55 protein-coding genes, 1 tRNA gene and 1 riboswitch (2 of these 57 cut by a window edge) are annotated in these 57,671 nt (G+C 54.2%); of the genes, 25 read left to right on the top strand and 31 right to left on the bottom strand.

Annotation, left to right across the window (positions count from 1 at the left end; genetic code table 11):
• The 5 genes from ACYX34_RS04860 to ACYX34_RS04880 all read right to left on the bottom strand — a co-directional run.
• Positions 1-142 carry the 5' end (the start) of a tetratricopeptide repeat protein gene (locus tag ACYX34_RS04860; protein WP_462075428.1) on the bottom strand. It extends 1,682 nt beyond the left edge of the window, so the window shows 142 of its 1,824 coding nt (coding positions 1-142); it begins with the start codon at positions 140-142; its stop codon lies off the left edge, out of view.
• 184 nt (positions 143-326) lie between these two features.
• On the bottom strand, positions 327-1,679 hold the full coding sequence (dnaB, locus tag ACYX34_RS04865) for a replicative DNA helicase (protein WP_462075429.1): 1,353 nt from the start codon (positions 1,677-1,679) through the stop codon (positions 327-329).
• Entirely contained in the window at positions 1,676-3,019 is a 1,344-nt protein-coding gene (gene hisZ, locus ACYX34_RS04870; protein ID WP_462075430.1) for an ATP phosphoribosyltransferase regulatory subunit, read from the bottom strand. Before hisZ ends, dnaB begins: the two co-directional genes overlap by 4 nt.
• 73 nt (positions 3,020-3,092) lie before the next feature.
• Positions 3,093-4,691 carry a phosphoglycerate dehydrogenase gene (serA, locus tag ACYX34_RS04875; protein ID WP_462075431.1) on the bottom strand — a complete coding sequence of 533 codons (1,599 nt, stop codon included), beginning with the start codon at positions 4,689-4,691 and terminating at the stop codon, positions 3,093-3,095.
• Positions 4,692-4,708: 17 nt separating this feature from the next.
• Positions 4,709-5,851 carry a pyridoxal-phosphate-dependent aminotransferase family protein gene (locus tag ACYX34_RS04880; RefSeq protein WP_462075432.1) on the bottom strand — a complete coding sequence of 381 codons (1,143 nt, stop codon included), beginning with the start codon at positions 5,849-5,851 and terminating at the stop codon, positions 4,709-4,711.
• 288 nt (positions 5,852-6,139) lie between these two features.
• Here ACYX34_RS04880 and ACYX34_RS04885 point away from each other — a divergent pair, with 288 nt between their 5' ends.
• A complete protein-coding gene (locus ACYX34_RS04885; protein ID WP_462075433.1) occupies positions 6,140-7,477 on the top strand; it encodes a lytic transglycosylase domain-containing protein in 1,338 nt (445 codons plus the stop codon).
• 209 nt (positions 7,478-7,686) lie between these two features.
• Here the strand turns inward: ACYX34_RS04885 and ACYX34_RS04890 are convergent, their stop codons facing one another.
• Positions 7,687-8,463, bottom strand: coding sequence for a tetratricopeptide repeat protein (locus tag ACYX34_RS04890; protein ID WP_462075434.1), 777 nt, complete (start codon positions 8,461-8,463; stop codon positions 7,687-7,689).
• A gap of 97 nt (positions 8,464-8,560) precedes the next feature.
• Between ACYX34_RS04890 and bioF the strand changes: the two genes are divergently transcribed.
• The 3 genes from bioF to ACYX34_RS04905 all read left to right on the top strand — a co-directional run bounded on the left by bioF (position 8,561) and on the right by ACYX34_RS04905 (position 12,165).
• Positions 8,561-9,784 carry an 8-amino-7-oxononanoate synthase gene (gene bioF, locus ACYX34_RS04895; protein ID WP_462075435.1) on the top strand — a complete coding sequence of 408 codons (1,224 nt, stop codon included), beginning with the start codon at positions 8,561-8,563 and terminating at the stop codon, positions 9,782-9,784.
• Positions 9,785-9,901: 117 nt separating this feature from the next.
• On the top strand, positions 9,902-10,960 hold the full coding sequence (locus tag ACYX34_RS04900; protein WP_413936976.1) for a type IV pilus twitching motility protein PilT: 1,059 nt from the start codon (positions 9,902-9,904) through the stop codon (positions 10,958-10,960).
• A gap of 26 nt (positions 10,961-10,986) precedes the next feature.
• Entirely contained in the window at positions 10,987-12,165 is a 1,179-nt protein-coding gene (locus tag ACYX34_RS04905) for a PilT/PilU family type 4a pilus ATPase (protein ID WP_462075436.1), read from the top strand.
• 67 nt (positions 12,166-12,232) lie between these two features.
• Here ACYX34_RS04905 and ACYX34_RS04910 read toward each other — a convergent pair whose 3' ends face one another.
• Positions 12,233-12,748, bottom strand: a complete 516-nt coding sequence (locus ACYX34_RS04910; RefSeq protein ID WP_462075437.1) for a hypothetical protein — start codon at positions 12,746-12,748, stop codon at positions 12,233-12,235.
• 136 nt (positions 12,749-12,884) lie between these two features.
• Positions 12,885-13,301, bottom strand: a complete 417-nt coding sequence (locus tag ACYX34_RS04915) for a YidB family protein (protein WP_462075438.1) — start codon at positions 13,299-13,301, stop codon at positions 12,885-12,887.
• Between the two features lie 274 nt (positions 13,302-13,575).
• Here ACYX34_RS04915 and ACYX34_RS04920 point away from each other — a divergent pair, with 274 nt between their 5' ends.
• From ACYX34_RS04920 to ACYX34_RS04945, 6 genes are all read left to right on the top strand, one after another.
• Positions 13,576-14,244 carry an outer membrane protein gene (locus ACYX34_RS04920; protein ID WP_462075439.1) on the top strand — a complete coding sequence of 223 codons (669 nt, stop codon included), beginning with the start codon at positions 13,576-13,578 and terminating at the stop codon, positions 14,242-14,244.
• A gap of 15 nt (positions 14,245-14,259) precedes the next feature.
• The gene (locus ACYX34_RS04925) at positions 14,260-14,967 is read left to right on the top strand and encodes a Slp family lipoprotein (protein WP_462075440.1); all 708 of its coding nucleotides are present in this window, start codon (positions 14,260-14,262) and stop codon (positions 14,965-14,967) included.
• 58 nt (positions 14,968-15,025) lie between these two features.
• Positions 15,026-15,760, top strand: coding sequence for an intradiol ring-cleavage dioxygenase (locus tag ACYX34_RS04930; RefSeq protein WP_462075441.1), 735 nt, complete (start codon positions 15,026-15,028; stop codon positions 15,758-15,760).
• Between the two features lie 94 nt (positions 15,761-15,854).
• Entirely contained in the window at positions 15,855-16,598 is a 744-nt protein-coding gene (locus tag ACYX34_RS04935; protein ID WP_462075442.1) for a hypothetical protein, read from the top strand.
• Between the two features lie 15 nt (positions 16,599-16,613).
• Positions 16,614-17,591: a hypothetical protein gene (locus ACYX34_RS04940; protein WP_462075443.1), complete on the top strand. Its 978-nt coding sequence runs from the start codon at positions 16,614-16,616 to the stop codon at positions 17,589-17,591.
• Between the two features lie 236 nt (positions 17,592-17,827).
• Complete coding sequence (locus ACYX34_RS04945; RefSeq protein WP_462075444.1) at positions 17,828-18,193, top strand: hypothetical protein; 366 nt, start codon at positions 17,828-17,830, stop codon at positions 18,191-18,193.
• A 6-nt stretch (positions 18,194-18,199) separates the two neighbouring features.
• Here the strand turns inward: ACYX34_RS04945 and ACYX34_RS04950 are convergent, their stop codons facing one another.
• Positions 18,200-18,394: a hypothetical protein gene (locus ACYX34_RS04950; RefSeq protein ID WP_462075445.1), complete on the bottom strand. Its 195-nt coding sequence runs from the start codon at positions 18,392-18,394 to the stop codon at positions 18,200-18,202.
• Between the two features lie 44 nt (positions 18,395-18,438).
• Positions 18,439-19,512, bottom strand: coding sequence for a nucleotide-binding protein (locus tag ACYX34_RS04955; protein WP_462075446.1), 1,074 nt, complete (start codon positions 19,510-19,512; stop codon positions 18,439-18,441).
• A gap of 247 nt (positions 19,513-19,759) precedes the next feature.
• Between ACYX34_RS04955 and pyk the strand changes: the two genes are divergently transcribed.
• The gene (gene pyk / locus ACYX34_RS04960) at positions 19,760-21,247 is read left to right on the top strand and encodes a pyruvate kinase (RefSeq protein ID WP_462075447.1); all 1,488 of its coding nucleotides are present in this window, start codon (positions 19,760-19,762) and stop codon (positions 21,245-21,247) included.
• A gap of 230 nt (positions 21,248-21,477) precedes the next feature.
• Entirely contained in the window at positions 21,478-21,903 is a 426-nt protein-coding gene (locus tag ACYX34_RS04965) for a surface-adhesin E family protein (RefSeq protein ID WP_462075448.1), read from the top strand.
• A gap of 14 nt (positions 21,904-21,917) precedes the next feature.
• Here the strand turns inward: ACYX34_RS04965 and ACYX34_RS04970 are convergent, their stop codons facing one another.
• The 17 genes from ACYX34_RS04970 to ACYX34_RS05050 form a co-directional block, all read right to left on the bottom strand.
• Positions 21,918-22,136 (bottom strand): PIN domain-containing protein, encoded by a 219-nt coding sequence (locus ACYX34_RS04970; protein WP_462075449.1) that lies wholly within the window; start codon positions 22,134-22,136, stop codon positions 21,918-21,920.
• A gap of 204 nt (positions 22,137-22,340) precedes the next feature.
• Entirely contained in the window at positions 22,341-22,640 is a 300-nt protein-coding gene (locus ACYX34_RS04975; RefSeq protein ID WP_462075450.1) for a hypothetical protein, read from the bottom strand.
• Between the two features lie 65 nt (positions 22,641-22,705).
• Complete coding sequence (locus ACYX34_RS04980; protein WP_462075489.1) at positions 22,706-23,089, bottom strand: Tc toxin subunit A-related protein; 384 nt, start codon at positions 23,087-23,089, stop codon at positions 22,706-22,708.
• Positions 23,090-23,390: 301 nt separating this feature from the next.
• Positions 23,391-24,428, bottom strand: a complete 1,038-nt coding sequence (gene mtnA / locus ACYX34_RS04985) for an S-methyl-5-thioribose-1-phosphate isomerase (protein WP_462075490.1) — start codon at positions 24,426-24,428, stop codon at positions 23,391-23,393.
• A gap of 206 nt (positions 24,429-24,634) precedes the next feature.
• The gene (locus ACYX34_RS04990) at positions 24,635-27,154 is read right to left on the bottom strand and encodes a DNA internalization-related competence protein ComEC/Rec2 (RefSeq protein ID WP_462075451.1); all 2,520 of its coding nucleotides are present in this window, start codon (positions 27,152-27,154) and stop codon (positions 24,635-24,637) included.
• A gap of 28 nt (positions 27,155-27,182) precedes the next feature.
• Entirely contained in the window at positions 27,183-28,532 is a 1,350-nt protein-coding gene (gene glmM, locus ACYX34_RS04995; RefSeq protein ID WP_462075491.1) for a phosphoglucosamine mutase, read from the bottom strand.
• Positions 28,532-29,335 carry a dihydropteroate synthase gene (gene folP, locus ACYX34_RS05000; protein ID WP_462075452.1) on the bottom strand — a complete coding sequence of 268 codons (804 nt, stop codon included), beginning with the start codon at positions 29,333-29,335 and terminating at the stop codon, positions 28,532-28,534. Before folP ends, glmM begins: the two co-directional genes overlap by 1 nt.
• Before the next feature lie 232 nt (positions 29,336-29,567).
• Positions 29,568-31,379, bottom strand: a complete 1,812-nt coding sequence (ftsH, locus tag ACYX34_RS05005; RefSeq protein ID WP_462075453.1) for an ATP-dependent zinc metalloprotease FtsH — start codon at positions 31,377-31,379, stop codon at positions 29,568-29,570.
• 99 nt (positions 31,380-31,478) lie between these two features.
• Positions 31,479-32,021: a hypoxanthine phosphoribosyltransferase gene (gene hpt / locus ACYX34_RS05010; protein WP_462075454.1), complete on the bottom strand. Its 543-nt coding sequence runs from the start codon at positions 32,019-32,021 to the stop codon at positions 31,479-31,481.
• A 1-nt stretch (position 32,022) separates the two neighbouring features.
• A complete protein-coding gene (gene tilS / locus ACYX34_RS05015) occupies positions 32,023-33,468 on the bottom strand; it encodes a tRNA lysidine(34) synthetase TilS (RefSeq protein ID WP_462075455.1) in 1,446 nt (481 codons plus the stop codon).
• A 31-nt stretch (positions 33,469-33,499) separates the two neighbouring features.
• Positions 33,500-34,444 (bottom strand): riboflavin biosynthesis protein RibF, encoded by a 945-nt coding sequence (gene ribF / locus ACYX34_RS05020; protein ID WP_462075456.1) that lies wholly within the window; start codon positions 34,442-34,444, stop codon positions 33,500-33,502.
• Positions 34,441-35,421 (bottom strand): porphobilinogen synthase, encoded by a 981-nt coding sequence (hemB, locus tag ACYX34_RS05025; protein ID WP_462075457.1) that lies wholly within the window; start codon positions 35,419-35,421, stop codon positions 34,441-34,443. The genes ribF and hemB overlap by 4 nt, the downstream gene beginning before the upstream one ends.
• 252 nt (positions 35,422-35,673) lie before the next feature.
• Complete coding sequence (locus ACYX34_RS05030) at positions 35,674-36,069, bottom strand: CBS domain-containing protein (RefSeq protein WP_462075458.1); 396 nt, start codon at positions 36,067-36,069, stop codon at positions 35,674-35,676.
• A 50-nt stretch (positions 36,070-36,119) separates the two neighbouring features.
• Positions 36,120-37,688 (bottom strand): uroporphyrinogen-III C-methyltransferase, encoded by a 1,569-nt coding sequence (cobA, locus tag ACYX34_RS05035; protein WP_462075459.1) that lies wholly within the window; start codon positions 37,686-37,688, stop codon positions 36,120-36,122.
• Complete coding sequence (gene hemC / locus ACYX34_RS05040) at positions 37,685-38,632, bottom strand: hydroxymethylbilane synthase (RefSeq protein WP_462075460.1); 948 nt, start codon at positions 38,630-38,632, stop codon at positions 37,685-37,687. Before hemC ends, cobA begins: the two co-directional genes overlap by 4 nt.
• A gap of 27 nt (positions 38,633-38,659) precedes the next feature.
• Complete coding sequence (gene hemA / locus ACYX34_RS05045) at positions 38,660-40,051, bottom strand: glutamyl-tRNA reductase (RefSeq protein ID WP_462075461.1); 1,392 nt, start codon at positions 40,049-40,051, stop codon at positions 38,660-38,662.
• A 21-nt stretch (positions 40,052-40,072) separates the two neighbouring features.
• A complete protein-coding gene (locus ACYX34_RS05050) occupies positions 40,073-40,858 on the bottom strand; it encodes a cytochrome C assembly family protein (protein WP_462075462.1) in 786 nt (261 codons plus the stop codon).
• An 80-nt stretch (positions 40,859-40,938) separates the two neighbouring features.
• On the opposite strand from ACYX34_RS05050, the gene ACYX34_RS05055 reads away from it, so the two are divergent.
• Complete coding sequence (locus ACYX34_RS05055) at positions 40,939-41,679, top strand: SAM-dependent methyltransferase (RefSeq protein WP_462075463.1); 741 nt, start codon at positions 40,939-40,941, stop codon at positions 41,677-41,679.
• Between the two features lie 112 nt (positions 41,680-41,791).
• Here the strand turns inward: ACYX34_RS05055 and ACYX34_RS05060 are convergent, their stop codons facing one another.
• The 3 genes from ACYX34_RS05060 to ACYX34_RS05070 all read right to left on the bottom strand — a co-directional run bounded on the left by ACYX34_RS05060 (position 41,792) and on the right by ACYX34_RS05070 (position 43,353).
• Positions 41,792-42,052 (bottom strand): sulfurtransferase TusA family protein, encoded by a 261-nt coding sequence (locus ACYX34_RS05060; protein ID WP_462075464.1) that lies wholly within the window; start codon positions 42,050-42,052, stop codon positions 41,792-41,794.
• Between the two features lie 143 nt (positions 42,053-42,195).
• Positions 42,196-42,963 carry a hypothetical protein gene (locus tag ACYX34_RS05065; protein ID WP_462075465.1) on the bottom strand — a complete coding sequence of 256 codons (768 nt, stop codon included), beginning with the start codon at positions 42,961-42,963 and terminating at the stop codon, positions 42,196-42,198.
• 303 nt (positions 42,964-43,266) lie between these two features.
• Positions 43,267-43,353, bottom strand: a tRNA-Leu gene (locus ACYX34_RS05070).
• Between the two features lie 322 nt (positions 43,354-43,675).
• On the opposite strand from ACYX34_RS05070, the gene ACYX34_RS05075 reads away from it, so the two are divergent.
• Together ACYX34_RS05075 and ACYX34_RS05080 are read left to right on the top strand one after the other, a co-directional pair.
• On the top strand, positions 43,676-44,245 hold the full coding sequence (locus ACYX34_RS05075) for a 2OG-Fe(II) oxygenase (RefSeq protein WP_462075466.1): 570 nt from the start codon (positions 43,676-43,678) through the stop codon (positions 44,243-44,245).
• 112 nt (positions 44,246-44,357) lie between these two features.
• Positions 44,358-45,449 carry a glycosyltransferase gene (locus ACYX34_RS05080; RefSeq protein ID WP_462075467.1) on the top strand — a complete coding sequence of 364 codons (1,092 nt, stop codon included), beginning with the start codon at positions 44,358-44,360 and terminating at the stop codon, positions 45,447-45,449.
• A 123-nt stretch (positions 45,450-45,572) separates the two neighbouring features.
• On the opposite strand, the gene ACYX34_RS05085 is transcribed toward ACYX34_RS05080, so the two are convergent.
• Entirely contained in the window at positions 45,573-47,279 is a 1,707-nt protein-coding gene (locus tag ACYX34_RS05085; protein ID WP_462075468.1) for a hypothetical protein, read from the bottom strand.
• A gap of 703 nt (positions 47,280-47,982) precedes the next feature.
• Between ACYX34_RS05085 and ACYX34_RS05090 the strand changes: the two genes are divergently transcribed.
• The 10 genes from ACYX34_RS05090 to argC all read left to right on the top strand — a co-directional run.
• On the top strand, positions 47,983-50,412 hold the full coding sequence (locus ACYX34_RS05090; RefSeq protein ID WP_462075469.1) for a PQQ-dependent sugar dehydrogenase: 2,430 nt from the start codon (positions 47,983-47,985) through the stop codon (positions 50,410-50,412).
• Positions 50,413-50,473: 61 nt separating this feature from the next.
• Positions 50,474-50,986, top strand: coding sequence for a JDVT-CTERM system glutamic-type intramembrane protease MrtJ (mrtJ, locus tag ACYX34_RS05095; protein ID WP_462075470.1), 513 nt, complete (start codon positions 50,474-50,476; stop codon positions 50,984-50,986).
• 216 nt (positions 50,987-51,202) lie between these two features.
• Positions 51,203-51,314: riboswitch (guanidine-I (ykkC/yxkD leader) on the top strand.
• 118 nt (positions 51,315-51,432) lie between these two features.
• Positions 51,433-52,899 (top strand): APC family permease, encoded by a 1,467-nt coding sequence (locus ACYX34_RS05100; protein WP_462075471.1) that lies wholly within the window; start codon positions 51,433-51,435, stop codon positions 52,897-52,899.
• Between the two features lie 83 nt (positions 52,900-52,982).
• Positions 52,983-54,131, top strand: coding sequence for an agmatinase family protein (locus ACYX34_RS05105; RefSeq protein WP_462075472.1), 1,149 nt, complete (start codon positions 52,983-52,985; stop codon positions 54,129-54,131).
• A gap of 274 nt (positions 54,132-54,405) precedes the next feature.
• Positions 54,406-54,687 (top strand): Fe(2+)-trafficking protein, encoded by a 282-nt coding sequence (locus ACYX34_RS05110; protein ID WP_462075473.1) that lies wholly within the window; start codon positions 54,406-54,408, stop codon positions 54,685-54,687.
• A 144-nt stretch (positions 54,688-54,831) separates the two neighbouring features.
• Positions 54,832-55,287, top strand: a complete 456-nt coding sequence (locus ACYX34_RS05115) for a bifunctional nuclease family protein (protein ID WP_462075474.1) — start codon at positions 54,832-54,834, stop codon at positions 55,285-55,287.
• A gap of 14 nt (positions 55,288-55,301) precedes the next feature.
• On the top strand, positions 55,302-55,790 hold the full coding sequence (locus ACYX34_RS05120) for a bifunctional nuclease family protein (RefSeq protein ID WP_462075475.1): 489 nt from the start codon (positions 55,302-55,304) through the stop codon (positions 55,788-55,790).
• Positions 55,791-55,833: 43 nt separating this feature from the next.
• The gene (gene rplM / locus ACYX34_RS05125; protein WP_462075476.1) at positions 55,834-56,265 is read left to right on the top strand and encodes a 50S ribosomal protein L13; all 432 of its coding nucleotides are present in this window, start codon (positions 55,834-55,836) and stop codon (positions 56,263-56,265) included.
• Positions 56,266-56,302: 37 nt separating this feature from the next.
• The gene (gene rpsI / locus ACYX34_RS05130; RefSeq protein WP_462075477.1) at positions 56,303-56,695 is read left to right on the top strand and encodes a 30S ribosomal protein S9; all 393 of its coding nucleotides are present in this window, start codon (positions 56,303-56,305) and stop codon (positions 56,693-56,695) included.
• Positions 56,696-56,799: 104 nt separating this feature from the next.
• Positions 56,800-57,671: the 5' portion of an N-acetyl-gamma-glutamyl-phosphate reductase gene (gene argC, locus ACYX34_RS05135; RefSeq protein ID WP_462075478.1), read on the top strand. 181 nt of this gene lie beyond the right edge of the window; the window shows 872 of its 1,053 coding nt (coding positions 1-872); its start codon is at positions 56,800-56,802; its stop codon lies off the right edge, out of view.

Consider the following 57,671-nt stretch of genomic DNA (forward strand, 5'->3'; position numbering starts at 1 on the left):
GCTGCTGCGACGCAATCGGCGGTTGAGCGGTCTTTTGGGGATGAGGGGCCGCTGCACAGGCCACCAGGACACAAGGGATAAGCCAACTTATCCCCGGAGCAATAATCCCTCTGCTTATAGATAATCGGCTACCAGGCGTCATGATTAGATCCTGCTTATGACTTTAATTGGGGTTGATTGGGCATGGGTACAGGGAGATTATACCGAGTGGTGGAAGGATGCGCAAATCGCTCGCATGCCAGTGGATGCCGAAGAATTCCTCTCAGCTCCGCTCGCCTCGTGCCGAGACTCAATGTGCGGCAACGAGTAGGGATTCCCCTCAGTCATTAGGCTTCACGAAGGTCAAGGCTTTCGAATTTGGCGTAGCGATCCTGGAAAAACAGTTCTTTTTTCCCAATGGGGCCGTTTCGATGTTTACTTACAATGATGTCCGCAATTCCCTTTCTTTCCGAATTCTGATCGTACACGTCTTCACGGTAAATAAACATGACCACATCGGCATCCTGCTCGATCGCGCCACTTTCCCGAAGGTCAGCCAGCATAGGAATCGGTGGTTTACGTGCCTCCACGGCACGGCTCAGCTGAGAGAGTGCGACGACTGGGACATTGAGCTCTTTCGCTAAGGCTTTCAAGGAACGAGAGATATCGGAGATCTCCTGTTGGCGAGATTCAGAATCGCTTCGGCCTTGCATCAGTTGCAGGTAGTCAACGATGAGCAGATCCAGCCCCTTCTCGGCTTTGAGACGACGCGCTTTTCCGCGCATCTGCTGCACGGTAATTCCTCCGGTGTCGTCGATATAGATCGGGGCTTGCTCCAATCGACCGGCTGCCTCCGCCAGTCTCCACCAGTCTTCTTTCTGCAGTTTTCCCGTGCGGAGCGCGTGTGAATCGACTCGTGCTTCGGAGCTCAGCATGCGTAGGACGATTTGGGGTTTGGACATTTCCAGGCTGAAAATGCCGACGACTGTGCTAGCATGAATCGCGGCATGTGTCGCGAACCCCAAGGCCAGACTTGTTTTCCCCATGCTTGGTCGCCCTGCCACCACGACTAAATCCGAAGCCTGTAGCCCAGCGGTAATATCATCAAGGTCATAGTAGCCGGTTGGCACACCGGTGACATGCTCTTTACGTTTCGACAGCTTGTCGATGACATCGAGACTTTCCTTTATGACTTGACTGATCGGACTAAACGCTCGTTCCAGCTTGCCCTGGGCAATGCTGAACACCGACCGCTCAGCAAAATCGAGGAGGTCATCGATGGAGGCTGTTCCCTCATATCCCCTGGTCAGCACCTCTGTCGACGTGCTAATCAACTGACGGGCGACGGCCTTGTCTCGAACAATTTTGCAGTGATAGCGAATATTGGCCGAACTCGGCACAATCTGGACTAATTCCGCGAGGTACGCTGCCCCTCCAATCGCCTCGAGTTCCTTACGTGCCTTGAGTCGTTCGGTCAACGTGATGTGGTCAATGACCTCGCCGGTGTCCGCCAGTTCAAGCATCGCTTGAAAGACTTTCTTGTGGGCCGTTCGGTAGAAGTCGTCCTCGACCAATAGTTCCATTGCCTTCGGCATGGCGGCGTTATCAAGCAGGATCGCACCAAGCACCGACTGCTCTGCCTCTAAGTTTTGTGGCGGAAGTTTTGGTTGGGAGAGATCAACTGAACTGCCAGCCATCATGGCGTCCTTCTATGGCTGACGGCCAGTGTGTGAACGAGGTCTCGTTTCAGCACTGTTCGCCTCTGAAGTTGGGGTGTTCTCGCCGTGATTCCGGTTTGGTGTGCATCGGCCTGTTGCAACAGCAGGACACGGTCCTCGTGAGATCGATCCGTGCCGAGGATGATCGTCGAGGAGATGTCTGATTGACGACCCACCTCAGCAGCGATGCGGATTAGGTTTTGACCAGAGGCTGCAACTGATCGTTGAAAGACTCTCAACCCGGCCTGGCGAAGCTCTCTGCAGATGGAACTCACTTCATAGGAGGTGTTCGGGGGACCTATCACAAGAATCCTGGGCTCAAGGGGCCTGATGATACCGGAAAGATTGAGGCTTCGGAAGAGGCGATCGACATTGAGCCCGAATCCCGTGGATGGCAGGTCGCGACCAAACCGTCCGATAAGGTGGTTGTACCGTCCTCCCCCGCCTAGTTCCACCTCGATGCCGTCCGAGAATACGTCAAAGACCACTCCATCATAATAATCGAACCCGCGAAATTCCCCCAAATCCAACAAGAGAAGGTCCTGAAAGCCTAAGGCGCATAGTGTTTCATAGACACCTGCCAATCGATCTAACGCGTGTAGCAGCGGCTTCTCACCTTTGGCGAGAGTACGTCCTTTCACCAAGACTTCAGCGGTTCCGCAGAGCTCAAGAGCATCCAGGATTCGATGTGCGGCGCGTTTACCCACGAATTCTTGCAAGAGAATTTCTTCCAGCCGTGGCAAATCCTTTCGGGCGGCGGCCTCCTCTGCCCGTTTCCTTCCCTCGGCAGAGAGCCCAGTACATACCAGGAGGCCTTTGAAAAACCCGACATGCCCCAGAGATACCTTGAATGACTGAAGCCCAATCTCACGAAGGGATTCGATCATGAGGGTGATCATCTCGCAGTCGGCAGCCGGATCATCTGTGCCGATCAGTTCAGCGCCGACTTGAAAGAGCTCGCGGTCTCGGCCAACATGTTCTGGTTCATAGCGAAACACAGTGGCGCGGTAGGACAACCGCAAAGGGAGACGGGCACCCACCATACCCATCGCGACCGTTCGAGCAATTTGTGCGGTGACGTCAGGCCTCAAGAGCAAGATACGGCCGGTCGTCCGGTCGATGATTTTATAGGAATTCTCTGCCAGTTTCGGTTCCAACCCTGGCGCCAGCACATCGAGATATTCAAAGGTCGGTAGGATAATCTCGTCGTATCCAGATACGTAGAACCACCGGAGCAGCTCTGATTCCAGATGACGTACATGCCGAGCTGCTTCTGGAAGGATGGTGGCCATCCCCACTGGAACGAGTGAGCGTTCTCGCACGAGAGACACCTTCTCCGAAGAAATCGTACGCGTCGGAGGGGCAGCAGCCATAATAGCCTAGTGATACAGACAACTAGGGTAGGTTTGCGACCTTGACAGAAAGAATATTTGAGCTTGCACGAATCTCGTTCAGTGCCTCAGCAGGAAACTCCGTGTCGGACCCGATGATCAGGAGGGCATCACCTCCACGTTTTTCCAACGCACACTGCATACGAAGAATATTGATCGCCCGATCGCCGAGAACTTTTCCTACCATTCCAATGACCCCCGGACGGTCGACATTATGAATGAGCAGCATATGCCCTTCGGGGACCACCTCGACTTTGAATTGGTCGATCTCGGTAATGCGGGCTTCTTTTTTGTGGTACAGCGTACCGGCAACTTGGTGCGACGCTTTTCCAGCCTCGACTCGAACCCGAATCAAGCTGGTGAAGTCTCCTGCATCGGTACTCTTGATTTCCTTCACTTCGATGCCACGCTCTTTCGCCACGATCGGCGCATTGACGTAATTCACCGGGTGCTCCATGATCGGGTTGAGCAGGCCTTTCAACACAGCTATGGTCAACGATGCGACGGAGAGTGCGGCCACTTCACCGCTGTATTCCACCGTCACACGTTCGATGCCGCTATGCACCAACTGCGTTTGAAGAGAGCCCAATTTTTCAGCCAGGGTCAGGAATGGTTGTAGCCGCGGGAGAAGTTCCGGAGCGATTGAGGGGATATTGACGGCTCCTTTGGCTATTCCCTTTGTGAAGTAATCAACGACCTGCTCCGCGATCCCGATGGCGACATTCTCCTGAGCTTCTGTCGTCTGCGCCCCAATATGGGGGGTGCAAATAAAGTTATCCAATGCCAGGAGTGGATGGTCTAGTTTCACAGGCTCTTCTTCGAATACATCGAAGGCGGCGGCGGCCACTCGCTTGGTTTTCAACGCTTCGCATAAATCCTGCTCGTTGATGATCCCACCACGTGCGCAGTTGACGATGAGGACTCCGAGCTTCATCTTCGCGATGGCTTGCGCGTTAATGATGCCTCGCGTTTCGGGTGTGAGTGGTGTGTGAACGGAAATGATGTCCGCGCGACGAAGGACTTCGTCGAGCTCCAACATCGTGATCCCCATTCGCTCGGCTCGCTCAGGAGCTAAGTACGGATCAAAGGCCACAACGCTCATGCCGATCCCCTGTGCCATCTTGCTCAAATGACTGCCGATCTGTCCGGCACCAACGATGCCAAGCACTTTATTGTAGAGCTCGACACCCATGAATTTATCCTTCTCCCACTTGCCGGACTTCACCGAGGCTGTCGCCTGGGGAATGCGCCGACTCATGGCGCAGATCATCGACATGGTATGCTCAGCCGTCGTGACGGTATTGCCGCCCGGGGTATTCATCACGACGATGCCGCGACGCGTTGCCGCAGGCGTGTCGACATTATCGAGCCCGGATCCGGCCCGTCCGACTACCTTGAGCTTTTCAGCCGCAGCGAGCAGTTCTTCCGTCACTTTGGTGCCGGATCGCACGATCAATCCATCGGCATCCTTGATTTCTTTGAACAGCTCATCCTTCGGCATCTTGGACTTCACCACCACGGTGAATCCTGCTTTTTCCAGGGCTTCAACCCCGTGCTTCGATAAACTATCACTGATCAGTATTTTCATTCCTGCTACGGCCATGTCGCTCCTCACCATGGTTACTTTGCCATCAAGATTTCTTGCGCTTTTCCGACCCCACTACCTAGTGTGACGGGATGGCCAAGCCCTTTTAGGACCATCTCTGTTGCAGCCAAGGCGGCGATTACGTCGAACGTATCGGCATAGCCCATATGTGAGAGGCGGAAGATTTTTCCCTTCAAATGGTCCTGCCCGCCAGCGGCTGTCATGCCGTACTTCACGCGGAGATTCTTGTAGATGGCCTGGCCATCAATGCCGTCCGGAGCACACACTGCCGTGAGGGCATCGCTTGGAGATTCCTTTGGAAACAGCGCCATGCCGGCCGATTTTACACCTTCCCGCATCGCATGAGCCAATCGTCCTTGCCGAGCAAACATCTGTTCCAACCCTTCCGCCCGCATGATCTTGAGGGCTTCCTGAAGACCAATGATGAGTGAGACGGTTGGGGTAAACAACGTTTGATTCTTGACCTGATTCTCCCGCTCTTTCTTGAAGTTGAAGTAAAAGGCGGCATTCGTTGCTTTGTCGGCCAAGGCCCAGGCCTTGGGGCTCACACTCACAAACGCCATCCCTGGAGGTAACATCAAGGCCTTCTGAGAACCGGTGATGACGACATCCAGTCCCCATGCGTCTGTCTTAATATCAAAGACTCCGAGAGCTGTGATCGCATCGACGACCAAAATGGTGTTTGTGTACCCTTTGACAATTTCGCCCAAAGCCTTGACGTCATGCGACACTCCGGTTGACGTCTCACTTGCCTGTACATAGACAGCCTTGATTGAAGGATCCTTTTTCAGAGCATCGGCGATCTGTTGAGGGTCGACCGCACGCCCCCACTCGACCTTGATTTCCGTCGATTGGACGCCGAATGTTTTGCACAGCTTGCCCCACCGCTCACCGAATTTTCCGGCGTTCACATACAAGGCTTTATCACCGGGCGATAAAAAGTTCGACACAGAGCCTTCCATCCCGCCGGTGCCGGATGCAGCCAGCATCAGCACATCATTCTGTGTCTGAAACAGCCATTTCAGCCCCTCGCGCACCTCGGCAAAGATCGGGTCGAACTCGGGGGCGCGATGATGGATCATCGGACGAGCCATTGCCAGCAACACCTCCGGGGGGACGGGCGTCGGGCCAGGAGCCAAGAGATAGCGCTTCAGCATTGATCAATACCTCCTCACAAAATAACAATGTAAATTCGGTGGGATAGCTATCTGGAAAGCGCGTACGCTACCATTTGCTCTAGGAGCCTGTCAAGGAATCGAACAGCAGAATTGCATACACAACGTGGTGTTCTCTGAGCCTTGGTCGATGCCTTTATCAAGGCATCCATTTATGTTGAGATAAGCATTGAGAGTATCGATGAATCTACCTGTGAGCAGGACGACCAAGAACCAGACGTCCCTGTCGATTTCTTGACAAGTTTACGGGGGACCGATAGGCTCTTACTCATGTTGTCTCTCGGGAGGATCGATGTCACACGATGGCGCCGGACCATTGGGGTCACGGCGACGTGTATCGTCGGCTCTTTTCTTCTCGTGCTTCCCTGTCGAGGGTTGGCGCAAGACGCAGCTGCCGTGAACCAAGCTTCCCCCGCACCATCTTCTGCTTCTGCCGGTCAGGAAATGTTGTTTGAAGGGATCGATGCTGCTCAAGAAAGCGGCGATGACTTGGATCCTAATCTAATTCCCTTGGAACCTGAGCTGACCGAGTCACCTCCGGACCTTTCCTCCAGCGACAATTCCGTTGAGGCGCCTTCGTCTGATGCCGCGGTCAGCGCGGGATCGTCAGGGCCTCAGGAGACGCTCTACAACATTCCAGTGGTGATCGACCAATCGGTGCAGAGTCATATCCATTTTTTTAATACCTCCATTCGGGATCGGTTTGAACAATGGCTGACGCGGCTCAATCGCTACCGTCCGCTCGTCGAAAAGATCTTTGCGGAATTCAACATTCCGAGCGATCTCGTGCATTTGTCCCTGGTTGAAAGTGGGTTCAATCCGTACGCCTACTCACGGGCCAAAGCGACGGGTCCGTGGCAGTTCATGAAAGGGACCGGAAAACTATACGGGTTACGCATCGATCACTATGTTGACGAACGACGCGATCCTATTAAGTCGACGGTGGCGGCGGCTCGGTATCTCAGGGACTTATATGATATTTTTGGCGCCTGGCCTTTAGCAATGGCAGCCTATAATGCCGGGGAAGGAAAGGTGTTACGCGCACTTCACAAGGCCCAAGCCGAATCGTTTTCTGAGATCTCTCGGACGAAGTTGATCCGGCGGGAAACGAAGCAATATGTACCTCGTATTATGGCCGCCACGATCATTGCTCGAAATCCTGACCAATATGGGTTTACCCAAAACCCGGTTCCTCCCCACGAGTTTGAGGAAGTCGTCGTGACCCGCCCGTTGCATTTTCGAGCTGTCTCAAACGTGACCGGTATTCCGTACAGCGATCTCCGACTCTTGAATCCAGAACTTCGGCGAGACGCGACACCGCCGGACGAGATTGCCTACCACCTGAAGGTTCCCGTTGGGACGAGCTCGAAAGTGCTGGAATTACTTGAACGGGTTCCGACACACAAGTTTCCTCCTTTGGGAATGATGGCTGATCGAGAGATCTCACGTTCCAAGGTCAGCGCATCACATTGGTATCGCGTTCGGATGGGCGACACACTTCAGAAAATCTCACGAAAATTCGGAATTCCCATCAAGACTATCAAATCCCGCAATAACATTTCCGGTCCCAGCATTCGAGCTGGAGAGCTCCTGAATCTCGCCCGGTAGTAGCAGGCAGACCTCTGGACATATCCCTGCAGCCAGCTGTAGCTCGTCTAACGAAGTGCAGAGAGAAAGGCCATCAGCCGCGTTCTCGCATGGCGGGATGGCTCCCCTATGTTTCCTGTGGCTGTTCAGCGTCCTCTTCCCTCTCAATACCTGTGAATGTTGCAGGGGAGCAACGAAGAGTGCTGTGGCAGCCTGGTCGACTGACTAACTTAGGGTTTGGAAGGCTTGGAGGGGGCTGAGGCAGCCGGTGCAGCGGCGGCTGGGGTAGGTTCAGGGGTTTTCTTGGCTTCGATGACTTTCACGCGTACTGCCGCTTCACTCGTGAGTGGGGAGTTGGGGGATGTTTTCATAAGCTCTTGGTAATGCTTCAACGCTTCGTCGGGCTTTGACCGATTTTCTTCCAGCCGAGCGACTTCAAAGAGTGCATAGTCTCGGTTCATCGCACCCGGCATGTCGAGTATCGAGGAGTACGCTTTGGCTGCCTGGTCAAGATCTCCTTTGACAAGATACGCATACCCCAACTTTTGATAGACCAGTCCAAGGAGCGAGGTGTTGGATCCATAGGTGGAGGTAAATCGTTTGTACATGTCGATTGCCGATTCCACGTCATTCGATTGAAGATACGCATTTCCTAGGCTGAATTGGACAAGTGGGGCTGTTGGCGTACGTGGATACTCATCAAGGACCCGTTTATACAATGCAATCGCCTCCGCGAGGTTAGCGGCTGTTTTTTGCGGGTCATTGGATGGTCGCGTAAATAGACGAAGTGTCGCTTCTCGCTCAAGTTCTTGGGCCTTACTGGCGTTTTGTTCCTCGTACCAGAATATCCCCCAAAGGCCCATTCCCATCAGAAAAAGCAGCACAAATCCGACAACCAAGGACCATCGATAACTCCTGAGCCCGATGAGCCAGTGCTCCAGCCCACTCACGAGCTGTTCTTCACCAACTGGTAAGGTGCGAGGCGGAACTTTTATTCGGTACGTCATCTGGGCCCACTTACTCCTTTGCGAATCAGGACTGGCTTTCTGTCGTAGAACCGTTGTTTTATACTGAACGGTAGCGCACCTTGTCAATGCAATCGGAATGCAGGGGAAGGCCACATTACTCTGGTGGCCGACGCGTCGGAGAATCAATGTGCTGACCAATCACTTTCGAACGACACTGCAACAACTTACTGACCAATCAGTGCGGCGCTCGCTGTCGCCATTGGAGTCTGCCACAGGACCGATCGTGAGCCATGCCGGACGCACGGTGATTCTGCTTTCGTCCAACGACTATCTGGGCCTTGCCACTCATCCTGAGGTGGTGCAGGCCGCCATTGAGGCAACTGAACGATATGGGACAGGATCGGGGGCCTCGCGGTTGGTCAGTGGCACACTTCCTCCTCATACCTCCCTTGAGGCCGCACTGGCGAAGTTCAAAGGGACAGATGCGTCACTGGTGTTTGGGGCGGGGTACCTCGCCAACGTCGGCGTGATCCCAACTCTTATCGACCGTGGTGGTCTGATCATTGCCGACCGCTTGTGTCATGCCAGCCTGATTGATGGTTGTCGATTGAGTCGTGCTGACTTTAGGGTGTTTCGACATGGTGATTGTGCGCATCTCGAAACACTCTTGCGACGACGGGCCAGCCATCGGAGCACCCTTATCATCACGGAAGGCCTCTTCAGTATGGATGGTGACCTGGCACCGTTGTCAGACCTGGTTGAGCTTGCTGAACGATACGACGCGATGTTGTATGTAGACGATGCGCATGGAACTGGGATCATGGGAGCCACTGGTCGTGGCACGATCGAGCAGTTCGACCTGGAGGGGCGAATCCCCTTTCATATGGGAACCCTGAGCAAAGCGTTGGGCAGTTATGGGGCTTATGTTGTTGGATCCAATGACTGTGTGCAGTACCTTCTCAACGTGGCCCGGCCCTTTATTTTTACGACGGCTCTCCCCCCTGCCATAGCGGCGGCAGCCTCCGCTGCCATCACTGTCATTGAACAGGAACCAGAGCGGCGAGCCCGTCTTTGGGCGAACCGTCACTACCTATTCAATGGGCTCCAGAACCAAGGGTTTCGCCTGACACCAACTGTCAGCCCCATCCTTCCTGTTCTCATCGGCGATGCAGCCAAGGCCTCCGCGTTTGCCGATCGACTTCTTGCCCACGGCGTGTATGCCACAGCTATTCGGCCGCCCACTGTGCCGGACGATACGAGCAGGATCCGGTTCACCGTGACAGCGCAGCATACCACGGACCAGCTTGACGAAGCTCTGCAGGCCGTGAAGCTTGCCGGTCGTGAGACAGGCCTCCTCTAAGCTCTCCCAAGTTGATCGACGCCTTCCGGCTATTTTCTTGCTTTCAGGGGGTGCTGTGGCATGATGCATAGGGTATTCCCGTCCTCGCCATAACCCATTTACCAGGGGTCACACGGAATGGATATTTCCAAGTTGTTGACGTTCTCGGTCAAAGAAGGCGCGTCCGATTGTCATATCAGCGCGGGCGAACCTCCGATGATCCGTATTCACGGCGATCTCAAAAAACTCGATCACCCACCGCTGACCCCCGATGAAACACACGCGCTGATCTACGACATGATGAACGATGCTCAACGGAAGTCTTTCGAAGAAAAGCGAGAATGTGATTTTTCCTTCGAGCTTGGGGATATCGCGCGGTTCCGGGTCAACGTCTTTGTCCAGCAGCGAGGGCTCGGCGCTGTCTTCCGAAATATTCCGACGACGATTCTTCCGTTGGAGAAGCTCGGCATGCCGCCGATTCTGAGACAGCTGTGTGATAAGGAGAAAGGCCTGATTTTGGTGACCGGACCGACAGGATCCGGTAAGTCGACGACGCTCGCCGCGATGGTGGACTATCTCAACAATACATTTGAGGGCCATATCATTACGATTGAAGACCCAATCGAGTTTGTTCACAAATCTAAGAAGTGTCTGGTCAATCAGCGTGAATTAGGTGTACATACCCTCTCGTTTGCCAATGCCTTGAAGTCTGCGCTGCGTGAAGATCCCGATATCGTCCTGGTCGGCGAAATGCGGGACTTGGAGACCATCCAACTGGCGTTGACTGCGGCGGAAACCGGTCACTTGGTCTTTGGCACACTTCACACCTCAAGCGCGCCAAAGACGATCGACCGCATCATTGATGCCTTCCCACCGGCACAGCAGGCGCAGATCAGGACGCAGCTTTCTGAGGCCTTGGAAGCGGTGCTTACTCAAACTCTCCTGAAGAAGAAAACCGGAGGACGGGTCGCGGCTCTCGAAATCATGGTTGCGACGACTGCCGTACGGAACCTGATTCGTGAGGCCAAGTTGCATCAAATTCCAGGCATCATGCAGGCGAGTCAGAAAGACGGCATGCAAACGATGGACATGGCCTTGGTTGATCTTGCGACACGTGGAGTCGTGCACAAGGCGGAGGCGCAGTCACGCAGCATGAATCCGAATCTGTTTGGGGCGTCGGTGGCTGGAGCTGCGTAGACCCACAACAACGGCGGAGTGAGCGCATGGATGTTCGAAGTCTCTTGAAAGTCATGGTGGAGCGCGAAGCGTCAGACTTATATTTGACGATCGAGGCGCCACCGATTTATCGAATTCATGGAGCAACCGAACCGATGGAGGCGCCACCCTTTACGAGCGAACAGCTTGAAGCGCTGGCGTTGGCGCTCATGCGTGGGCAACAGCGGAGCGAATTTGAAGAAAAGATGGAGATGAATCTGGCGCTGTATTACAAGGAACTTGGCCGGTTCCGCGTCAACATCTTCAGACAGAGGGGTAATGTCGGGCTAGTATTTCGACACATCAAGGCGGAAATCCAGACGGTCGAGCAGCTCCAACTTCCTCCGATCATCAACGACATCGCGATGACCAAACGCGGCTTGGTGCTCGTTGTCGGTGCGACGGGGTCAGGAAAATCGACGACGCTGGCGGCGATGATCGACCACCGCAATGCCGTTCACCCGGGCCATATCATCACGGTTGAAGATCCTATTGAGTTTGTCCACCAGCATAAGAAATCACTCATCACGCAGCGTGAAGTCGGGTTTGATACCCTGACGTTCCAGAACGCGCTGAAAAATACGCTTCGCCAAGCGCCGGATGTCATTCTCATCGGCGAGGTTCGGGACACGGAGACAATGGAGGCTGCGATCACGTTTGCCGAGACCGGCCACCTGTGCATTGCAACACTGCACTCGAATAACGCCAATCAAGCGATTGAACGAATCATGAACTTTTTCCCGGTCGAACGTCATGCCCAGATCTATCTGCAACTCTCCTTGAATTTGCGGGCGGTGATTTCGCAACGACTGATTCCCTCGCTGGATGGGAAGCGTGTGCCGGCATTGGAAATCATGATGGACACACCACGCATCAAGGACTTGGTCAAAAAGGCGGAGATTGATACCTTGAAGGAAGCGATGGAGCAGGGAACAGACGAGGGATGCCAGACGTTCGACTATGTCTTGTTTCAACTGTACAAGGCGAACAAGATTTCGCTGGAGCAGGCTCTTATCAATGCCGATAGTGCGAATAACTTGCGCCTAAAGATCAAGTTGGAAGGGCTCAAAGGTGATGAGGCCGTAAACGCGCTGCTTGATAAGCAACCAGGGACGGGGCCAGGCTCGGATGCCTTCAAGATTCAAGGGGGACCCTCCGGAAACGTCACACCCTTCAGAAAACGATAAGATTCGTGCTCTCCTCTCACAGGTACTGCTTGACGATCCCGGATATCATTCAGTAACCCACATCCTGCTAGTTTTGGACAGTTTGCCGTTCAAGGTACGCCGCGATCTTTTCAAGGGCTAATGCGCTGAGTTTGGATCCATACCAGGTCGGCATGGTGTGTTCCGGGTACCCCTGTACCACAAATCGTTGAGGGTCCAACACGGATTCCACAATATACTCGTGTACGGTCTTGGCTTCCCCACGGTAGGTGGGATCCTTGAGTCGCTGTGTACCGGTGGTGCCGAGAATCAAGGGTGGTCCAACGTGGCCGTAGGCTCCGGGAATACCAGGGATCACATGGCAGACCGCGCAGCCGGCATGTGTAAACAGGTCAACGAAAGGTTCTTCCCCTGTCACTAACGGGACTTTGTCTGGTGTGAGTGGTGCTTCGATGGACGTGCTCGGTGTCACGCGTGGCGGCGGGTCTCGAAGGGCCCAGATCACAGATACGCAGACCAACCCGATTGCCGTCCATACGACAGCCGGTTTCGGTGACTGTGACCCTGGTTTTGACGTGGTGGATTCGGTTTGACTGAAAAACATTGTGGGAGGTCTGCGGAAGAAGATGACTCAACTACGCACTACAATTCCGTTCACCGAAGTCTATCGATGAAGAGAAAGTGATGTGCCCCGACGATCAGTATGCGTTTCGACCATCGGGACAAATGGGATCTGCTCGTTATTTCCCCTGAACCAGCTTGAGGAGCTGCTCCAATGGACCGGCCTCGATCTTTCCATTTGGAGTGAGCTTGTCGACCAAGTTTGGAAGCAGGTCGGACAATTGTGAGCTCGCATCTTGAGGGGACAGCCCGGCTCTACTTGCCAGTTGCTTCAGCAGATCGCCTCCTAGACCTTGCTCTATCTGCTGCGGCGATGCCGGCATGTTCTGCCCCGTACTCACCCACGAATTGACGATCTCGCCTAATCCGTTCTTCTGAAAGGCTTGAACCAGTCCAGCGAGTCCGCCGAGGTTGCTGTTGTTTCCCAGCAAACTGGTGACGGCTTGAAGCAGCGGGTTCTGCCCACTCTGTCCGCCAAGAAGACCACCGACGACTTGTCCCATTTGGTCCATCAACCCCATAATCAATACCTCCATGAGTTAATCGTGATGTGTGTGAATTCCATATCCATGGTTATGCCACGTACGTGATGTACCATAGGTGACGTGCAGAGTCCAAGTGGGAAGATGCGGATAAGGGGGCAAGATTTCAGGATCACATGGAGACCTCATAGGCTTTGGAATTTATGCGGTTTTGTTACGATGGAAAACGAATTGTTAGAAGGCCACCATGGGGTGACTCAGACTTTCTGTCAATCGGAGATCTTGCACGGACAAAACTTCTGGTATGATGACTCAACGGAGGTCAGGGATGGAAACGAACAGAACGAGTCTCAGCAGCCTCTTTGTAATTGGATTTGCAAGCATGATGGCGTTGACTATTCCGGCCTCTGCCGAAATGTATGTCGCTGGCTTTGGGGGAGTGAACTTTGCAGATCGCATCAATAGTATTGCCGGAACAGGCAGTCAGGCCGGAGTCCCCAACCTCAATCCTGCTCCTGACCCCGACTTTGATCTTCAAAGCTCGATTACCTATGGTGGCAAAGTCGGCTATTTCCCAGGTCATAGTTGGTATGGAATAGAGGGAGAAGTCTTCCATACGACGCCACATATCAAACAGCTGGACCTTGGGCCAGGGGTACAGGACCCAGGGATCCATATGAGGGTGACCACTGTTGGTGTCAATTTTATTGCCCGATATCCAGGACGCACATTTCAACCATATATCGGGGCTGGTGTTGGCGCAGCCATTGCTCGCATTGGGGATACTCCGACCGTGCGAAGTGATTCGGATGTAGCGACTGCGTGGAATGTGTTGGCTGGTTTGCGGGTATTCATCGCAGCCAAAATCGCTATTTTCGGAGAGTATAAGTACACTGGTGCGACCCTTAAGTTCGATCAGGCCTTTGGTTCCGATGGTGGGTTTTCAGGCAACTATAGAGCGCAACACATCCTCGGCGGGCTGTCGTATCACTTCTAGGAGAGGAGCTCGATCATGTGGCGCATGACTATCCTCGGTTCCCTGGTTGGTGGAGCCCTTATGCTATCGGCCTGCGCAGAGTCCATCCATCAGGTACAACGCGACTCAGAGCTGCTCGGAGTTCCTCTTGGATTGGAGCAGGAGATCGATTCCACGGTGAGATTTACAGACTTGAAAGCCGCTCCTAGTGAATATATCGGGAAAACGGTTATGATCGGAGGGACCGTCATTCGTGCGAAACGGACCGAGGCTGAAACAGAAGTGGAGGTCTTGCAACTTCCGACAGAGAAGGATGGCCCTCTTTCGGATGATCGTCTTCGATCCGAAGGTCGATTCCTCGCGGTTCGATCAGCTTTTCTTGATCCGGCCAGCCTCCCACAGGGCACACCTATTACAGTGATCGGTACGGTCAGGGGGGAGACGACACGACCGCTGGATGAAAGCGACTATACCTATCCTATTCTTGAGGTCAAACATATTATCGACTGGAACAGTATCGCCGCCCAGAGACGAAGGGATCGAAGCCCATATTATGGTGCTTACTACCCACCTTACGGGTATAGCGGGTTCTACCCCTACGGTGGATTCTGGGGGCCCTATGGCGGCTACTGGGGAGGGCGTGGATTCTATGGCCGTCCGTATTTTGGTGGTGGCGGTGGGTTTTCATCATCTCCGGCACCTCCCCCACCAGCACACGTGCATCCACGAATGAGGGGACGGTAGTCATGTTCCGTGCCGGCATCTCCTACGAGCGAATGGTCGATGGTCGAAGGTTGAATCTGTGAGAAAAGAAGAGCCCTATTCCCAATACCTGATCTCTCGCCGTGAAGCCTTGGCATGGGTGGGAACGACCAGTGTCATCTTAACGATGACGGGAATGCGAGGCCCGGCCCATGCCGGTCCTGGCACGTCTCCCCATCTCTGCATCGTCCGTCCTGATCAGACCGAAGGTCCGTATTTCATCGATGAACGACTGCACCGGTCAGATATTCGCACTGATCCAACTGATAACCGAGTTGCACCAGGGACGCCGTTAGCCCTCACCTTCCACGTCATGCGTCTCAAGGCGGGAGCTTGTCAGCCTCTACCAGATGCTCAAGTCGACATCTGGCACTGTGATGCGCGAGGTATCTATTCTGATGTCCAAGACCCAGGATTTGATACAACCGGACAAAAGTTTTTGCGCGGATATCAACTGACCGATGCCCAAGGGGCTGCACGATTCCAAACGATTTATCCAGGCTGGTATCCCATACGAACCGTGCATGTTCATTTCAAGATCCGCACTGCGGCGGTTGTCAGAAGAAGATATGAGTTCACGTCACAAGTGTACTTTCCCGATGACCTGACAGACCAAGTCCACCAAGCATTTCCCTACTCACCGAATGGACGTCGTCGTGTACGCAATCACCATGATTTCATCTTTCGAGACGGCGGCGATCGCTTGATGTTGCAGCCATCGGAAACGAACAATGGCTATACCGCAACCTTCCCGATCGCGCTGCTCCTGTCCTGACGCCTGTCCTTGAGGTTTTACGTATTGACGCTCTGATGCGGATCCCGCTAGGCTCCATTCATTCACACAGGCTCTGCTCTAGGAGGACATGCATATGAGACTGCTCCGTAATGCCGGTCTATTGACGTGTGCCATACTTGTTCCGTTCGTTGTGACTGCCGCGCCACCTCCAGACGTGAAAGTCGATTACTCGGCCGACAGTACGATGGAGACTGAAGGCGGCATGACGATGAAATCCCGCATCTACCACACGGTGAACAAGGATCGGATGGAAATGGGCGGATCAGACGGCATGACATCGATCATTCGAAAAGACAAGAAGGTCGTGTGGCAACTGATGGGGAATATGTATATGGAAATGCCGATGGACGCCTCCAACGCCTCCGGCATGGATGCGTTTGACATCGTCGAGCAGGCTGAAGTAGGCCAGGAAACCATCAACGGAGTGAAGACCACCAAGTCCAAGATCGTTGCGGTCAAGAAAGATGGCTCGGGGAAATTCGGCGGATTTTTCTGGACCACAAAGGAAGGCATCACCGTGAAGATGGATATGTTGTCCAAAGAAGGCGATAAGAAGATGCGTATGACCAGTGAGCTCTCCAATCTGAAGATTGAAAAGCAAGACCCTGCACTCTTCGAAATACCGCCAGGCTTCACCAAGAACGACATGGGTGCCGTGATGGGGATGGGCGGCATGCCCGATATGGAGGAAATGAAAAAAGGTGCGCGGCAACGCCAACCAAGCGGCAGAGTGCCTCGTGAGAGCCAAGCTGGCGAGAGCTTGGGTGAGCAAATTCCCGACGTCAATAAGATGATGAAGGGTCTCTTCGGCAAGTAATGGGGGATGACATCGATGCGTCTGACAAAAGCAACTGGCTATTCCTTGATGCTCATTACTTTTATGGCTCCCACCGTCTACGCGGATGACCCTTGTCTGGGCGACGAAGAAAAGAAAGCCGCATTAACCCGATCGGCTGCTCTGCAAAAAGCCGAACAAACCGGCCAGTCTGCCGCTCTCTTTGTTGTGTATATGCAGATCATTGCCGACGACTGTATGGACCGGTATGACAAGAATGCGGTCGTAAGAGCCAAGGCTAACATCTCAAAGCTTGGACGAGATCTGGCTAAAGCTGCCGAAACAAAAGGTGCGCTGTACTCTGGCGATCCGGTACGAGCTGATGGCCAGACCACGGCCTTCCAGTTCTACGAAGCCATCGGCGACCATCAGGAAGCCAACCGTGTTCTGCTCAAAGCCGTTCATGCCAAACCAGAAGATCTGCGCCTGTTCGAGACGGCCTGGAATATTGATAACGGCCGGTACGGACCGGTCGATCCAACCACCGGATCAAGACAACCCCATAGTTCCCCGCCAGCGTTCCGGCAAGAACTCGCAAAGGTGGCATCCGCTAATGCTGATCGTCTGATGAAGGCTGAGGAGAAGGATGCACAAGGCCTAACCGGCAATATTGGTGAACTGGGCAAAGCCAGCATGCAATCCATCGAGAAACTTAGGAGTGCGGCTCTTTGGATGAAGTACCTTCCCGGTGGCGATAGACCTGCAAAGGACCGTGCTGAGCAACGTGGTGATACCATCATGAAACGCCCCGATCCAACTTTTACGCAGGGCCAAGCCATGATGTATTACGAGTTCTCCGGCTCTCCCAAAGCGAAAGACATGGCCACGCAAATCAAAAAGAAAAGTGAGGAGTCTCAGCGGGCCATGGAGAAGGCCGGCGAGAGCATGAAGGGCATGTTCAGCCAGAAGGGCGAGGCCGAACAGAAGCATTTCGACAAAAAGAAAGCCGACCTCGAAAAAGAACTGGGATTCTAGCCCTCTATTCTTAATGCTCCGTTTGATTCGTGCAGGACCGCGTCCAGAGCGGATTCTCTCTCGCTTGACTCCCGCCCATTTACGAGCGAAGCTGAAAGACATCATGGAGGGGTGTATGAAACCGGGGTAACCGTCATTGCTATTCCTCCATTCAGGAGCCGCGTCCGGACGCCCTCGACGGCCTTATGCTGCGAGGGCGTCGTTGTCTCTTTACCTTACACATAGGAGGTTATGCCATGAAAACCTCGACCAGGCTTTTACTTGTGATGGCCGTTGTGCCATTGACGATATCGCTCGCGTTCGCCAATCCGGCCATGTTACCCAAACATTCCGGCTATCCGATGGACAAGGCTGTTGATCCCGTGACAGGCCAATCACTGGCAAACGATCCGGGCCGGGCCAATGCGGGAAACAAAGAGGCCCTTTCCAATGCGGCGATCTTCGACGATGCCCGTTCGAGACAGAATTTACCATTCAACCAAAACGACGAGCGTCTCTTGGAGAAACCCGGAGCCGGTCTGCTTCCCAAAGTACAAGGTCCGAATATTACAATTGAACCACCGGTCAAAGAAGGGACAAAGATAAGTGCCGCACCGGAATGAGGAAGGTTACTCAGCGCTGACGGCAAGATATTCTCTGGCCCACGAAAAGCCAGGGTCATTGTCCGACGGCATGTGTGCACCGTCCATGCCCGGCACCAAGGGCCTGTCGCGATTCCCAATCGTTTGAATCAGCAGTTTGCCGTCTGGGCCAAGAATCGTGTCTGGGCGGACGCCTGGTGGACGGCCTAGCAGCGGCAGCACACGAATAAGAGGAAGAACAGCGTCGTCGGACCTGTTGTTAACTGTCAGGCAACGTTTCTTCGGAGCGGCTGGACGGAATCTGCCTGACCATGAGTCTTTGAGCCATAGGGGGCGGATGGGACTTCTGATTTCGCAGGAGCAGAGTCGGGATGCGCCGGAGTAATGTCTGTCTTGGAAAAGACGATGGCGGTCTGTGTCTCTTCGGGTTGTTTGATCTCTGCTTTGATGGTGCTCGTATGTCGTGTGATCAGTTGCTCGACAGCCGTGGCAAGCAAGAGGAAGCTCTTGGCGGCAAGGGATGTGGGCGTCGCCTCGATCACGGGCAGGAACTTTCGGACGGCTTGAGGTACGGCCGGATCGTCTGGAATTTCTCCTAGTAACATCAGGTCTCCACCGACGTATTGATGGAGGATCCTCCGAAGGTAGAGGACGTTGACCTGGGAGCTGTTGGTGGCACGATTGATGATCAGTCCTGGCTGAAATGATTGCAATACGGCGGCGGCTGTATCACGCCCTTCCAGGTCGGTGGCACCAGCAACATCCATGACTTCTTCCACGCTGCTGAAGTCTCGGTTAGAGAGCACTTCCGACATCGGGCTGCGCGCGAGAACGCAGGCTAAGACACGGCGGATCGCCGCCAACTTAATGAATCGGTAGAGGTCTAATACCGATGTTGGTTCGGGAGATGCGACAGCCAAATGGATGTCGCCCATCAAAAAAAAGTCGAGTGCGTGGTAGCTGGTGCCGGCTCCGATGTCGATCACCACGACATCTGCAGTGAGTTCCCGGAACTGTTTCATCAGCCGCTTCTTGCGGGCATAGGCCATATTGGCTGTTGCCAAGGTCTCACCTGTTCCTGGAATCAGGCGAAGGTTGGGATGCAGCGTGATGGGAATGGCAACGTCCTCCAGGCGAGGTACTCGTTTGTTCAAAAAATCCGTCAAGGTGAGCGGTGGAGTCAATTCTCCGAACATGATGTGAGCATCGGCCCCGCCCACGTCCAGGTCAGCCAGAATGACCTGTCGCCCGTTTTTCGCAAGCGCCAACGCAAGGTTGGCTGACACCACACTCTTTCCGACGCCGCCTTTGCCGGATGCCACTGAAATTAGAGTCGCCATGCTGTCAACCGTTTCGTGCCTGAGAAAGTGATCGAGATTGTCGATCCGGGGTACGTATGATGACGTCATTGTAGCGGCTACTGATCAAAAGAAAAGGAAAATGAGGGAATTTGTTGCCTTTCAGTCGATGGAGGAATCAGAATAATCTCGCTCATCCCGGTCCTCTGTGGTCCTCGGATGGCGGATACTGTGGTATTCTACTCAACGGGGCCAGTTGAGTCGTAGACCGACGGTTCCATATGTGATCATGCGAAAAGCCAAGATCATCTGTACCATTGGGCCAGCGAGTGCATCACCAGCGATCGTCGATCGCCTGATCACCTGTGGGATGAACGTGGCGCGGTTGAATTTCTCGCATGGGACCTATGAGTGGCATGCCGCAGCGATCACCACGATCCGTCAGGCCGCTGCTAAGCAGAGAGTGGCTGTGGCCATCATTCAGGATCTGCAAGGACCAAGAATTCGGGTGGGTCTTGTGCCACCAGCAGGGATTCACGTCACAGTCGGTCAATCGGTTCGTCTCCGTGCATCGCGATCTGAATTGGAAGCCCAATCCACTGTCCCCTCCTCTTCGACAGAAATTCCTATCTCGTACCCGCATCTGGCGCGTGACCTGCGTGTTGGTGCACGGATTCTGATCAATGACGGGTTGATTGAGCTGGTTGCCGAACACATCAAGGATGACATCGTCGACTGTTCCGTCCTCATCGGAGGTACCATTACCTCACACAAAGGGATTAATCTCCCTGACACGGTGGTCAGTGCACCCACGCTGACCGAAAAAGATCGGCAGGACATTCAGTTTGGTGCCGAACAGGGTGTCGATTATCTCGCGCTCTCGTTTGTCCGGGGACCGCAGGATATTGAGACAGCGCGAACCGTACTGAAGGCATGCGGAACCGGCATTCCGCTCATCGCGAAGATCGAACGGGCCGAGGCCGTCGCGGTCCTGAATGATATCTTGGATTGTGCGAACGGTGTGATGATTGCACGCGGTGATCTGGGCGTGGAGATGGGGCCGGAAGCGGTGCCGATTTTACAGAAACGCATTATCGTCGAGGCCAATCGTCGGCGTCGGTTGGTGATTACTGCCACGCAGATGTTAGAGTCGATGACGCAGGCCACCAGGCCGACGAGAGCAGAAGCCTCGGATGTCGCCAATGCCGTCTTTGACGGCAGTGATGCCGTGATGCTTTCAGCGGAAACAGCCGTTGGAGCTTATCCGGTTGAGGCAGTTCAGGTCATGGATCGTCTGATTCGCGCCGCGGAAGGCACGACCGAACCTGGTGTGACCATTAAGACAGATCTTGGCAGGGACAATCTGTCATTGGCGGAGGCGATCTCGGTCGCTGCCGCTTTCGCAGCCCGATCAGTCCACGCGAAGGCCATCGTGGCCTTCACAGAAAGCGGCACCACCGCACGGTTGATCTCCAAACACCGACCAACCTCCCCTCTCCTGGCCTTCACGCCGTCCGAAACGATTCGACGGCAGATGGCGCTGTATTGGGGCGTGCGCCCCTTCCCCATGGCTCGAGGAGGACCACCAGAAGCCTGGATCGCAGAGGCGGGACAACGACTTATGGCCGAGCATCTCTGCTCACCTGGAGATATCGTTGCCGTGGTGTCTGGAACCATGGCGGGCCAAGTCGGCGGCACGAACATGCTGAAGCTGCATGAAATCGGCTCTCTCACGTCTGACCGTGACAAGCCTTCCACCACATCGCAGTCGTCATAACCAACCTACATCATTTTCCGCAGTACCAGACTTGATTCGACCATCCGAAGAAGCTAGGGTGAGTCCAGTTTTCGGTGGATGATGCAGGATAAGAAGCACGCGCACCAACTATCAAGCGCCTGCTTCTCTCTGATGGCGCCCATAGATCCTGCATCCGGTCGACATGGTCTATGATGCTGTTCTCCACCCAGTCCATTATGACCATTTTAATTCATTGGGAATAACAGCCCATGCTCATGTGTCGCTTGAGATTTTGTTTGGCGATCATCGTCCTGATGCAATGTGATGGTCCTGTCTATGCCGAATGGGTGGCCCTTAAGGAGCAATATCAGTTCCACCCGCTGCAGACGGTGTACATTGATCTTGATACCATTCACCGAGATGGTGAGATGGTCACAATCTCATCCCTGATCGAGTGGAAGGCGATGCAGGGTGGACGAACCCCGACCCGTTTTTACTCCACGAAATTTACCAAGCAATTCGATTGTGCGGGAAATCAAGTACGGACACTCACGGCTACGGACTATTACGGCCACATGGGGACCGGTGAGGTCATCGGCGGTGGTGGCCATACCGGAGAAAGCCAATGGGTGGCAATTGAGCCGGGAACGATCAATCAAGGCTTATGGGAGGCCGCTTGCGGGAAGCGCAGATAAACAGTTTTACCAAATCAAAGCCGCGGTAAGATGATAAACCCTTCGCGGCGCCCGGCCTCGCGCAATCGTTGGTCAAGACACACCAACTCTCCGTGGAACGGCTCACCTTGGCCCCGAACCAACGCCGCAGCCAATTGGAGGGAATCAGTAGCTCGTAACGGATGAAGACGTAAGGCACGCGCCGCCTGCTCTCGAACAGCCTCACTTGGCTCCACTTCCGTCCAACTAGACATGAGAGCTCGCAGAATAGATCGTGCTTGACCTTCTTCGTCGATAGTGAGAGCCTCCTTTCTCCTCAACCTGGCTAGAGCCAAAAGACACTCAATAGGGGAGGCCCACCAGGCGACGATTGATTGATCTGCTTGAATCAGCTTTTGAGTGATGGAGTTTCTCGTTCCTGAAGGCACAGAGGGATAAGAGCGGACGCGTCCCAAACTTCATCGCCCTTCGGCCCGACCTGCCAGAAGCGCCTTAAGCCCTAGCCTGGTCCGATTCTTAGGTCTCGGCAGTCTCCAGAATCCTGCCGGCAATTTGCCGGTTCCTAGACGGACCTTGCCCCAACGAGATATGTTCGAAACGGGCAGAAGAAGCCGCCAAAGCCCGGGAACCATCGACGGCTCGTCTGCCAATTGCGAGACAGACGTCAAGACCGAAGGTGGGTGTCCGCACATCCCCGATGTGAGTTGGTTGCCGTTCACTGATGGAATGATCCATTTCGTCGGACGAGATCGGCGCATCCTCTTTCCCCTCAAATCACGAAGTCGCCTCGCCCGATGGTGAAGATGCTGCACGGACAATACGTTCAGGAAAGAGCACGGTGTGACGTGAAACCGCGACTAGGACGTTGTCTGCCAGCCTGTTGCGAAGTTGCTGTAGCAGCGAATCGGCCGGACTGGCGACATCCTGGAGCGTGAAGGTCCAGATTCCCATGTGGCCAAGCAAGGAGGCCCCCCCTGTCACGAAGATCCAGGTTTATCAAGGCGGTGTAGTCGTAAGTGATGATCACGTCCATCAGCGAGTCGAAATCCAAAGTGTTCGCGGCCTGCGGTAGCTCAAGAAACCAAGTCGTATCCACGCCCGTGCCTCCAAACGGATTGAGTGGCTCCGATTGGATGTCCACCTCAAATACACCAGTTGCAGCAGTGGGTGAGGTGAAAGCCACGGGTTGTGGGTCTTGCCGGATCACCGTGGGAGGATAGCCAGGATGGGGGTCACACAACGAGACAAACCACCATTCGACAGCGTTGCGCGGATACCCACGGATAGCGGAATCAGTGACGCTACTAAGATCCGCACTCGTTTGATCAGCCTGAGACAGTGGCCCGGAAAGCCTTCGTCAAACGACTGCATTGGTGTCGAGAAGACCAGGATTCCCCGAGTTGGATGTACTGGTAGGAAAGAAGAGGTATGGCGAAGGTCTAGAAACTGTCTTAATTGGAAACAGGAATGAGGGAGACCTCTCCGCTGGAGCAGGACCTTCCGAGAGGCTACGTAGATTGAAACTGCACGGCGAGTTCGCCTGGCTTGAACACGCCTCGTTCGGTGATGATCCCTGTGATAAGTTCGGCTGGTGTGACATCAAAGGCGGGATTGTAGACTGCCACATCTTTGGGAGCGACGGGATGGCTGCCGTGGATGGTTGTGACTTCAAGAGAGTTTCGCTGTTCGATTGGAATATCGTCTCCGGTTTTTGTTTTCAGATCGATAGTCGAATAGGGAGCTGCGACATAGAAGGGAATGTTGTGCGCCTTGGCTAGGACTGCCACGGAGTACGTGCCGATTTTGTTCGCCACATCCCCGTTGGCGGCAATGCGATCTGCTCCGACGACGCAGAGTTGAATTTTCCCCTGCTTCATAAGTGACCCGGCCATATTGTCTGTGATCAACGTAACGGGAATCTGGTCTTGCATCAGTTCCCAAGCTGTGAGGCGAGCGCCTTGAAGGACAGGACGAGTTTCATCTGCAATCACCTTGATCTTCTTCCCCTGCTCCCATGCCGCCCGAATGACGCCAAGCGCCGTTCCATACCCAGCCGTAGCGAGTGATCCCGCGTTACAGTGCGTGAGAATCGTCTGACCGTCTTGGATCAGCCCTGCTCCATGGCGTCCCATGGTTTTGCACAGCGTAATATCTTCTTCCAGTATCGCTTGAGATTCTTCGACGAGCCTCTGTTTGATCGCTGAGACCGGTTGCCCTTGCGACGACTCCAGTTTCCGTCTCATCCGCTCAATCGCCCAGAAGAGATTGACGGCGGTCGGCCTGGTTGCGGACAGCTCATCGCAGATCTTGAGGACCGCTTGGGTAAAAGTTACGTGGTCGGTTGCCTGGACGGTCTGTGCGCCTAAGGCCACGCCCATTGCCGCAGTCACCCCAATCGCCGGGGCTCCACGAACTTTCAAGGTACGGATGGCATCGGCTACCGATTGATAATCACGGCAGTCGATGAACTCAACCATCTCAGGAAGCCGACTTTGGTCTAGGAGACGTACGGCACCGTTTTTCCATTCAACCGTTGGAACCATGATGTGATCTTGTAACGGGAATGGGACAAAACTGCAAGCCCTCTCTTGTCATCGGAAGCAGGACAATCATGCAAAGGAGAACATTCTACGTATTATCACTTCAGACAGTCACCTGCTCTCTTCCCTATTCTTTTCTAGCGTGGTGTGTCTTCGAGTATTCCATGAAGAGTGTGGAGCGACCGATACTTCCAGCGCATTCATGGGATATTTCATTGCAAACTTGAAGTCATGGTTAGGAATAATCGTTGCCAGTTCCGTTGCTCGCAGCGCCAGGGACAGGTGAACAGGTTCACGGGTTGGATGACTAACTCACGCATACTTGTCACCGTGAGGTTGGGATTTGATAGCCGGCCTTGTACCAAGACGGCTCCATCACGATCGGTACGATACGTTGCGATCATCTGATCGTCATAGCTTTTAATGACGGCAGGAGCAGGGTGCCCATAGGGGTTGGTCGCCCCAACAGAAATGACGGCATATTGCGGATGCAGCTGTCGGAGCCAGTCTTGGTCCAACGAACTTCGTGCTCCATGATGTGGGACCTTCAAGACCGTGACGGGCTGGTGTCCAGCCTCCGGTAAATGCTGAAGTCCGCCGGTCTCAATATCGGCGGCAAAGAGGATGGAATGGGCGCCACAGTCCAATCGAGACACGATCGAGCGATTATTGAGGTCGGTCCCTGTATGGAACGCAATGGGACGAGCTGATTGAGACTCTTGCTGTGGATTGAGAATAGCCAGACGGCAAGGACCGGAATTCAAGACCTCTTGTCCTTGCATGGCCGTTCGTTTCGGGATGCCTCGTGAGAGAAGAGCTGACGTCAGATCTGCGACGAACTGTTCCTGTCGCTCCACCCCTTGCTCCCAGAACTGTCCCACGGAGAGATGTTGGAGGATCCAGATCAATCCACCGACATGGTCCATTTGCTGATGTGTACCGATGACATGGTCGACGTGTGACACACCCCTATTCCACAGAAATGGCGCGACCACACTTCGTCCCATGTCGAACCGGTCATGGCGTGCACCGCCGTCGATCAAAACTGTTTGCCCATCAGGGAGTTCGACGAAAGCACTATCTCCTTGGCCCACATCCAGGAAAGTGACACGCCAGTGATCACCATCACCTCGATGCCCTGAGGGCACCAGCCACCACATGATCAGTGCAAGCGCTACCGCGACCCCTGTCATTCGCCATCGGGGTGAGAGAATCGGCAGGCTTGCGGCAAAGGCTCCTGAATAAAACAGCATCATGGCCGGGACTGATGGTGCAGCGATAGGCCATTGGGCGCCTGGAATGGTGGCGCCCCAGTGAACGCCCTCGATCAACCACATGAAGGCGTATTCTAACCCTGGTCCCCAGGTCAACACATCAGCACCTGTCAGTATGGTCCAGATGGCGAGACAGAGCCCAAATGGAACGAGAATAAAACCGGTGAATGGAATGGCGGCAAGGTTCGTGAGTACTCCGAGCCATGGCACTTGATTGAAATAGAATGCGACTAAGGGAAATGTGGTGACGGTAAGCACTGCGCTGAACGACAGCGCCTTGGCGCCATAGATGGTGACCCGGGAACCCCATACATGTGCACGCTGGATGGGCTCCTTGTTCCGTGTTCCTAAGAGGCCGATCAGCTGAATCATCACGAATACGGAGAGAAACGAGAGCTGAAAGGAAATATCAAAGATGGCGCGGGGGTCATGACACACAATCAGGAGCAGGGCAACGGCCATGGTATGATTCAGATGCCGGTCGTGTCCTAACCAGAGAGCAATCATCGCCATCGTGATCATGACGAGTGATCGGACGGTCGCTAATTCAGCCCCGGCAAGGAGGGTATACAGGGCGACAGCGGGCCAGGTAAACAAAATGGCAAGCTGTGAAATGGTCAGTCTTCTCGTGATGAGCAGGATGAGTGTGGTCGGCAGCCGTACGATCAAGAATCTCACGACCCAATAGACAACGGTCGCAACCAGCCCGAGATGGGAGCCTGAGATCGACAGCAAGTGAACCGTGCCTGTGACCATGAACCAATCTTGAAGCTCTTGCTCGACATAGCCACGCTCCCCAATGATCATGCCAAGCACAATTCCCAACGCCGGTTGACGCACGCTATGGACCGAAGCCTCTCGGATGCTGGTTCGCCAATGGTCGATCTGATTCCATACCCGCCATCGAGGGCTCGTCGCTCCGGACTCCAACAAGGTAACTGCCTGAGTCCCGACAATCGTTCCAACGAGATCGATGCCTTGATGTTCAAGGTAAGTGGCATAGTCAAATCCTCCAGGATTGAGGCTTCCTCGCGGAGGATGATAGCGGCCGTGGACGGATACCCGATCACCATGATGGAGCGTGAATCCGGGATTCCTCCAGACCAGGCGTAGGCGCGTTGTTTCGTCATCCGTCTGAAGAATGATCGTCTGGCGGCCTGCACCATGTTGAACTGGGACGACCACGCGGCCGGTCAGAATGGGCTCCTCAACAGAGTGGACCGCCGGCGATGGATCGCGAAACGGCGGCGCAGCGGTGAGAGCCCAGTAGATGACCCCAGACAGCACAGTGACATACAGAACGAGTGCGGAAGATGTCGTCAGATGGCCGGCTCGCTCGACCAGCGAGAGTGCGACGGCCATAGCCAGGAGAGCGGTTAGGACAGAGAGGGGGAAAAAGGAGACCTGTGCTCCGCACACAAGCCCGATGAGAAAGGATACGGCAAGGAGTGGAAGCATGAGCGTTCCTCATGCACGTGGGAAACGCTCAGCCGATATGTTCTTGCACCACTCGGGCAAGATCGTCAGCAACTTCCTTGACGACCGATGCATGCTCGCCTTCGACCATGATACGTAACAACGGTTCGGTCCCGGAATAACGGATGACCACACGACCGCTTCCATTGAGACGACGGTTGTTTTCTTGAATAGCTCGGTCGATCTCCGGAATTGATTCCAAAACCGGTTTCCGTTTCACCTGAAGGTTGACCAAGATCTGCGGGACCGCGCTCATCGCTGTGGCCAGTTCGGACAACGGCTTCTTGCTGCGTTTCATCAATGACAAGATTTGGAGGGCCGAAATCAGCCCATCCCCGGTCGTGTTGTGGTCGAGAAAGATGAAGTGCCCGGACTGTTCACCGCCGAAGTTATAGCCTTCCGCCAACATCCGCTCGAGGAGGTATCGATCCCCGACCGGCGTTCGGATCAGCGTGATGCCGGCTTTGGCCATCGACAACTCCAGGCCAAAGTTACTCATGACCGTACCGACCAGCGTGCGTTTTGCAAGGAAGCCATGTTGATGGAGATCGAGACCGAGCGCCGCCATCACATGGTCCCCATCGATCACCGTCCCTTGCTCACAGACGAAGATGGCTCGGTCGGCATCTCCATCCAGCGCGATCCCAAGATCGGCTTTCTGTCGACGGACGGTCTCTTGAAGGAGCTCGGGATGGACAGCACCACATCCCGCGTTGATATTCATGCCGTTTGGTTTGTCCCCGATCACCTCGACCGTGGCGCCCAATTCTCTCAACACGGTGGGAGCGACTTTGTACCCTGCGCCATTGGCACAGTCCACGACGAGCTTGATTCCCTGAAAATCCAAATCTTTTGGGAGCGACCGTTTGGCAAATTCAATGTATCGTCCATCGGCATCATCAATCCGATAGGCCTTTCCAATAAGATCGGCAGTCGGTCTCAGATGATTGATCTCATCGGACACAATCAGCTGTTCGATACGAGCCTCGACCTCATCGGGAAGCTTGAACCCATCGCCCGAGAAAAACTTAATGCCGTTATCCTGGTACGGGTTGTGCGAAGCGGAAATCACAACGCCGGCATCGGCGCGCAGACTTCTGGTCAAGAAGGCAATGGCCGGTGTCGGCATGGGTCCAACTAAGAGGACATCAACTCCCATGGAACAGATCCCTGCCATGAGGGCAGATTCCAGCATGTAGCCTGAAATTCTTGTATCTTTGCCGATGACGATCTGATGGCGTCCCGCTCGTCGCATGAAAATGTGTGCGGCTGCTCGGCCTAGCTGCATGGCCGTTTCACTGGTCATAGGATCAAGGTTGGCGACACCACGCACACCGTCTGTTCCAAATAGTTTCCGCATCATCCTTCCTCTCTAGACGATGGCCAACTGTGACTTAATGCTGCGGCCATCTTCACGACATCCTTCATCATGTCGACATCATGCACACGGATAATCCGAGCGCCTCGATCCACGGCTATTGCAACGGCAGCGGCCGTCCCCCACTCCCGACGTTCGACGGGTTTCCCGACAATCTTTCCGATAAACGCTTTCCGTGAGAGCCCAATAAGCAGTGGGCGATCCAGGAGCAATAACGAGGACAACCCACGAAGCAGTTCAAGATTATGGAACATCAGCTTACCAAAACCGAATCCTGGATCAAGCATGATATTCGTTCGTGCGATCCCTGCATTCATGGCAGCCTGCATACGCTCTTCAAAAAACTGCACCACCTCGGTGAGTACATCTGAATAATGCGGTGCGAGCTGCATGGTTTGAGGGGTTCCCTGCATATGCATGAGAACGACGGCGGCACCTGAGCGTGCGATCACCGAAGCCATGGCCGGATCCTGTCGCATCGCACTGACATCATTGATGATCGAAGCGCCATGGTCCAAGGCATACTGAGCGACTCGTGACTTGGTGGTGTCGACGGAAATTGGAATTGATATGAGGCGTGCCAGTTCTTTGACGACTGGAATGACACGATCCAGCTCGTCTTGCTCGCCGACGGGGTGGGAACCGGGTCTGGTTGATTCCCCGCCGATATCGATCAGATCCGCGCCCTGCGCGACGAGTTCCATCGCATGAGCAATGGCGCGTTCCGGGATAAGATGCCGTCCACCATCGTAAAACGAATCTGCCGTGACGTTGACAACGCCCATGATGAGCGGACGAGTCCGGCAATCGATATCATGCCCCCTTGCCATTAACCACTGCTCGGGTGGGGATGATTGTACTGAAATCTGTTGCAACGACACCACCATTTAAGAGTGAACCAACAGCGAGGGTGGCTGTCTGTATGGAAACAACGCTGGGTAGAGCTCAACCGCAGCAGCCATGGGGTCGGTAGCATAATCATGGCTCCCCTCTTGGAGGAGCCATGATGTGAATCTGTTAGGCAGGAACAGTTTGAGAGGAAGACTGCAACAAGATCTGATCGATTTCTGGAGCATCCAGGACTTCTTTTTCAAGTAGGGCTTCTGCCAAGGCTTTGAGACTGGTCATCTGTTCGGTCAGTACCCGTCGTGCACGTTCATAGTTTTCCGTGACGAAGCGCTTAATCTCCAGATCGATTTCAAGCGCCACTTGATCGCTGACATCCCGCTTCGTCGCAAAATCACGGCCAAGAAATACGGAGTCTTCTTTCTGCCCAAACGTCAACGGTCCTAACTTTTCGCTCATGCCCCACTCGCAGACCATCTTGCGTGCCAGATCAGTTGCTCGCTCAAGATCGTTGCCTGCTCCAGTGGTGACATGCTGAAACACAAGTTCTTCCGCCACGCGTCCACCCATCAGGATTGCCAGCGTGTTATAGAGAAATTCCTTGGAATAGTTATGTCGGTCATCGGTCGGTAATTGCATCGTGACGCCGAGCGCCCGACCTCGTGGAATAATTGTGACTTTGTGGACCGGATCCGTACCAGGAAGGAGTTTAGCCATGAGTGCATGCCCGGCTTCATGATAGGCTGTGATGCGCTTTTCTTCATCGGTCAAGATCATGCTCTTTCGTTCCGCACCCATCATGACCTTATCTTTGGCCATCTCAAAGTCGATGTTCTCGACTTCTTTCTTGTTTTGACGCGCGGCCCACAGCGCCGCCTCATTGACAAGATTCTCAAGGTCAGCACCGGAAAACCCAGGGGTTCCCCGGGCAATCTTTTCCAGTTCCACATTCCCTGCGATAGGAACCTTTTTCGTGTGGACTTTCAGGATTTCAGAACGGCCTTTGAGGTCCGGACGGTTCACGACGACTTGTCGATCGAAACGACCTGGCCGTAGTAAGGCAGGATCGAGGACATCGGGACGGTTGGTAGCCGCGACCAAGATCACTCCTTCGGTCGTGTCAAATCCATCCATTTCAACGAGCAATTGATTGAGCGTCTGTTCGCGCTCATCATGTCCCCCACCGAGACCGGCACCACGCAGGCGACCGACCGCATCAATTTCATCGATGAAAATAATGCAGGGAGCATGTTTTTTCCCTTGCTCAAAGAGATCGCGTACGCGTGAGGCGCCTACGCCGACAAACATTTCAACGAAATCGGACCCACTGATGCTGAAGAACGGCACACCGGCTTCTCCAGCAATCGCTTTGGCCAGGAGGGTCTTCCCCGTCCCAGGAGGGCCAACGACTAACACTCCTTTAGGGATACGGCCCCCAAGCTTCTGAAACTTTCTGGGGTCTTTCAAGAACTCAATAATCTCAAGGACCTCTTCTTTAGCCTCATCAACACCGGCGACATCGGAGAAGGTGACTTTCTTGCGCTCTTCCGTCAGCATCCGCGCACGACTTTTGCCGAACGAGAGCGCTTTGTTCCCGCCGATCTGCATCTGGCGCATGAGGAAAAACCAGAGTCCAAGGAAAAGGATAAACGGTCCCCATGTGACGAGAAACGTGATGTACCATGGACTCTCGTCCGGCGGTTTGACCTCGATCTGCACCTCTTTCTCCCGGAGCACCTTCACGAAGTCGGGATAGTCGGCTGAGTAGGTACGGATACGAGTCTTATCCTTTAAGACGCCGCTGATGTGGTTGCCCTTAATGATGACCTTTTCAAAATCACCTTTATCGAGCTTCGACATAAAGTCGCTGAAGATGACTTCTTCTTCCGGCGCATGCGTCGGAACACTGAATAAGTTAAACAGGAGAATCATGAACAAGCCGACCACGACCCAGAAAAGCAGGTTCTTGACCCGGGAATTCATCCAGTTCTCCTTGGCGATAACGTTGGATGGAAAGTATTTAGGAATTGCGGTGATGTTAACACAGGCTTGTACATATTGACAACAGCTCGCGAGAAAATGCTACACGTCTTTTTCACTCGACTGATCGAGCACTGCGAGATAAGGAAGGTTACGATACTTCTGCTGATAGTCAAGACCATATCCGACAACATACTGATCAGAAATTTTGAACCCGGTGTATTGGACGTGTACATCGACGACACGGCGCTCCGGTTTACTCAACAAGGTGCAGACTTGGATACTCTTCGGTTTCCGTTTCGCGAACGCCTTCATGAGATATTGAACCGTCAACCCTGAATCAACAATGTCCTCGACCAGCAGCACGTCTTTGTTTTTGATCTGTTCGGTCAACTCCGTCACTAACTTCACTTTTCCCGATGTTTTGGCTCCTGTGCCGTAACTGGTCACGACAATGAAATCGACTCGCACGGGAATTCGAATCGCCCGGGCCAGGTCGGCGAAGAAAGCGTAGGCTCCCTTTAAGACTCCGACCAGCACGAGATCTTTCCCCGTATAGTCGGTACTGATCTGTCGCCCTAACTCGCGGATCCGGCTCCGCATCTGCTCCTGGGTGATGATCGGACGTCCAAACATACGTTCCATCTCAGTCGGTTCCTTCTGTGAGAGGTGGAGAATCTACCGTAATGACCAGGCAGCGTGCTGTCGAGGACGTCGGCACCCAGCGTTCGTCTTGCCGATACCCAACGACCCAGAGAATGCCTTCGGGAGCTACGACCAGGGGGACACGAGATCGGGCTGCTATAGGTAGTTTTACATTCGTAAAAAAGTCCTGCAATTTTTTTGAGTGGCCTCCCATGCCACGAGGGCAAAATCGATCGCCTGGCAACCAACTCCGGACCGTCAGCGAGAGAGAGACTCGGTCAGCATCGACCAGGATCCGTTTCCGGCCCGATGGGGCCTGTCGGCTATCGTATCGCTGTATTTGTACCTGAAGTCGTTGTCCTGTTCCAGACCATACAAGTTCACCGGGTACTGGGAAGGGGAACTGAGGTACGTCGGCATCTCTCTGTTGTCGATGACACTCATGCCCTACTGGAACGGGAATAAAGCGTAGAGACTGGGTCGTGACGACAACATGTCCGGACTTGAGCTCCAATCGAGACATCGATTCCGTGGTTGACGCGAGACGAATCACGCGATCGATCGTGTGAAGGCTGGGGGGGCGATGTTGAGCATCACATTGTCGAAACAGGAGTCGGAGACAGCGTCGTTGTAGGGGCAGAGGAAGACCCACGAGAAGCAGGCGATCCAGCGTCCATGCTCCGGCTGAGCCCCATGTCACAGCGGAAGCGATGCGGGCCGCAGCTTCTTGGTCTAGATAGCGATGATCAGTGCGACAGAGATCGGCGAGTCTACAGAGTGCATGACTGCTGGATGGAACCAACTGCGTGAGAAGCGGAATGACCTCTCGCCTGATTCGGTTTCGTAGGTAGTGTGGCTTGGCGTTACTCGAATCTTCACGATAGGAGATACCTACTGTACGGAGATAGGTCAAGATCTCCTGCCGTGTTGTCTCGTACAACGGTCGGACAACGGCATCGTCTCGGACCGCCGGCATGCCGGAAAGACCGGTCAACCCTGCCCCTCGAAGCATCCATAATAAGACGGTTTCCGCCTGGTCATCGGCCGTATGGCCGACGGCGATGCGATCCGCTCCGCACACCACGCTAATCTCCTGCATCAGGCGATATCGAAGGTCTCGAGCTTCGGTCTGTAGAGAGGTGGTACGACTGTGAGTGCGAATGTGCGCCGCGCGCACATGGAGAGGAACTGCCAGACTATGGCACAACCTTTCTACAAACCGTTGATCCTCCTCGGACTCAGCTCCTCGTAACCCATAGTTACAATGGACGGCCGTCAGCGTCAGGTTCCAACTGGACCGCAGTTGATGCAGAATCGACAATAGCGCGACAGAATCAGGACCACCAGAGACAGCGACCACGATATGCTGTCCGGGTTGAAAGAGGTTTCTGGATCGAACCGTTCGAACGACGTGATGTACGAGCGGAGGCCAAGGCGTCCGGTTCATGGAGCGGGATGAGGTTGCGTGAAGGAATCCATCAGGCTCCCATGTTGTCATGATAACGACGGAGAAGATCTCTTGCTGATTCTACATCGATCGCGATTTGTCGGCTCAAGGCGTCTTCATCATCAAACTGCGCGTCTCCCCGAATACGATCGATCAGTTCGACCCTGATCATGTGCCCATAGAGATCGTATCGTCCATCGAGAATGGAGACTTCCAGTCCTCGTGTCCCACCAGGGAAGGTCGGCTTGCTCCCTATATAGGTGACGGAATCATGTCGATCAGCTCCTACGACCGTGATCGAGGTATAAATTCCGTCGGCAGGCGTCACACGATCCGGAGGGAGCGGCAGATTGGCGGTTGGACATCCCAATGCGTGCCCCCTGCCCTCCCCAGGAACGACGATTCCACTCAGTGCATATGGACGGCCGAGCAATTGTGCCGCCTGGGCCACCTGTCCAGCCATGATCAGCTGTCTGATTCTTGTTGAGCTGACGATTCCTCCATCGAGGGTCACGGGAGGTGTGGGATGAACAATGAAGCCGAACTGTTCCCCGAGACGTCGGAGATCATCAATCTTGCCGGCTCGTTTGTGTCCAAATGCAAAATGTTGTCCGACAAACACCTCTTTGAGTCCGAGTCCTTTCGAAAGTACCTGTTCCGCGAATAGTTCGGGAGTCAGCGACGCGAAGGCCTGAGTGAATTCCACAAGCACGACCTCATCAATGCCTGCCTGATCGAAACGAGCCAGCTTTTCATGTTCGTTCGTCAAAAATCGGAAATCAGCGTGAGGTGCCAGAATTTTAACGGGATGAGGATCAAAGCTGAGAACGACGGCGGTTCCATTCTTCTTGCGTGCGGTCTCGATCACTCGCTGTAACAGCGCATGGTGACCGCGATGGTGCCCGTCAAAGTTCCCGATGGTTCCCACGGGATAGGGTCGCAGGGCCTGGCCCGAGTATCCGCGGGTGACTTTCATCGTGATGAACGAAGCAGCAGAGCAGCGTCTTTGGCGAAATAGGTCAGAATCAGGTCGGCCCCTGCCCGCTTGATGGCCAACAGTGACTCCATCATCGCACGCGACTCATCGAGCCAGCCCGCCTGTGCAGCAGCTTTGATCATGCTGTACTCACCGCTCACTTGATAAGCCGCCAGCGGGAGGAGGATACGGCGACGAGCAGTGGCAATGATATCAAGGTACGGTAAGGCCGGCTTCACCATGATGATGTCGGCCCCTTCCTTGATATCCAAATCGATTTCGCGCAACGCTTCCCGCGCATTGGCCGGGTCCATTTGATAGGATTGGCGGTCGCCGAAGTGAGGAGCGGAGAAGGCCGCGTCACGAAATGGCGCGTAGAAGCAAGACGAGAATTTGGCTGCGTACGCGAGAATGGGCAGATCGGGGAATCCTGATCGATCCAACTCCCTCCGAATCGCAGCGACACGCCCGTCCATCATGTCGGATGGTGCCACCATGTCGGCTCCTGCCTCGGCATGGGTGCGCGCCATGGTCGTCAGGCAGTCCAACGTCTCATCATTGAGGATCTTCCCATCCCGAACGATGCCACAATGGCCGTGACTGGTATATTCATCAATGCAGACGTCGGTAATCACCATCAACTCCGGCACCTGCTGTTTGACGGCTTTGACAGCCCGCTGCACGATGCCGTTTGGATCCAAGCCCGAGCTGCCACGTTCGTCTTTGTGCGCTGGAATACCGAATAAAATGATGGCCGGAATCCCAAGTGCACGAAGTTCCACCGCCTCGTTGACAAGCAGATCGATGGACAGTCGGAATTGACCGGGCATTGACCCGATGGCTTCACGACGATCGTGTCCCTCAGTGACAAATAACGGGGCGATGAAATCTGCCGGTGAGAGGTGCGTCTCCCGCACCATCCGCCGCAATGGTTCCTGTTGCCGGAGTCGACGAAGGCGATGGATTGGAAATCCCATGTTGTGTTCCTACTTCCGTGGACGATAAGCCAGGAAGATCCCAAGGTCTTGGACCAAGATCATTCCCACCAGCTGACCGTTCCGTGTGATACCTACATGACGATGGATCGGACACTCCATAGCGAGGATCCTTACTTCCATGGGCGATGAGCCAGGAAGACCACCAGGTCTCGGACCGAACGCATTCCCACCAGCTGACCGTTCCGTGTAACACCTACATGACGATGGATCAGACACGCCATAGCAGAGTCCTTACTTCCGTGGGAGATTGGTCAAGAAGACCACCAGGTCTCGGACGGAGATGACCCCGACCAGTTGGCCGTCGCGTGTCACACCCAAATGACGAAGGTGTGATTGGGCCATGAGATCATTGGCATCCAGCAAGGTCTTGTTTTCTTCGATCGTCATGATGGGGGCCGACATGATTTGTTCGACCGTGGTTTTGGTCGCATCAGCTCCTGCCGCGACGACGCGGCGCATCATGTCCGTATCCGTAATGATGCCGATGATCTCACGGTCATTTGTCACGAATAAACTGCCGATCCCGCGATCGCGCATGATCCGAGCCGCCATCTGTGTGTCGGTGTCACGTGGCACGGTGACAAATTTGTCTCGGGGAATCATGAATGACTTGACTGGAACCATCATACCCTCCCTTCTTGACCATAGGACTGACCCATATACCATGGGCTGTCCAGTTACTGCATGACACCCGCGGCACAGTGCTCGCGGCTTCCATAATGGTGGGCGATTGCTTCCACCAGTGCAGGAATTGTATTTTCGCTCGGCATGACTGAGACGGTCAGGCCGAATTCCTTTGCCGTCGTGGCGGTAATGGGACCAATACAAGCAATGGTGACGGATTGTAAAAGGGGCCGTACAACTTCCCTCCCTCCCAGCATGGCAACGAAATTTCGGACCGTGGAAGAGCTTGTGAAGGTGATGACATCAAGACGATGATCCCTGAGCTCCTGCCACCACCCTTCGGCATTCAGATCTGGGGTCAGCGTTCGGTAGACGGAAACCACATCGACATGGGCTCCACGGGCACGAAGCTCATTCGGCAAGATCTCCCTTGCTACTTCTGCCCGAGGGATCAGGATGCGGGATGTTCTGATTTCCTCTTGAGTCAGTGCGGCTAACACTCCCTCCGCTTGATACTCGGCCGGAATTAGATCGGCACGAAGGCCAAACCGCTCCAATTCCTGAGCCGTTCGAGGTCCAATGCAGCACAGCCGTCGTCCGCCCAAACATCGTGCGTCGAATCCCTTCGACCGGAGGTGAGTCATGAAGCGATCGACCCCGTTCACACTGGTAAAGATAATCCAGTCGTATGTCCCAATCTCGGCAAGGGCCTGATCGACCGGCTTCCAATCGAGAGGGGGAACGATGCAGATCGTCGGGCCTGCGACCGGTTCGGCACCATAACCAGCGAGTCGCGTAGCCAACTCATCCGCCTGCTCTTTCGCTCGCGTCATCAGGACTCGTTTCCCGAACAGTGGACGTCGCTCGAACCAGTTGAGTGTTGATCGAAGTTGAACGACTTCCCCCACAACAATTACGGTGGGCGGCTCCATCCCTGCGGCCTGAGTCTTTGACACAATATCCGACAACGTCCCGACGAGTGTGCGTTGATCTGTTCTGGTCCCCCACCGAGTAATGGCAACAGGTGTCGATGGAGACAACCCTTCTTGCATGAGTTGGGCAGTAATCGTTGGGAGCTGTTTCATGCCCATTAGGAACACCAAGGTACCCCGACTTGCCGCGAGTCTTGGCCAGTCCAATGCGGTGGCAGTTTTTGTGGGATCTTCATGCCCGGTGACGATCGTGACGGTGGATGCCAAAGTTCGATGGGTAACGGGAATCCCAGCATAGGCCGGCACCGCTACCGCAGCCGTGACACCAGGGACCACCTCGAACGCAATTCCCGCAGTCGCGAGGGCTTCCGCTTCTTCTCCCCCTCGGCCGAACACGAAAGGATCCCCGCCTTTCAGTCGCACCACCACGTTCCCGGCTTGTGCACGTTCGATCAGCAGCCGATTGATGGATGCTTGCTCCGGGTACTTCCCTGTTCCACGACGTCCAACATACAGGCGTTCTGCTTGCTCGGGAGCATGGCTAAGCAGTGCGGGATTTGCGAGATAGTCGTAGAGGACGACGTCGGCCTGCTTAAGACAGTCTCGGCCACGAAGTGTCAAGAGGCCAGGATCGCCAGGGCCGGCTCCGACGAGGTAGACTTTCCCTTTGCTGTGCTCCATTCCGCTCATGCCGATCCGTAAATCTCGCGGAGAATCTTGTCTCCTCCACATGCCAACAGACGTTCAGCCAACTGTACACCAAGTGCATGGGCTTCCTGGCTCGTGCCTTTAATCTGATCACGAATGATCGTTTTCCCATCCACGCTCGCCACGAGTCCTTCTAGAACCAGCCGGTCATTGGATAAGGTACCATGCGCAGCAATCGGGACTTGACAACCCCCTTCTAAACGAAGCAAGAACGCCCGTTCCGCCGTAACGGTCGTCTGGGTTTCTTGGTGGTTCAGTCGTGACAAGATTGAACGGACGAATGCATCATCGGCTCGGCCTTCAATACCGAGTGCACCCTGCCCGATAGCGGGAAGACTAAGGATGGGAGCGAGATATTCAGTGATGGTCTGAGCCCAGGCTAATCGGTGCAACCCGGCTGCAGCTAAAACAATGGCATCAAACTGCCCTTCCTTGAGCTTGCGTAGTCTGGTATCAAGATTGCCGCGCAGCATCGTGATGGTGAGGTCTGGTCTGGCCTGTAACAATTGTGCCTGACGTCGGAGGCTGGCCGTCCCGATGGTCGCTCCTAAGGGAAGTTCTTGGAACGAACAACCTGTTCGGCTGATCAGCGCATCACGGGCATCTTCGCGCGGCGGTACACACAGAATATCAAGCCCCGCCGGCAGTTGGGCCGGAACGTCTTTCATGCTGTGCACGGCGAAATCAATATCCCCGGCGAGCAGGGCATCTTCAATCTCTTTGACGAAGAGCCCTTTCCCCCCGATCTTGGCCAGCGGGACATCAACGATCTTGTCCCCTGATGTCTGAATCTTCTTGAGCGTGACGCATATCCCCGGCGCAACCTCATGAACTTTTGATTGGAACCACTCACTCTGACAGAGCGCCAACTTACTCCCCCTTGTTCCAAGTACTAGGGTTGAGCGTTGACCGTTCGATGTCGACACAACGTGATCCTTTCTCTGTGCGTGTAGCTAGCGAGCTCGTTTAGGAGCGGAGGATTCTGAGGCTGGCTCCTCAACGTCCGATTGCGGGCGACCATCCCCGTGGTAACGAGATGACTCGGAATAGGTGTCCGTTTGTTGGCCGGACGATGATGGTCGATCGAGAGCATAGAACCGACGAGCGGCCTCCACAAACGCAGGGCCACTTGAGGAATTGACCTCGTTTTTCAACGTCACCATTGTCCGATGAATCAACTTGTTTACGATGGATGACGCAAGACCTTCGACGAGTTCACGATCCTGTGTGGACAGATGCCCCAACCGCCCCAACACTTTCTCGACTTCCGCTCGCTTGATGTCCTCCACCCGATTGCGAAGGGCTACGATCGTCGGCGTCACCTCCAACGATTTCATCCAATCGAGGATCGTCGTTACTTCTTCAATCACCATGCGTTCAGCCTTCTCCGCCTCTTGCACCCGTTCGGCACGGTTTTGTTCAACCCTCTGCTTGAGGTCGTCGATATCGAAGAGGAAGGCGTTGTCGACGTGGCGAACCGCGGGATCGATATTTCTCGGAACGGAAATATCGATCAGGAACATCGGACGGTTCATTCGTTCTTGAACGGCCCGATGCACATCTTCAGCCCCGACCAAGTAATGGGCTGCGCCGGTGGAAACTAATACGATGTCTGCTGAAGCCATATCATCCTTGAACTGGTCGAATGGAACCGCGGTCCCTCCGAACTTCTCAGCGAGATCGACTGCATGTTGCGATGTTCGTGTCGTGATTCGCACATGTCCCACTCCATGTGCGATCAAATGCTTCGCTGCCAACTTGGCCATTTCACCGGCTCCGACCAAAAGGACCGTCTTTTCATGGAGATTTGAAAAGATTTTTTTCGCTAATTCGACTGCGGCATAACTAATGGAGACCGCCATCTCGGCGATTTTCGTCTCCGTGCGCACCCGTTTCGCGACGGAGATCGCCTTCTTCACCACTTTGTTCATGATCACACCGGTGGCCTTGTGGGCCAGTGCGACCTCGAAGGCGTCTTTCAGTTGTCCCAAGATTTGAGACTCACCGATGATCATGGAGTCCAAGCTGGACGCCACACGAAACAGGTGGGCAATCGCCCGATCTCCAGTATGCCAATACAGATGCGGGGTCAACTGTTCAGAGGACAGCGACAGATGTGTATCGGCCAGAAATTCCTGGATGCGACCATACCCGGTGTCGACATCATCAACGACTGAGTAGACTTCAACACGATTACAGGTCGACAGCAGGATCCCTTCTTTTACACCTGGGTAGGAACAGAGACGAGTCAGGGCCTCGCCAAGACGGCTTTCTGGGACGGCCAGTCGTTCTCGGATTTCAACTGGAGCCGTCTTATGACTTAAACCGACGACGATCAGATGCATGACATGACCACATCTATACGACTACGACAAGGCCGCATGCCCTTTGAGCAGCACACCGACCAATGTCAGAATGACACAGGCAAATCCAATGACCGTGAGATAGGCTGCTCGCTTGGCTCTCCAGCCGATGGTCAGTCTTCCTAAGAGGACAACAAAATAGAAAAGCCAGGTTACGACGGCCCAGGTTTGCTCAGGATTCCAACTGACGTACGATCCACGAGCGAGCTCGGCGGAGATGGCACCCGTCACAATGCCCAACGTCAGCAAGGGGAATCCCAAAACGATCGACTGCTGATTCAGATGATCAAGAAAGTCGAGTGCCGGCAGTTTACTATAGAGGACATTGAATTGTTTCGACTTGAGGAGTCGATCTTGAATGAGATACATCACTCCCGCAACAAAGGCGACGGCAAATCCTACCGTGCCCAACATGCTGAGGGTGACATGAAACCACAAGGTTTTAAAGACGGGTTGAAGTGTCGGCTCACTTTCCGGAAGGGCCGCCGCCGAGATGAGCGAGATGATCGCCAAGGGAACCATGAAGGATCCCAGTACATGAATCCGATGACGAAATTCGACGATGAGCAGCACCAGGATGATCATCCAGGAGAAAAATGACAAGGCATCGGAAAAACTTGGTGGGGCCGATGATGACGCTCCTGTCATGCGCATGATAAGGGTGATCGTATGGGACACAAAGCCGACTGCAGTGATGCCGAGGGACACGTTTGAGAGGGCTTCAGAACGTCGGAGAGAGTAGGACAGAAACGACACCGTCGCCACGATGTACAGGATCAGAGTGATCATGAAACAGACGACTGCCATTGGGATTGTCCCCGTGAAATCTCCGGCTCACTGTTCGAACAGCGTAAAAGGAAATTATATCGGTGGCGCCTAAACAGAGTCAAGAAAACGCTGGCACGTCAATGGCTTCGGCCAACTCGCCGGGTGCGAAGGGCGCGGTCTATGTGGTGGCGGTCCCCATCGGCCATCCTGACGACCTGACCCTGCGTGCGCTGGCGATCTTGCAGTCCGTGGATCTCGTTGCCTCTGAAGATCCCAAGCTGACACAGCAACTCCTCGCGCATCATCGGATTTCCGCGACAGTGACTAGCTATGGTCCTGTGAATGTAAAGGAAAAGGTTGCAGTGCTTCTCCAACGGGTCCGGCAGGGAGCCAGGATTGCCATCGTTGCTGATACAGGATCTCCCCTTATCGCGGATCCAGGTGCGCTGCTCGTCGCCGGGGCCCATATTCAAGGAACTCGTGTGATCCCGATCCCGGGACCTTCCGCAGGTCTTGCTGCTCTCAGTGTTGCTGGCTTCCCGTGTGAATCCTTCTATTTTCTTGGAGAGCTTCCAGCTCCCGGCCCACATCTCGCTCGATGCGTGGCTGATGCGGTAAAAAGAGAGGTTCCAACCGTTGCCTATGCCACCCGATACACTGTCACACATATTCTGAAAACCCTTGTTCACCTTGCTCCACGACGGCTGCTTGCAGTGGCCTGGGATTTGACGAAAACGAATGAGGTGGTGATCCGCGGAACCCCACCTCAGATAGATCGTCGACTACCGAACATACAAGGGGAAGATATCACGATTGTCCTGTCAGGAAGAAAGCAGCGGTAGGCTAAACGGCCGATTGAGAGGCCCTTCGAGTAGTCATTTGTTCTCCGTTCGAAGGAGCCCTCGACACAGTCAGAGCGAACGCATCACCGATGGAATTTCTACTGCATCCTCATCAGTCACTGTCCTCTCGGCGGATCAACACTCGAAAGGCTTGATCCACTCGCTCCTGGCTTAAGACGGTGTGTCCTTCGTTCTCGACACTGCGCGGAACATTTCGAATGGGGTCACCGTCATCTAAGAGGACAGACAGGACCTCTCCTTCTTTCATGGTCTCAAGCTTCAGTTTCGTCTTCACGAAGTTATATGGACAAATCACTCCGCGCAGATCCAGTTCAGAAGCGGGCACAGCGCCCGACTGCTCTTGTTCACTCATGATGACAGACTCATTCACTGAAAATGATTGCGTGAGCCAGCTCACCGATGACCAGCTACCATTGGCAAGCCATACGCAGTTCGCCTGAAAAAAAGGGGGCAGCCAAAGCTGCCCCCTCAAGAAAGGTCAAATCCCCAAACCTCTCAATTAAACCCTTTGATCAGATTTGGTTTCGACGAGTCCGTTCCGTAATCCGACTTGTTAGGAATTTTGGTTTCCGGTGCAACCGTTTGATATCCCCAGCCCGGCTGGGGCTCGCAGTTCCAACAGGGGGCGGAACCGGTAAATTCACCAATCGTCGTATCGATAGTCCCTGTGATCTTACCCGGCAACACGGATCCGGCCACTCCACCCGTGGTGCTACCGCTACTAGTCTCTATGGCTCGCTCAGTTGAAGGATTTGGGCGTTGCCCTAGACCACCAAAGCCAGCCAGTCTTTCATTCCCACGCAGCAAGTAGACTTCACGAACGAGCTTGCGACCAACTCCATATTGTTGATTGGGCGTGACCGCTTCAATCACTTGCAGAGAAATATCATCACCACTGTTCAGTACCCTCAGCTGATCCATGTTGGTTTTGTCATCGAAGTACACCGTCATGGAGCTCATCGCCCCAGACCCCGCACGTCCTTCGTCATGCGAGCTTCCACCGCTTTCCAGCAGCATCTTTCCCGCCGGAAAATCGATCGCCAGCACACGACCGTAGATCGTCTCAGGAAGAGAGAGTCGGTCCAGGAACGCATTGCGGTCAAATGCCTGAACGCGATTCGCGTTACCAGACACATCGCCAACCCCAGTTCCCACACCCATTGCAGATCCTCCAGACGACTGCTGGAGTCGCTCTTGAGCCACTGCAACATTCATTGAGCCGACGCAGAGTAGGGCGGCTCCCAGTGCCAACACTTTACGCATGTGCTGCCTCCTTAAAAAGTAAGTGGACGGGTTGTTCTGTAGTACGAACTCACACAGTCACGAATTAAGAAATCCAGTTGGTTCCACGTTGTCGGTTTCAGAATCAAGGGCGATACTCTGTACGGAATTGAGAAATATGGCAGAAATTAGGCTAATAGCACGGCGCTGTCAAGAGGGTTGTCTCATCGCATCAGGTTTCTGCCTGGCCCCCCCCTCAAATTCTCTGCCCGGAAGGCCCCTTCAAGAATAGAAACTGAGCCGTCTTCATTTCAACCCTCGGTCTTTACCCGAAGATGTATTCGCTGGTGCCCGGAGGGAGGGTCGAACTCCCACTCTGTCGCCAGAACCGGATTTTGAGTCCGGCGCGTCTGCCAGTTCCGCCATCCGGGCATGTGCACACGTCACAGTGAGCAGGCCTGTTTCTAACATGCCGCCGTCGGAGGGTCAATCGACAACTCACTCCCCTCCCAGCTGTAACAAGTGGACAACAGGCTCCTCCCCCAATGATCTCATTCGCTATTCCGATGCGTGTTACATCATTTCCTGTCACTGTTTGATCATCTATTGCAGAGCACAGAATCCTTGCCTGGCCATCAGTATCACCGTGAATCATGAGGGGATAGCGTCTATATTGACGATTCGGCAGTCTGCGGTACGGTTTGTCGTATCGGTGGCTCCATTGCATTCGCGGGACAGTTCGAGGAAATCAGTCATGGCGAAGGAAGAATTGGATTCCGATAAGAGATTCCTTCTGCGCGACTTCCTCTCGAATGATGAGTGTACGGCACTGATTCGTCGCAGCGAAGGGCTCACGTACGAGATGGGAATAGGCGGTGGCGTGGTGACTGAGGGAGTCAGAAACAACGAGCGTGTTCTGGTTGACGACACAGCGTTGGCCGACGCCTTGTTTCGCCGGGCTGCGCCATGGCTCCCACCGGTCGTCGACGATCGTCACCGAGCCCGATTCAATGAACACTGGCGGTTCTACCGATATCGTTCCGGACAAACTTTTCAACCCCATCGGGACGGAGTCTATATGTCGTTGGAAACCTATGAGAAGAGTGAGATGACGTTCCTGATTTATCTGAACGACGATATGATGGGTGGAGACACACGATTCTTTGCAGACATGGACCAGGTCGCGCGACGGTGCCCCTATCTGACGGTGAAACCGGCGATAGGAGCAGCGTTGGTATTCCTCCATTCCTTCTGGCACGAAGGGGCGGTGGTGCGGAGTGGAGAGAAATATGTGCTGCGTACCGATGTGATGTACAAGTTATAGGTTGAACCATTATACTTAGTATGGAAGATAGTACTGGAAGTGCTGATCGACCCGTGGGTATGTGTGAAGTCTGTTCTTACAAGAGTCTCAAGCTCTAGAAGATACTGAAAGCATGGGTACATCGAGGCTTCGCCTGTCAATCGTCGTCCCAACCTTTAACGAGTCGCAGAACATCAAAGAGCTGCTGCGTCGCATCGAAGTGACGTTGGGTGCGACAGGCTGGGAAATTATCTTTGTCGATGATGACTCGCCTGATGGGACGGCAGCTGTTGTGCGCGATATTGCGCGGACCGATTTCCGAGTTCGTTGCCTACAAAGGGTTGGCAGGCGAGGGTTGTCTACGGCCTGCATTGAGGGGATGTTGGCTGCATCGGCGTCCACCGTTGCGGTCATGGATGCTGATTTGCAGCATGATGAGGCCATTCTGCCGAAGATGCTCACTGAGATCGAGGGAGGCGCGGATGTGGTGATAGGAACCCGTTATTCTGGGGGCGGTAGCACGGGTGACTGGAACGAATCTCGCAAAACAATGAGTCAACTCGCGACGACCGCGAGCCGAGTGATCCTGAAACAGCCTGTCTCGGATCCAATGAGTGGATTTTTCATGCTGCAACGAAAGGTATTGGAGTCAACCGTCCACCATCTTTCAGGGTTAGGCTTCAAAATCCTTCTTGATATCCTTGCCACTGCCAAGCAGCCACTGCGTGTCACGGAAGTACCTTACCGATTCCGTGATCGTATTGCCGGGGAAAGTAAGTTGGATGAGATGGTCGTCTGGGAATATGCCATGTTGCTGGCAGACAAGACGATCGGTCGCTACATACCGGTGCGCTTCCTGGCATTTTCGATCATCGGTGGCATCGGCATATTTGTTCATATGGCTGTATTGAGCATTGTATTACATGGGCTGAACGTGGGTTTTACCACTGCTCAGTCTGTCGCGACAGGCACGGCAATGACATTTAACTTTGCCCTTAATAACGTTTTAACCTACCGGGACTCTCGGTTACGGGGGCTGGCCTGGTTCAAAGGGCTGGTGAGCTTCATGCTCGCCTGTAGCCTCGGTGCTCTTGCCAATGTTGGGATTGCCTCCTACTTATTTGAAAACCGTACGCAGTGGATCGTCGCGGCCCTCGCTGGCATATTGGTCGGTGCTGTTTGGAATTATGCAGTGTCCCAGATCTATACATGGGGCAAAAAGTAGGGAGAGAGGTGTGTACGTTGGTGTCTAGGATTGAAATGTCCAAGAGATAGAAAGAGATCCGACCGCCTAACTGTTTTCCCAAAGATTCTGTTTATCCTCGCTGCCGATAAGTCGGCGCACCAATCAACCGCCAGAAGACCGTCGGCAATCAGATACGTGGCCTCGGCAGTCAGCGAGCCTCTTATTGGCTGAAGATGGACGCCTGCTCCATAGCTCCCAAATTCCGAGTGGGGACGTCGTTACCCGGGTATAGCGTTCATTCAGGCTGGACTGAAAGCGCTTCAATTCCTGGGCAATGATGTCCGAAGACTTGCCCCGAGATCCTACCTCCGTAGCGTTCGCCGGCAATACACGGCCGAACACAACGACATAATCCACCAGGGTGTTTGTGTCACGTTCGAAGCGCTCGAACTCGAGCTGAGGCGGCGCAGACTCAATCAAAAAGAATCCCTTCCCCGACTGAACCAAGTGGGTATACGGATTTGTATCCCCCCTAAAGCGAAGAAGTCCAAAAGGCACCGACCAATCGACATTGCTCAAATCAAACGCGTTGCGGGCTGCTGTAAGCCGTCCGGTTTCTGCTGCCAGTGAACTAGGACGAGCGAGTGAGCCAAACTTAACTCTTCGGAAATTCGCTTGAACCACGGTAGAGTCCGGCGACACGTACGACTCAAGGTGACGAAGGTCCTGCAGCGCAACCTCGATGGCGCGAAGCTCGTCATAGCGAATCGTGGCCAAACTCAATGCTGAGAGACATGCAATGGTGGCACCCACGAGTAAGACGCGGGACGGCAGGGGCTGGTAGGCGAGCCAAAGGATTGCCCCAAGAATGGGAAAGAGCACGTAGCGTATTGAGCCGAGCGTCCCCCCGCTTCCCATTCCATCCGGAGCAAAGAGAGCAACACCCGATGACAGAAGCACGAATGTTGCCAGCCCCAGCGGCACGGGACGCCTCATCCAACTCAGCTGACTGCGCATCGCTGCAATGAGAACCAGGCTCCAGAGGGCAAGTGCCATGACGATGCAGGGCACGCGTTCGAACTGATCATAGGTGGCTACACCAGCCGTCAGCGAAACTAGGCCTTTCAGCGTAGTTAGTTTAGCGCCGAAATCAAAGACGACGGACATGGGTTCTGAACGCGTCAGTATTATGAAGACCAGTGTCAGGATGACAGCTGGCGCGAGCGCAATTGCAGCGCGCGTAAATGCTACCAACGGGTTGTCGCTCAGGATACAAGCTGCGCCGAGTATGCATACGGCAAGGAGTCCGGCTTCCAGGTAGCCGACCAAGTGTGTGAAAAACACAAGGATCATTGCCGAGGCGAGCATCATCATGCGACTCAAATCGAGCCGCCCATCCCACCGCATCAGCAAGCCTGCGACGAGGAGAAAACCTGCGATGGAATAACTGAAATTCAGGAAGCCCCAAAGAAACGGTAAGTTAAAAGTCAGAGGTAGCATGAAAAAACCGAGCAGCATTGCTCCGGGGTGTGCTTGCCGAACGGCCCAGCCCGCGGCAAAGGAAAACACGATGACATATCCGACCAAAATCAGTCGCTCTGCCCAGAGCGAACCCACCGCAGGCACCAGCGCCCCAAGGGCTAATTGGGGAAATAAGTTCGGAGGGGGAACAAGGTTCCATTCAAGAAACTGTGAAGTGGTGATCGACCCGCCGCCAATGACGTCAGCAAATCCGCGAGCAGATGCAAGATGGGCGGCCGTGTCCACCGTAGGGAAAGGGTCAAAAGCCAGCACAAACAGCACCTGTACGACAACACAAACAATGAGGCCAACAATAACCCACCTATCTGCATTCCAACCGGGAACCATGTCGTCCTACCGTCCTATCGCCAGCACTTCGCTAGCGTTGCCATCCAGTCTTCTTCAGGAGTATCCGCACGATCAGATTAGAATGCCACGCTGTGGCCTATTATTCCACACACCTAATGAGGGGTAAGGAGATCTTTGTATTGCGTCGGATTCGTTTCCTCCATCATACGCAAGCCGCAGGCAAAATGGCCATCACATTAGTGCTCACAAGGTGACACGGAGTTGAATACGTGCGTATGCCGAACCTCCTGTCAATCTAGAAACTTTGACAGGCTACTCTACTGGACTTTGCGTCAACCGTAGAACCTTAGACGCAGCGCAATTTCTCCCTAAAGTTGAAATGGAACTTCCGTAGAGGGCACAAGGACTTTGTCGACCGAGTCGGACGAAAGCATAAAGGTGCATTCACAACTTATGGCCAATCGATAGAAATTCCCGTACCGCTACAGAGATATCGTATTTACCGTCATATGACTGGAAGTGCCTTGTTCGCTACTTAAGGAGTATTGACCGTCGAGGAGCTACTCCTGCACATTGTCGCTGGGTAGGATCGGCATCGTGAATTACCCATTGAATCCCGGATGATCAAATGCATTTTTTCAATAACGGCTACTCTGATGAGCGTGATCAACTGCGACCGTTGTCCCTATCACATCCAACTGACTACAGGAGGACCACCCGGATGATTGCACTTGGAGGCAGAATGAGAAAGGTAGAGCGTTTTGCTCGGATGTGGGTTGGAATCTGTATGGCATTGGCCTGTCTCATCAATCCGACGCCTCCCCCAGTAGAAAGTGCCACCTTACCGCCAGGGTTCTCGGAGTCTGTCGTCTTCTCAGGATTAACAGAGCCGACCGTCGTCCGTTTTTCGCCGGATGGACGGGTCTTCGTCGCGGAAAAAAGTGGGCTCATTAAAGTCTTCTCAAACCTCTCTGATACCTCACCAACCATCTTCCATGATCTGCGGACGAATGTGCACAATTATTGGGATCGAGGACTGCTTGGATTGGCGCTCCACCCTAATTTCCCCACAGTACCCGAGGTCTATGTCCTCTACACCTATGACAAGGATCCCAATAATGCCCAGTTCCCCCGCTGGGGCACGCCTGGAGCCACATCCGATAACTGTCCGACGCCTCCGGGACCAACCAATAGCGGATGCGTCGTAAGCGGCCGACTGTCTAGACTGAAAGCCTCTCCCGGCAGCAACGTATCTGACGGTTCCGAACTCGTATTAGTTCAAGGGTGGGGTCAGCAGTATCCCAGTCACACGATAGGCACTGTGCAGTTCGGGCCGGACGGGGCGCTTTATGCCTCAGGGGGTGATGGGGCCAGTTTTACGTTTACCGATTACGGACAAAAGGGGTCTCCACTTAATCCATTAGGTGACTCACCTGTATCCATCGGAGAGCTTCAAACCGCGCCCACGGCAGAAGGCGGCGCCACCCGATCGCAGAGTCTTCGTCGAGTCAGCGGTCCGGCGTTATTAAACGGCACGATTATTCGAGTGGATCCAAGTTCAGGCGTGGGGCTCCCCGATAATCCTTTTTTCGGCAGTACAGACCCCAATGCTCGCCGCATTGTGGGGTACGGCCTCCGCAATCCCTTTCGGTTTACGTTTCGCCCCGGTACCCCTGATCTCGACCTCTGGATCGGCGACGTCGGCCGAAATACGTGGGAGGAAATCAACCGGCTCCCTAATCCCCTGGCGTCCTCGGCACGTAACTTCGGCTGGCCTTGCTATGAGGGTGCTCTCCCCGAGACCTTGTACGACGCGCTTAACCTGAATATCTGCGAGACTCTGTATACCCAGGCTGGAGGACACTCTGCTCCGTACTTTGCCTACAGGCACGACCAGGCAGTGGTGGCGAACGACACTTGTACCAATAGCGGAAGTTCCTCCATCACGGGGTTGGCGTTCAACGAAAGTGCTAGCTATCCTGCAGCGTATCAGGGCACGCTGTTCTTCGCTGACTATTCCCGCAATTGCATTTGGGCCATGTTTGCCGGGTCCAATGGCTTACCCGATCCGGCGAGCCGAGCCACGTTTGTGGCCGACGCTGCTGCCCCGGTCCACCTGCAGATTGGACCAGGCGGAGATTTATTTTATGTAGATCTCACCGGTGGGACCATCAGACGTATTCAGTTCACCAGTGGTAATCAGCCTCCGAAGGCAATCATGAAGGCTACGCCCACGTCCGGTCCGGCTCCTCTGAACGTGGTCTTCTCCTCGGCAGGTTCCTCGGATCCGGATGGCGATCCTATCACTTATAGTTGGAACTTTGGGGATGGTGGGACCTCAACCGACCCGAACCCAAGCCATACCTACACAAGAAAAGGACCATTTACTGCGGTATTGACTGTCACCGACTCAAAGGGCGCATTCGGAAAGGATCAAGCCATCATTTCACCGGGAAATAGCAAACCTACCGCAGTTATTGACACGCCAGTTTCAACGATCCAGTGGAAGGTCGACCAATCGATTGCATTTTCCGGTCACGCTACCGATCCGGAGGATGGCACACTCCCGCCTTCGGCATTTACATGGGAACTTATCATGCATCATTGTCCCTCAAACTGTCATACACATTCCATTCAGAGTTTCTCCAGCATCACTACGGGATCGTTTTCGGCTCCCGATCACGAGTATCCGTCGCATCTCGAGCTCAAACTCACGGTGACCGATACGGAGGGGCTCACAGATACCAAGAGCGTCATTCTGAACCCACAAACTGTTGCACTTAGATTTGACTCAACTCCTTCTCAGTTACAGCTGGTTGTAGGAGGTAGCCAGTCTCCCACACCTTTTACAACGAATGTCATCCTAGGCTCCGTTCAGTCCCTCAGTGCAGTTACGCCCCAAGCGTTGGGGAGTACAACCTACAAGTTTGTCTCTTGGTCTGATGGAGGCGACCAATCCCATACCATTACTGCGAACGCTACTAAGACCTACACCGCCAGCTACGAGGCCACAAGCGATCCCGTTCCTTCCCCTCCCCCCAGCGACAACAGCGGTGGCGGCGGTTGTACACTCAACAGATCAGGAACAAATGATGCGCTACTGCCGGTACTGTTTCTTACCGTCATTGCCCTATTGTTACTGAGAGGAAAGCGGCCCGTGAATAAAAATTGACCGCACATTCATCTGGACAGACGACTCGTTATAAGTGTGCCCTGTCGGTTGGGAGACGACTGTGACGAGGGCCGATTGGTATCAAATACTTGGTCGGCTAAAGCTTTGCTGGCCGCTCAAACTCTATGCCAGCAAAGCCTTTCTTCTGTGTGTCGCGGCTGCTCCATTGGTCTGGGCCATCATGGCATGGGTCGTTCCCGTTCGGTCAATGACCCTGGTCCAAATATGGTCGTTGAGTTTTGCCTCAGTCGTCATGTGGTATCCTCTATGGGAAGAGCTGCTCTTTAGAGGATTGTTGCAGGGCGAACTGATAGAGCGTGGTTGGATACGACCCTGGATTTGCGGTTTGAGCGGCGCCAATATTCTAGTTTCTCTCCTGTTTACGGTTTTTCACCTCTGGAGCCATAACCTGGTCTGGGCGATCCTGGTGTTCTTCCCCTCGCTGGTCTTTGGCTATCTTCGTGATCGCTTTGATTCCACAGTGCCCTCGATTGTGATGCATATGTGGTACAACGGTGGATACTTTTTCTTCATCGATTCTTCCCAAATTTCCACGGGGTCCGACATCCGGTGAAATCGCTCCGACCACGGCATACAATGACACGAAGATATCCGCCCCTCATTTTTTCTTAGCGTGCTGTCTTTGGCTTTTTCCGAAATGTTTCGCATGGTGGACGGGCAGCCCAATACCGATCCTCTTACCAAGGACATTTCTCAAGTGGGTTGACAAATCTGGGCTACGACCTTGACTTTAGTCGGACAAGGGAATAGGCTTCGTCAAAAATCATTCCAAAAGGAAAACTAGGGTTCCGGCTTCCTTCCAAAATCAGAAGGAGCGACTGGTCCAAGAGTTTTCGGCCTCGCATAACGGGGTTCCACGGAGGGATAAAAGCCCGGGAGATCATGTACTGAGGTACATGGCCTTTTGGGAATTACGTCCTTCAGCGGGAGACTTCGTTATGCATTTCCACCTCATCATCCGGATCAATCAGACCTGCCGCCGAACCGGAGAGGTCTGCCATGGTTAATAACGAAGTCCCGGATCGGGATTATTCGACTATGGCAACCGATACATCCGGAACACTTCGCCGCAGTCTTACTCTCTGGAACAGCCTGACCATCGGCTTTGCAACGGTTTCACCAGTGGCGGGGCTCTATGCCATTATTGGTGTGCAGACGGTTGTGACAGGTGGCGGGTGGTTTCCGGCACTCGCGCTCTGTCTGGTGATGCAGTTGCTGGTTGCCACCGTGTATGCAGAGTTGTCCTCACAAATTCCCATCGCGGGAGGGGCGTACAAATGGGCTCGGCAGCTTGGAGGCGCCACTGCCGGCACTTATGCCGGAACTATCTATGTCAGCTCCACGATCGCGATGCTCACGACGACTGCCTACACCGGCGGAGTTTGGCTGGCGATTTTCTTTGGATCTACCAGCGGAATGGGAGTGACGCTGGTCATCTGGGGCACGGTGTTTCTGCTGGTCTGCACCGTTCTCAACCTTGTCCACGTCTCCATATTTAAGTTCCTCATTTCTCTGGGGGTGTATGCGGAAATCGTTGGTTCGTTCGGCGTCGCGCTGCTGTTATTTTTCTTTTTTCGACAGCATGATTTTTCCGAACTGTTCGCCCATCTGGGGACAGGAACCGCACCCAGCGAAACTGCAGCGTTTTTAGCCGCGCTTGCCATTTCCGGGTGGGCGTTCATTGGCTTTGATGCCTGCTCGACCATTGCCGAAGAAACGCATGAACCGAAACGGATGGTGCCGCGTGCGATTTTTTTCTCGCTGTGTATGGTGGGAAGCGTCGTGCTCTTCAACTCTGCTGCCCTGACCCTCAGCTTGAACCGCGAGACTTTACAGCAGACGAATGCCGCATCCGATCCTGTCACTCCGGTGATCGTGGCCAACTTTGGCACTTGGGCGGAGATGCCGTTTCTGGCGATCGTCATGGTTGCGTTCCTGGCTTGTGGATCCTCCATGGTCCAGTACACATCCCGGATCGTGTTTTCCATGGCTCGCGAAGGCAGTATGCCGGTCGTCCTCAGTCGGGTGACCGCAGCCGGCGCTCCACGGAATGCTGTGCTGTTTACGGTACTGCTGGCTACGCTCGGCTTGCTTTTCGGGCTCAATGATGAAGCGGTCGCTACGGTGCTGGCATTCGGCACGGGAGGCTTATACGCCATGTTTGCGATGACCACGGGGGTTGGGCTCTACACCAGGCTTACAGGTCGCTGGGACCCCGCGTTAGGTCAACTAAAACTGGGCGCGTGGGGATTATTGATCAATATGACGGCCTTTGTCTGGTCACTCTTTGAATTCATTAACATCGCGTGGCCACGTCCCTATGCCACCTCGCCCGACGCCCCCTGGTGGCAACTCTTGGCGGTCCCGCTCGTACTGGGAGGTATACTTACATTGACGACGCTTCATATCCTTGTTAGCAGGAACAAGGCATCAGCCCAGCCGGGAAAGATCGAACCACAAGAATGACAAGGGCGGTCAATCAAAACCCATACGGTACGGAGCGTTTCACAGAAAGTCGGAATCCATTCATCCGGTAGAAAGGAGCACGCATGGCAAAGAAGCGAGCATACCAAGGCAAGGTTCCCCTACACGACAAATACGGACCAGAGGCCAAGTTTGCAGTCGAAGCGGAGGCGCTGTTGCCGACCACGAAATATGAAGAAGAAATCGCCCGAGGTCTTGAATTGGGCCTGCCCGCGGCCGATTCCATCAAAGATCGCCGCATTCCCACATTCAGTCGTGGGGAACTCCCCCATTTCGCCGGCATCAATACCTTTACCAAAGCGCCGTACGTCGAGGATGTCCGCAAATGTGGAGAATACGACGTCGCCATTCTTGGGGCGCCGTTCGACGGTGGGACCACCTATCGGGCAGGGACCCGATTTGGCCCCCAAGGCATTCGCAAGATCTCCGCGTTATACGGTACCTATAGCTTTGAACTCGGTGTGGATCTCCGAGAGTCGATCTCCATGTGCGATCTCGGCGACGTGTTCACTATTCCCGGCAATATCGAAAAGACCTTCGACCAAGTCAGTAAGGGCGTGGGCCATGTCTATGCGAGCGGGGCTTTCCCTGTCGTGCTTGGTGGAGACCATTCCCTGGGTTTTGCCACTGTACGGGGTGTGGCGCAGAATATGAACGGCAAGAAGCTCGGCATCCTGCACTTCGACCGTCATGTCGACACTCAGGAGACTGATCTCGACGAACGCATGCACACGACGCCCTGGTTTCATGCGACGAATATTCTCAACGTGCCGGCGAAAAATCTCGTCCAGATCGGTATCGGCGGTTGGCAGGCCCCCAGACCAGGTGTGAAGTCAGGCCGCGAGCGGCAAACCACGATCATGACCGTGACCGACTGTGTAGAAATGGGTATTGAAAATGCCGCGAAGCAAGCCCTCGAAGTGGCGTTTGACGGAGTGGATGCAGTCTGGTTGAGCTTCGACGTGGATTGTTTGGACGCGGCCTTCGTGCCAGGCACCGGCTGGCCGGAGCCGGGAGGGTTTCTGCCGCGTGAAGTGTTGAAGTTTTTGCAGATCATCGCGGATACGAAACCGCTGGCGGGTATGGAAATCGTCGAATGTTCACCTCCCTACGACGCAGCAGAGATCACCAGTCTCATGGCCACTCGGGTGATCTGCGATGTCTTGGCCTGCCAGGTGCGTTCAGGGCATTTGGCTAATCGGAAGAAACACTAAGAGGCATCGATTTCGGGAAGCCAAGACACACACTGAAGGGCTTGTCTCTGCGCAAGCCCTTCAGAATGAAAAACCTAAACCCTTCAACATGAAGCCGTTGGTCGCCACACATCACGAGATGCGCGATCCAAGAGGTTTCGTCACAAACCCTGTGGACTCGAGAACTCGATCTTTTTTTCATTGGAACATCTCTGTTAGAATGGCTTGCGGTATGCACTGGGTTTTTGCTGACGCTTTCATCTGACTGTACCTTGAAAAAAGGAGTGTGATCGATATGGCAGAGGTTGCATGTGTGACCTGTGGGCAAACCGGCGAAGCGATTTCGACTCCCCTGTTTCTGGGTAAGCTTGAAGCCGAGGTCAGAAGTAAGGTCTGTCTGAGCTGTTGGAAAAAGTGGGAAGGGATGCGCGTGATGGTGATCAATGAATATCACGTGAATCTCGGCGACGAGAGTGGCCGCGAGCTCGTACGCAAGCAGATGAAAGCGTTCTTGAAGCTCGGTGAGCCGATAGATACGTCAAAAGTTGCGGAGAACTATCGGCCAACCGGTGGCTGATTGTTGCCTTCCAGGCTTGATTTCATAGGAATCCGACCGAACTTTTCCCCTGCGTTGTCGCCAACTTCGTTGACATGGCGAATCAGAAAGTGTTACGGTGCATCCGTATGTGCTTTGTTCCCGTGATGACGATGAGGGGTGCAGATGATTACGCAGATGCAGGTCAAGGGGTTGATGTTCGACCCCTACAACAATGCGTACATCGTCATTCTGCGAGACGATGATCAGGTTGAGATGCTCCCGATCTGGGTCGGCAAAGCCGAAGCCAGTTCGATCAGTTTGGCGCTAGAAAAAGTGGCCCCTCCCCGTCCCATGACGCATGACTTCATGAAATCCTATTTGGATGCCTTTGATGCCAAAGTGATCAGTGTGGTCATTACCGATCTGAACGAGAATACCTACTTTGCCAAGATTCATCTGATGTACGGTGATTCTGAGTATGCCGTGGATTCGCGTCCGAGCGATGCCATTGCGCTAGCGCTGCGGACCCAGGCGCCGATTTTTGCTAGTGAGTCGGTGATTCGCAAGCAAAGTTCGGAAGAGCTCGGACAATGGCTTGAAAATTTGAAGCCTGAAGACTTTGGAAAGCTGGATTCCTGAGCGAGGTCAATGAGATGGACGGTAGCTCACTACCAGGTTCTGGACCGTTGATCCAGCTTGTGGTCGATCGCGTGGTCGAAGATCCTGCCACGGATACGAGGATCGTGGTGTTGGCTCGGAAGGACGGTGACCTTGATCACTTTATGGTATGGGTCGGAGCCTCAGAAGGCGAAGCGATCAAACGGGCGTTGGATACATCGGTGACTGCACGACCTATGAGTCATGATCTGATCAAGAGTTGTGGTGAACATCTTGGGATCACCACGGAACGTGTGGTCCTGACCGACGTCAAGAGCAGTACATACTATGCAACGGTCTTCCTCGAAAATAAGGGGGTGACCCGTACCCTTGATGCACGTCCCAGCGATGCTATTGCCTTAGCCTTGCGCTGTCAGGCTCCTATCTATGTTACTCAAGATGTATGGCAACGTCGGAGCGGGCAACAGTTGGACGCGTGGTTGTCGAAATTGGAAACAAAAAATATGGGTGCGCAGGAAGTGTAAGTCCTTTAACGCCGGCTGAAAGAGCCGCAGTGGAGAAAGAAGAATGATGACGACGTACTTTGAGAATCCGGTTCATGTGAAAGAAACCTGGCATCTGGTGGATGCTGACGGCAAAACCCTGGGGCGTTTGGCGGCCAGAGTCGCCGGAGTGTTGCGCGGGAAGCATCGTCCGACGTTCACCCCGAACGTCGATATCGGCGACCATGTCGTTATTGTGAATGCGGAGAAAATCCAATTGACCGGCGGGAAGCTGGACAAGAAACTTTATCATCGTCATACCGGATATCCTGGAGGTTTGAAAACCGCCTCGGCCAAACACATCTTCCAAAAGGATCCGGCACAGCTGCTGATCACGGCAATTGAGGGGATGCTTCCGAAGACCCCGCTCGGAAATGGGATGGCCAAGAAACTTCGTGTCTATGCTGGACCCAATCATCCCCATCAGGCACAACGCCCACAGCCGATTTCACTCTGAACGAGTTTGTGATTTCAACGAGAAGGAGACCAGTCGCATGGCAGTCGTGACACAGTATGCAACGGGACGGAGAAAGTGTGCAGTGGCGCGAGCCTGGGTTACCGGGACCGCAGGTGACATTACCGTGAACGAGAAGCCGTTGGAGCAGGCGTTTCCACGTTTGACCCTGCGACAGATCATTCAATTGCCGCTCGAAATGGCAGGCGTCATGGGCAAGTATTCGATCAGCGCAACGGTCTATGGTGGAGGGCCGACAGGACAAGCCGGCGCGTTGCGGCATGCGATCGCCAGGGCGTTGGTTGCCATGACGCCGTCAACCCGTGGTCCTCTCAAGAAGGAAGGGCTACTTACCCGTGATTCACGGGTGAAGGAGCGGAAGAAATACGGACAAAAGGGCGCCCGTAAGCGATTCCAGTACTCCAAACGCTAGACATCGGAGGCACGGATCCAGGATAAGGGAAGGCCTCGTGCCTTCCCTTTTTTATGTTGTCGATCGTGATCCGAGAGGACGATTCCGAGCTTGGGAATTGATTGATGGGGAAGAAATTTCGAGTCGCCATTGCAGGAGCGAGTGGGTATGCCGGTGCAGAATTAGTGCGTCTGGCTTCGACTCATCCATATTTCGCCATCACAGCCGTCACCTCTGAAAAGTCAGCGGGGCAATCGGTTGCATCCGTGTTCCCGAGCCTCACAGGGATTGTCGATCACCGGTTTGAAGCGTTGGCACCGGATGTCTTGGCCGAACGGGCGGACGCGATTTTTCTCGCCCTTCCGCATACGAAGTCGCAGGATCCGGTTGCTACTTGCATCAAGGCCGGCAAGTTCGTCGTGGACCTCAGCGCTGACTATCGTTTAAAGGATGTGGGCACCTATGAACGATGGTATCAGACTCCACATGCCTACCCACAGCTCCTTAAGGAAGCGGTCTACGGCCTACCGGAACTCCATCGACGCGCTATTGCAGAAGCAAAACTCGTCGCGTCTCCCGGTTGTTATCCCACTGCCGCTATTCTCCAGCTGGCGCCGCTCTTTGCCAACGGGCTGGTGCAGCCGGAGACGATCGTCATCGACGCCAAGTCTGGGGTGTCTGGAGCGGGACGGAGTCCGGCCCTCCCCTATCATTTTCCCGAGGCACATGAATCGCTCGAACCCTACAAGATTGGACAACATCGTCATACCCCTGAAATCGAGCAAGAGCTCTCTGGTTTGCAAGAGCAAGTTGGCCCGGTCACGGTGACGTTCACTCCCCACCTTGTTCCGATGAATCGTGGGATTTTGAGCACAGCCTATTGCCGACTGACTCAAGCAATGCCGCTTGCGGACCTTCGAAACTTGTACCGAGAGTTCTACAAAGGTGAACGATTTGTTCGGCTGTACGACGATATCGTGCCGAATCCCCGCTACAT

Source organism: Nitrospira sp. CMX1 (assembly GCF_054902215.1).

Coding starts and splice junctions, on each gene's coding strand:
- ACYX34_RS05050 (WP_462075462.1), bottom strand. CDS start 40,858: ATGATCACTCTGATCCTGTACATCGTGGCGACGGTGTCGTTTCTGTCC.
- ACYX34_RS05105 (WP_462075472.1), top strand. CDS start 52,983: ATGGCAAAGAAGCGAGCATACCAAGGCAAGGTTCCCCTACACGACAAA.
- ACYX34_RS05060 (WP_462075464.1), bottom strand. CDS start 42,052: ATGAGTGAACAAGAGCAGTCGGGCGCTGTGCCCGCTTCTGAACTGGAT.
- ACYX34_RS05120 (WP_462075475.1), top strand. CDS start 55,302: ATGGACGGTAGCTCACTACCAGGTTCTGGACCGTTGATCCAGCTTGTG.
- serA (WP_462075431.1), bottom strand. CDS start 4,691: ATGGCCGTAGCAGGAATGAAAATACTGATCAGTGATAGTTTATCGAAG.
- tilS (WP_462075455.1), bottom strand. CDS start 33,468: ATGAACCGGACGCCTTGGCCTCCGCTCGTACATCACGTCGTTCGAACG.
- dnaB (WP_462075429.1), bottom strand. CDS start 1,679: ATGATGGCTGGCAGTTCAGTTGATCTCTCCCAACCAAAACTTCCGCCA.
- ACYX34_RS05090 (WP_462075469.1), top strand. CDS start 47,983: ATGAGAAAGGTAGAGCGTTTTGCTCGGATGTGGGTTGGAATCTGTATG.
- hemA (WP_462075461.1), bottom strand. CDS start 40,051: ATGCATCTGATCGTCGTCGGTTTAAGTCATAAGACGGCTCCAGTTGAA.
- ACYX34_RS05100 (WP_462075471.1), top strand. CDS start 51,433: ATGGTTAATAACGAAGTCCCGGATCGGGATTATTCGACTATGGCAACC.
- ftsH (WP_462075453.1), bottom strand. CDS start 31,379: ATGAATTCCCGGGTCAAGAACCTGCTTTTCTGGGTCGTGGTCGGCTTG.
- ACYX34_RS04920 (WP_462075439.1), top strand. CDS start 13,576: ATGGAAACGAACAGAACGAGTCTCAGCAGCCTCTTTGTAATTGGATTT.
- pyk (WP_462075447.1), top strand. CDS start 19,760: ATGCGAAAAGCCAAGATCATCTGTACCATTGGGCCAGCGAGTGCATCA.
- ACYX34_RS05115 (WP_462075474.1), top strand. CDS start 54,832: ATGATTACGCAGATGCAGGTCAAGGGGTTGATGTTCGACCCCTACAAC.
- ACYX34_RS04970 (WP_462075449.1), bottom strand. CDS start 22,136: ATGTCTAGTTGGACGGAAGTGGAGCCAAGTGAGGCTGTTCGAGAGCAG.
- ACYX34_RS04945 (WP_462075444.1), top strand. CDS start 17,828: ATGAAAACCTCGACCAGGCTTTTACTTGTGATGGCCGTTGTGCCATTG.
- ACYX34_RS04935 (WP_462075442.1), top strand. CDS start 15,855: ATGAGACTGCTCCGTAATGCCGGTCTATTGACGTGTGCCATACTTGTT.
- ACYX34_RS05075 (WP_462075466.1), top strand. CDS start 43,676: ATGGCGAAGGAAGAATTGGATTCCGATAAGAGATTCCTTCTGCGCGAC.
- folP (WP_462075452.1), bottom strand. CDS start 29,335: ATGGGCGTTGTCAACGTCACGGCAGATTCGTTTTACGATGGTGGACGG.
- ACYX34_RS04910 (WP_462075437.1), bottom strand. CDS start 12,748: ATGTTTTTCAGTCAAACCGAATCCACCACGTCAAAACCAGGGTCACAG.
- hpt (WP_462075454.1), bottom strand. CDS start 32,021: ATGGAACGTATGTTTGGACGTCCGATCATCACCCAGGAGCAGATGCGG.
- rpsI (WP_462075477.1), top strand. CDS start 56,303: ATGGCAGTCGTGACACAGTATGCAACGGGACGGAGAAAGTGTGCAGTG.
- hemB (WP_462075457.1), bottom strand. CDS start 35,421: ATGGGATTTCCAATCCATCGCCTTCGTCGACTCCGGCAACAGGAACCA.
- ACYX34_RS04905 (WP_462075436.1), top strand. CDS start 10,987: ATGGATGTTCGAAGTCTCTTGAAAGTCATGGTGGAGCGCGAAGCGTCA.
- ACYX34_RS04900 (WP_413936976.1), top strand. CDS start 9,902: ATGGATATTTCCAAGTTGTTGACGTTCTCGGTCAAAGAAGGCGCGTCC.
- ACYX34_RS04965 (WP_462075448.1), top strand. CDS start 21,478: ATGCTCATGTGTCGCTTGAGATTTTGTTTGGCGATCATCGTCCTGATG.
- ACYX34_RS04915 (WP_462075438.1), bottom strand. CDS start 13,301: ATGGAGGTATTGATTATGGGGTTGATGGACCAAATGGGACAAGTCGTC.
- ACYX34_RS05065 (WP_462075465.1), bottom strand. CDS start 42,963: ATGCGTAAAGTGTTGGCACTGGGAGCCGCCCTACTCTGCGTCGGCTCA.
- bioF (WP_462075435.1), top strand. CDS start 8,561: ATGCAGGGGAAGGCCACATTACTCTGGTGGCCGACGCGTCGGAGAATC.
- glmM (WP_462075491.1), bottom strand. CDS start 28,532: ATGCGGAAACTATTTGGAACAGACGGTGTGCGTGGTGTCGCCAACCTT.
- ACYX34_RS05030 (WP_462075458.1), bottom strand. CDS start 36,069: ATGATGGTTCCAGTCAAGTCATTCATGATTCCCCGAGACAAATTTGTC.
- ribF (WP_462075456.1), bottom strand. CDS start 34,444: ATGAAAGTCACCCGCGGATACTCGGGCCAGGCCCTGCGACCCTATCCC.
- ACYX34_RS04880 (WP_462075432.1), bottom strand. CDS start 5,851: ATGCTGAAGCGCTATCTCTTGGCTCCTGGCCCGACGCCCGTCCCCCCG.
- ACYX34_RS04890 (WP_462075434.1), bottom strand. CDS start 8,463: ATGACGTACCGAATAAAAGTTCCGCCTCGCACCTTACCAGTTGGTGAA.
- ACYX34_RS04990 (WP_462075451.1), bottom strand. CDS start 27,154: ATGCTTCCACTCCTTGCCGTATCCTTTCTCATCGGGCTTGTGTGCGGA.
- ACYX34_RS05085 (WP_462075468.1), bottom strand. CDS start 47,279: ATGGTTCCCGGTTGGAATGCAGATAGGTGGGTTATTGTTGGCCTCATT.
- ACYX34_RS05080 (WP_462075467.1), top strand. CDS start 44,358: ATGGGTACATCGAGGCTTCGCCTGTCAATCGTCGTCCCAACCTTTAAC.
- rplM (WP_462075476.1), top strand. CDS start 55,834: ATGATGACGACGTACTTTGAGAATCCGGTTCATGTGAAAGAAACCTGG.
- ACYX34_RS04975 (WP_462075450.1), bottom strand. CDS start 22,640: ATGCGCCGATCTCGTCCGACGAAATGGATCATTCCATCAGTGAACGGC.
- ACYX34_RS05110 (WP_462075473.1), top strand. CDS start 54,406: ATGGCAGAGGTTGCATGTGTGACCTGTGGGCAAACCGGCGAAGCGATT.
- cobA (WP_462075459.1), bottom strand. CDS start 37,688: ATGAGCGGAATGGAGCACAGCAAAGGGAAAGTCTACCTCGTCGGAGCC.
- ACYX34_RS04940 (WP_462075443.1), top strand. CDS start 16,614: ATGCGTCTGACAAAAGCAACTGGCTATTCCTTGATGCTCATTACTTTT.
- ACYX34_RS04885 (WP_462075433.1), top strand. CDS start 6,140: ATGTTGTCTCTCGGGAGGATCGATGTCACACGATGGCGCCGGACCATT.
- ACYX34_RS04955 (WP_462075446.1), bottom strand. CDS start 19,512: ATGGCGACTCTAATTTCAGTGGCATCCGGCAAAGGCGGCGTCGGAAAG.
- ACYX34_RS04925 (WP_462075440.1), top strand. CDS start 14,260: ATGTGGCGCATGACTATCCTCGGTTCCCTGGTTGGTGGAGCCCTTATG.